The sequence below is a fragment of the Veillonella faecalis genome, assembly GCF_024677885.1.
Classification (GTDB): Bacteria; Bacillota; Negativicutes; order Veillonellales; family Veillonellaceae; genus Veillonella; species Veillonella nakazawae.
This window is the reverse complement of sequence record NZ_JALBWL010000001.1, coordinates 692,058-749,728: the sequence shown is the minus strand read 5'-3', so window position 1 is coordinate 749,728 and position 57,671 is coordinate 692,058. Positions and strand designations below refer to the sequence as shown.

Genomic DNA, 57,671 nt, shown 5'->3' with positions numbered 1-57,671 from the left:
GCAAGGCATTCGGTGGTCGTGGCTTAGCTTGACAGGACATGGTGAAGATAAAACTAATTCTTACGGGGCCGTTACCTTTGGTAAAACACCCGGTGGTGAAGCCTATAGATTTTTTGTGAAACCCGAGTTGAGTCTTATGGAAAGTTCCGGTAAAGCCGCGCTAATTGCTAAGCCATCTATTATGGCCTTAAATGGTGAAACAGCACATATCTTGATCGGTGAACGTATCCCTGTTATAGAAGAGTCCGAAGTGAATGGCGAACGTAAGCGTTCTACACGTTATGAAGAGGTGGGGATTAAGTTAAACTACACGCCTATTATTACTGGGGATGGCGGTGTAGATGCAAAAATTCACGCTGAAGTAAGTACACCTATCATGGTATCCGAAATGAAAGCTTATAAAATTAGTACGCGGCAAGCACATACAAGAGTGCGTTTACAACCAGGAGAGGTACTCGTTATAGGCGGTCTCATGGACAATCGCGATCAGCACCAAATACAAAAGATTCCTATATTAGGAGACATTCCTTTATTGGGGAAATTATTTCGTCATAGTAGAAAAACAAAAGATTCTATAGAAATGTTAATATTAGTGCGAGCAAATGTGGTATAATAAAGGGTAAATGATTAGGAGGTTGTGAATGGAACGCATTCGAATGATAGGCCTTGGAAAATCATTTGGGGTGCGCCAAGTATTTTCCAATGTGTCCTTTGAGATAAAAGAAGGTGATCGCCTAGCTTTAGTAGGTCCTAATGGGGCTGGGAAATCGACCTTATTAAAATGCATATTAGGCTATGAAGATCTTGATGAAGGTAATGTAGTTAAGTCGCCTGTTGCAAGCATTGGCTACTTACAACAAGATGTAAATCTTGGTGATGATAGTTTAGCTACTGAGATTGAAAAGGCATGGGCTGATGTACATGCATTGGAAGAACAACTTAAAGAACTTACCACACGCTTAGAAACAGAAGAGGCTAGTGAATCTGATTTACAACGATTAGATTATTTACAAAATCGCCTTGAATGGTTAGGCGGCTATGATTACGAGCAAAAGACTAAGCGCATCATTTATGGTCTTGGCTTTACTGATGAGGATTTAGATAAACCAGCAAGCGCTTTTTCTGGTGGTCAAAAGACTCGAATTAATTTAGCTAAAGCATTGGTACGGCGTCCAGACTTTTTATTTTTAGACGAACCAACTAACCATTTAGATATGGCCATGTTAGAGTGGCTTGAAGGGTATTTGTCTGCCTATCATGGCGGGATTCTCATTGTCAGCCATGACCGTTATTTCTTAGACCGTATTGTCACTGGTGTTGTAGAACTAGATAACCATAAGACGACAATCTATCGTGGTAATTACAGCCGCTATATTCAACAACGGGATGAACGTTTGAAAGCAGATATGGTGGCCTATGAGAAACAACAGGAGTACATCAAGAAGACAGAGGCCTATATAGATAAATATCGTGCAGGTATAAAATCTAAAATGGCTCGTGGCCGGCAGTCTCAACTTAACCGTTTAGAACGACTTGATGCACCGGTAACCTCACATCATTTACAATTTTCTTTCCCTCCTGCAGCGATGAGTGCGGATAAGGTTCTTGTCCTAGATCATTTATCAGTAGGGTATGGTGAAAGTCCTATCATTGATGATATATCACTCGTAGTTCGACGAGGTGAATCAGTAGCTCTTATTGGTCCTAATGGGGCAGGTAAATCGACACTCGTAAAAACTATTGTAGGTGAATTATTTCCTGAGAATGGTCACGTAGATATCGGTAATCGCGTACAAGTGGGATATTTCTCGCAAGAGCATGAAGAACTACATGATTCTTGGCAGGTAGTAGAAGAGGTTATGAATCACTTTAACTACACTGAAGAGAAGGCCCGTAATGTATTAGGTTCATTCCTATTTAAAGGGGATGATGTATTTAAGCTTGTAGGTGACTTATCTGGTGGTGAGAGAGCTCGTTTAGCATTATTAAAATTATTCCTTCAAGGTGATAATTTTCTTATCTTAGACGAACCGACGAACCATTTAGATATTCCAACGCGCGAAATTGTGGAACAAGCCTTGCAACAATTTGAAGGTACATGTTTTATTATTTCCCATGACAGATATTTCTTAGATCAAGTTTCTACAAAAACCATTGTTTTAGATGATGGAAAAATTACTGAATATCTTGGTAATTACTCGTACTATAAAGAAAAGCTGAAAGAACAAGAAGATTTATTAGCATTAGCTAATGAACAGAACTCAGAGAGTGATAAAGTTGAAAATAAAGTTGTTTCACTTGATGAACCAGTACTTTCAACATCAGAACCGACAGAGGAACCTCAGAAGAAACCGAATGCATATATGGTGGAAAAACAATTAGCTGAGGTAGAATCTGAAATTGCTCGTTTAGAAGCAACCATGAAGATGTATGAAGTGCAATTGGCTAATCCTGTAGTACAGCAAGATTTAGATGAAATGTCCAAAATTTCCATACAAATTGAATCTACACAAAGTGAGTTAGATGCATTATATGAGAAATGGGAACGATTATCTGAATAACTTATAATAGTATATATTATTATAGAGTTATTTTAATTGACAAAAAATTGAAAACTCTAATAATATAGATATAGATTTAAAGTTTTATGTTTCAAAGGAAGGGTGTAGCATGAATAAATCCATGTTAAAAAAAGCAGCCATTTTTGGTCTTGCTGGTGTAATGGCAGTTGCTGCTGGTTGTGGCAGTAATAAAGATGCAGGTAATGCAAATAGCAATGAGGCTAAAATTGCATTGTTAACAACAACAACTGGTGGTGCAGCAGCATATGGTGAGTCCATTAAAGCTGGTGCAGAATTGGCAGTAAGCGAAATTAACGCTGATGCAAATGCTGTAAAAATCAACTTATTAGTAGAAGATACTAAAGGTGATAAAAACGAAGCAATTAATGCAATGAATAAAGTAATTTCTAAGGATAAAGTTGTAGCTGTTATCGGCCCAATGTTATCTGGCGAAATGATGGCAGCTGGTCCTGTAGCAAACAAAAGCAAAATCGTAGCTCTTGGTACATCTACAACAGCTGAAGGTATTACAGATATCGGCGATTACATTTTCCGTAATGCTGTACCTGAATCCTTGGCAGTAGATACTGCAATTAAAGAAGCACATAAAACTTTAGGCTTCAAAACTGCAGCTATTATGTACTCCAACAACAATGACCAAATGGTATCTGTAAATAATACAGCTCGTAAAGCATTGGAATCTGAAGGCGTACAAATTGTTGATACTGAAACATTTGCAGATAAAGATACTGATTTCTCTGCACAATTAACTAAGATTCAACAAGCAAAACCTGATGTTATCGTAGTTGCTTCTCTTTACCAAGAAGGCGCATTAATCATGAAAAAAATGCGTGAAATGGGTATGAATCAACCTGTAATTGGTTCCAATGGCTTTAACAGCCCTGAATTCATTAAAATTGCAGGTGCTGCAGCTGATGGTGTTATCGTAGGTACACCTTGGTTCCCTAACAAAGACGATCAAAAGGTAAAAGACTTCCGTAAAGCTTACAAAGATAAATACGGTAAAGAACCAGACCAATTCGCAGCTCAAGCTTATGATGCAGTATACCTCTATGAAGCAGCTTTGAAAAAAGCAGGTTCTACTACAGATCGTGAAAAATTCCGCGAAGCTTTGAAAAATATTGCTGACTTCGTTGGTGTAACTGGTCAATTCAAGTTCAACGAAAAACGCGATCCTTCCATGGAAGTTCAAGTTTTACAAATTAAAAACGGTCAATTTGACGCATTAAAAAAATAAAAGTTGAGGTAATATAGTGTTTTTACAACAATTAGTTAACGGGTTAACCCTCGGTAGCTTATATGCTGTACTCGCTATTGGCTTAACACTTGTGTTTGGCGTTTTAAATATCATCAACATGGCACACGGAGGCATCTTTATGATAGGTGCCTTCGTTGGTCTTTTTATGGTAACTGTTTTTGACGTTAACATTTTTGTAGCCCTTATCGTAGCTATGGCTGTCGGTGCTATCCTCGGTTATCTTTTAGAATTTGTGGCGCTTCGTCCACTCCGCAAGAAAAAGGTGTCTCACTTGGCACCACTTATTAGTACCATTGGTGTTTCTATTTTCCTTGAAAGTTTGGCATTATTGCTTTGGGGCCCTCAAACAAGATCTTTCCCACCAGATTATATTGGTGGCCTAATCGACTTTGGAGCTTTCAAAATTTCCATGGTACAAATTATTGGCTTAGGCGTTTCTGTTGTGTTAATGTTAATTCTTAATGTAGTTATTAAGAAAACTAAAATTGGTAAGGCTATCCGAGCTGTATCCATGAGTACAGAAACGGCAGCTCTATTGGGTATCAATCCAACCATGATTATATCTGTTACCGTTATGATTGCATCTGCCTTAGGTGCTGCTGCAGGCGTATTGGTAGGTTTGTCCTTTAATGCTATTGAGCCTACAATGGGTGTTATTATTGGCTTTAAAGGCCTTGCAGTACTTATCTTAGGTGGTCTTGGTAATATTACAGGCGCTATGGTTGGCGGCTTCATTTTAGGCGTAGCAGAAATCTTCTCTGTTGCCTATGGCGCATCTACATTCCGTGATGCTGTGGCCTTTGGCCTCATCATCCTATTATTATTCTGGCGCCCACAAGGCTTGTTTGGTTCTAAAGATAAAGGGGGGAGACCATAATGGATTTATTGAACCCGTATTATCTACAGATCGTGATGTTCTTCATCATCAATGCCATCATGGGTATCTCTATTTACTTTACCCTTGCAAGTGGTCAGCTTTCTTTAGGGGCTGCTGGCTTTATGAGCGTTGGTGCATATGTAGGCGCTATCCTTTCTTTGAAAGCTGATTTGCCTATCGTTGTAGGCATCATTGTTGGTGGCCTAGTTGCTAGCCTTGTAGCCGTTATTATCGGCTTGCCAACAACACGTCTTCGCGGTTTATATCTTGCCATTGCTACTCTTGGTTTTGGCGAAGTTGTGCGTGTTATTTTCTTGAATTTGGACATTACTAATGGTGCGTTAGGCCTTTCTGGTATTCCATCTATTCCTCAAGAATTAACAAATTTAGCCTATGAACTTGATATCGATGGTTTAATGGGCATCGATGCTGTTGCATGGGGCAACTTAATGGCTATTATTATTTTGCTAATCATTTTAGTATTGATTATTGCCTTCTGTGTGCGCATTAATAATAGTCGTGTTGGTCGTGCCTTTGCAGCGATTAAGGCGGATGATCATGCAGCAGAATTAATGGGGATTAACGTTGTATACTACAAGATGATGGCCTTTATCATTGGTGCTTTCATCGCTGGTATTGGCGGTGGTTTGTATGCTCATATTACAAACTTTATCAATCCTACAGACTTTAGCTATCACAAGGTAGTACAAATCTTATTGTTCCCTGTATTTGGTGGTTCTAATGTAGTATGGGGCTCCGTATTAGGTTCTTTTATTCTTACATTATTGCCAGAAGTATTACGCTTCTTATCCGATTATCGGGACATCATCTATGGTGCATTACTAGTCATCTTGATGGCAGTTCGTCCAGATGGTATTTTAACAGAATCTATGGTAGACAAAATTAGTCGTAAATTAGGCTTTAAGAAAGCACCATATATTCCTGAATCACAAGTATTAACAGAACGTTTTGAAGCGTATAAACGTAAACAAGAAGAAAAACAAGGATAGGAGGGAACTGAATGCTATTAGAATTAAATGACGTAAGTAAAAGCTTTGGTGGCGTTGCAGCTCTCACAGGTATATCCTTTGGTGTAAAACAAGGTGAAGTATTTGGTGTTATTGGGCCAAATGGTGCTGGTAAAACTACATTATTTAACTTGATTACTGGTGTATTCCCTGTAAGTTCTGGCGAAATCGTATTTGATGGTATGTCTGTTGTAGGCATCAAGCCTCATAGAACGGTAGAAATGGGGATTGCCCGTACATTCCAAAACATTCGTCTCTTCGGCAATATGACAGCTTTGGAAACAGTATTAACTGGTATGCATTGTCGTACTGGGTCTGGTTTCTTGTCTAGCTTCTTGAAAACAAAACGTCAACGCATCGAAGAAGAGCGTTGTCGTGGCATTGCGTATGAATTTTTAAAACTCGTAGGTCTTGAAGAAGATGCTGAAGAGGTTGCTACATCTTTGCCTTATGGTAAACAACGTCGCCTTGAAATTGCTCGTGCCTTGGCTACACATCCTCAATTAATTTTGCTAGATGAACCAGCAGCAGGTATGAATGATAGTGAAACAGAAGCGTTACGCCAATTGATTGGTAAAATTCGCGACCTTGGTATTACTGTTGTAGTTATTGAACATGCCATGGAATTAATGATGAATATTTGTGATCGTTTGGTAGTGTTCAACTTTGGTAAAAAGATTGCTGAAGGTACACCTCAAGAAATTCAAAATAATGAGGCTGTAATTGAAGCATACTTAGGGAAAGAGGAGGCGTAATATGTTAAAGCTAGAAAACATCGTGGCTGGTTATGGACATATTACAGCCTTAAAAGATATCAGTTTAGAAGTACCACAAGGTTCTATTGTATCCTTGATTGGTGCTAATGGTGCTGGTAAGTCTACAACTATGAAGACCATAATGGGCCTTGTAAAGCCAACATCTGGTAAAGTATTATTTGAAGGCCAAGATATTACTGGTCATAAAACACATCAAATTGTACATGGTGGTATTTCTTTAGTTCCTGAAGGTCGTCAAATCCTTCAAGATATGAGCGTTTATGAAAACTTAGAAATGGGTGCTTATATCCGTAATGATAATGAGATTGAAGAAGATATCAAAAAAGTATTTAAACGCTTTCCAATCCTTGATGAACGTAGTTATCAATTAGGTGGTACACTATCTGGTGGTCAACAGCAAATGTTGGCTATTGGTCGCGCCCTTATGGCACGTCCAAAATTGTTATTATTGGATGAACCATCTATGGGTCTTGCACCATTAGTAGTAAACGAAATCTTTGAAACTATCAAAGAGATTAGTGCTGAAGGAACTACGGTTCTTTTGGTAGAACAAAATGTACGACAAGCATTAAAAATAGCTGATTATGCGTATGTATTGGAAACAGGTAAGATGGTATTATCTGGTCCTGCTGACGAAGTACGTCATGATCCTCGCGTTATGGAAGCATATTTAGGCGGTCGTGTTGAATAATTAATACTTTAAGTCGATAGACTTATCTAAAATTTTTAATAAGGTGTATATACTAAAAAACTAGTATATACACCTTATTTTTTTATTTAATCAATAAAATTGATGAGTGTTTGATGATTTTATGAATCGACTATGAATTGAGTTTATATATTTTTTATTTATATATCTAAAATTAATGAAAAAAACGAGTGAAATATGAGTGAAATGCGTAAAAAAATACACATAATAAAATGGTAAAAACCTTATATTTACGCGATTTATTCTTAAAGGTTTAATGAAGTTAGCTCAGAACGGTCTGTGTTTATGGAAGAAAGTTTAAAATAATGATAAAATGAATTAACCGATTTTTTAGGATTAATAATTCTAAAAAAATAAAGTGTTGTATTGAGTGAGTTAAATGTAAATCAAAGAGGTAAAATATGAATAAAAAACAGTATATGATGATGGCCGCATTCTTATGTGCCACAACAACATCCATGGCTGCACCTGTTAATGTAACAGCTGAACAGTCTTACGATTCTAAAATATTACAAACTGAAGGACACGCACCACTAGAAACTAGTGCATCTGTAGTGAGCTCTGATAAGGTGTATCGCCTACGACAAGGTGATGAACTAACAATTCAAGTTGTACAGCAAGCAGATCTTGGTACACGTAATGGTAACGATATTATGTACACTGTTCGTCCTGACGGATATGTATCATTCCCTATGGTAGGACCAGTAAAAGCAGATGGTTTAACTGTCGATGAGTTCACCGCTCAATTACAGCAAGGTTTATCTCGGTACATTATTAATCCGGATATTACTGTAAATGTTACAAAACTCGGAGGAGTTCGGGTATACGTATTCGGTGAGATTAATAAGCCTGGTGCTTATACATTGACTAAGTCTAGTACTGTTATTGATGCGATTGGTGCTGCTGGTAGCTTTAACTGGGATACAGCTAAAAAGAAAATTTACTTAATTCATCAAGACAATCCTGAAAAACCAATTCCTATTAATTTAAATCGTATGTTACAAACTGGAGATATGTCCGAAAACTATATTATGCGAGAAGGGGATGTTCTTTACTTGACTAAAAATAGTCGTATTAACTTTGCTCGTGATATTGCTCCAATTTTGACTGGTGCATACATGGTATCACGTATCGGTAAGGATTAAGGATAAGGTTTATCTCACATATAAGGGGGCGTTCTTTTGCGTTCATATTTATTACCAGCCATACTGTTTATTGCCGATATTGCGACGATTGTTATTGTTGCTTTCATTAGTTTATTTATTAGATTTGATGGCTATATAGAACCTCGATATATTGATCAAATGGTAGACGCATTGCCAATATTGCTGATTTCGTATATGTTGATGTTCTTGCTTATGCATTTGTACACGCGTATTTGGCGTTATGCAGGGATGCGAGAGGTATTGGCAGTATTTGTCGCTACGACAGTAGGTACAGCAATCTTTTACTCCTCTATGTTTGTATTTGGTAAATCATTACCAAGATCAATCTATTTTATTACTTGGTTCCTTACAACTGGTGCAGTAGGTATGGGACGTATGTTACTACATTATGTAGCGCTTCATTATAGCAGTGGGGATGATGGTGAAAGTGGTCAAGTGAATACGTTGATCATTGGTGCTGGCGATGCAGGGGCAACTATTGCTCGTGAAATAGAGCGATATCATAAGCGCTCTCGTCGAATCATTGGCTTTGTAGATGATGATATGTTCAAACATAACCGCCTTATGAATGGCTTTAGAATTTTAGGGAATCGTGAAGATATTCCAATGCTTGTAGCAAGATATAAGGTTGAAGAAATTATCATTGCTATGCCATCGGTAAAGCGTGATGTTATTCGAGAAATCATGGAAATCTGCTCACCTCTAAAATGTAAAATCAACACATTACCTGGGATGTATCAATTATTAGATGATGAGGTTTTAGTATCTCATTTGCATCCTATTTCCATTGAAGATTTATTGGAACGTGATGAGATTCATCTAGACACATCAAAAGTAGAACCATATTTGAAAGATAAAGTCGTTCTTGTTACGGGCGCAGGTGGTTCTATTGGCTCTGAAATTTGTCGTCAAGTATTACGGGTAAGACCTAAAAAACTATTGTTACTAGGTCATGGTGAAAATAGTATTTATCTTATTCACCAAGAGTTGCGTTCAATTGTACCTGAAGGTACATTGGTTCCCATTATTGCTGATATTCGAGATAAAAATCAGTTAGACCAAATCTTTACCGATTATGAACCAGATGTAGTATTCCATGCAGCAGCTCATAAACATGTACCACTTATGGAAATCCAACCGATTGCAGCGGTGTTAAATAATATTTATGGCACTCGTAATGTGGCAGATGTAGCAGGCGCACATGGTGTTGAGCGCTTCGTTATGATTTCCACAGATAAAGCGGTAAATCCAACAAGTGTTATGGGGGCTACGAAACGGGTGGCAGAAAAGGTTGTACTTGGTATGAATCACAAGTACGATACAAAGTTTATTACCGTTCGCTTTGGTAATGTTCTTGGTAGTCGCGGTTCTGTTATTCCATTATTCCGCAAACAAATTGAAGCTGGAGGACCTGTAACAGTTACAGATCCTGAAATGACTCGTTACTTTATGACTATTCCAGAAGCAAGCCAACTTGTATTACAAGCTGGTGCAATGGGAAATGGTGGTGAAGTGTTCTTATTAGATATGGGTGAACCAGTAAAAATTGTTGATTTAGCGAAAAATATGATTCGTCTTTCTGGATTTGAGCCTGATAAAGATATTCTCATTGAATTTACTGGTTTGCGTCCAGGTGAAAAGCTATATGAAGAATTATTAACTGCTGAAGAAGGTACTAATACAACTACACATAAGAAAATCTTTGAAGCTGCCTTAGAAGATGTAAATCAAGAATGGTTAAGCCGTGAAATTAATCGCTTTGAAACATGTAAATCTGACTTGGATGTAATCAATGTATTACAAGACATCGTTCCTACATATCATCCAAATCATAATGTATAACAATTTAGTTACAATCATTTATTTAGAGCTGTAGTCTACGTGAGAGGGAGATATACAGTAACTATTCCTAAGAGGGAGAGACCCTGTTGTTTGTATACTTTCACAGAAAGGGGTATATGGGTGGAACAAATTATTGATTTAAAAGAGGTCGGTAGAGTCCTCGTTAAACGACGTCGTAAGATTATCAATATTACGGTAGCATGTATAGTATTGGGTGGTGCATATAGCCTGTTAGCACCATCTACCTATCAATCTACATCTATGTTGCGCATTAAACAATCTCAAGGTTTAAGTAACTCTGTATTATCAAGTGCTAATGGTTATTCTGATTCTATGGCACGTCAATTGATGAATACAGATGCAGAAATTTTAAAGAGTCGTAATGTTGTAGAACCTGTTATTTCCGCTATTGAAGATCCAGAGGGAACAGGTAAAGCACCTACATACGAAGAGTTTGTTAAAACGCGTATCGAAACAAAACCATATAAAGAAACTGAATTATTACAAGTTAGTGTAACTGGTAAAAGTCCAGAACAAGCACAAGAGGCTAATCAATTATTAATTGATACATTCTTAAAGCGCTTAGCAGACATTTCACATGTTGAGCAACGGACGACACGCGAATTTTTACAAAAACGCGTAGTAACTGCAAAAGAAGAATTGGGTCAAGCAGAAAAGAAATTACAACAATTCCAAGTGGACAATAAGGTATATTCCACGGCGGATCAAATGAAGGGGCTAACAGATAAGATTACCCTTATTGATCGTGAGAAAGCTCAAAACCAATTGGATTTGGAAACGGCGCAAGCAGCTTTAGGCAGTATTAATGAGCAATTAGGCTCTGCAGGTAAAAGTATTGCTGATAGTGCCACTGTTCAAGCATATAAAGGACAATTAGCCGACTTAGAATCTCGTAAGGCCTCCTATGTTGGTAAATATACTGATGAGCATCCGGCAATGAAAGAGATTAACCAACAAATCGAAGAAGCTAAGAGTGGTTTAAATGCTGAAATTAATGCTATTGCATCTCAACAAGCACCATCTAGCAACTCTGCACAGCAAGGTTTGTTAGCAGATAAATTCAGAAATGAAGCGGCTTTAGCCGTAGCACAAGGTAAAGAATCTACCTTAGCTAATCTTGATAAAGAGAACGAAGAGGCTATGAAAAACCTACCTGAAAAAGAACGTGGCTATATCCAGGCAAAACGTGATGTTGATGTAGCCCAAGACATTTACGAAATGCTATCTAAGCGTTTGGAAGAAGCTAAAGTAGCTGAAGTAATGGTACCAAATGAAGTTCAAATTGTAGATGCTCCTACATTGCCAGAAAAGGCTATTGCACCTCGTAAAATCCTTATTTTATTAGGATCTGCAATTTTGGGTATTATCTTAGGCTGCCTTTACACATTGGGTCAGTTCTTCTGCAACCGCAAGGTTCAATCGGTACAGGAAATCAATGATATTCTTGGCATTGAAAATTTAGGTGTCATTCCAAATCATGAAGAAAAGGAATATGAAGAACCAAGCAATCGTATTGTAGCATTGTGGCGTAAAGTGAGAGGTTAATATGATTAGACTAATTTCTAATGAGCGTGGTGATACACCACTTGTAGAAGCATATCGTACATTGCGTAGCAATTTACAATACGTATGTAATCAACATAAATATAAGATTATTTGTATCACCGCTGCTACTAGTGGAGAAGGCACCTCTGAGGTAGCGGCTAATACGGCATTAGCTTTATCGAAGAATAATAACAAAGTTCTTTTGGTAGATGGTAATTTACGTAATCCGGTTCAGCATGTAGCATTCAACGTGCAAAATAAAGGCCTTACTAACGCAGTTATTATGGATGAAGATTTGACGATTCATCGCAATATTGTCCCTCATTTAGATGTACTTACTGCAGGCGAAATAGTTGAACATCCTTCTGAAGTCGTAGATTCGAGTAAATTATCTACAATTTGGGATTATATCCGCGACGAATATGATGTAGTTATCATTGATACACCACCAGTATTAGATGTTACGGATGCCATTGTATTAGCTGAAAAATCTGACGGTGTTATGCTTGTTGTTAAAAATGAAGTAGCAGGTCCTAAAGATTTAATAGAAGCTAAGAAACGACTTACTCAAGTTGGAATTCCTTTACTAGGTTCTATCGTCATTGATGTGTAGTCAATAATTTAATATATATTCCATTAGATAAATCAAGCGTATCCATAAGGTACAGAAAGTAATGAGGTGATGTATATGAAAATTAATTTTTCCCCTCCTGATATTACAGAGTTAGAAATCAATGAAGTTGTTGAAGCCTTAAAGAGTGGTTGGATTACAACTGGACCGCGTACTAAAGAATTGGAAAAAAAGATTGCGGCACAATTAGGTACACCTAAAGCTGTTTGTTTAAACTCTGCTACCGCGGCGCTTGAAATGTCTCTTCGTGTATTAGGTATTGGACCTGGCGATGAAGTTATTACCAGTGCCTATTCTTATACTGCTAGTGCAAGTCCTGTTGTTCATGTAGGGGCTACACTAGTTATTGTAGATACCCAAAAAGATTCATTTGAAATGGATTATGATGCAGTGGCTCGTGCTATTACTCCAAAAACAAAGGCAATCATTCCTGTAGATATTGCAGGGGTGCCTTGTGATTATGACCGTTTACGCTCTATTGTAAACGAAAAGAAATCGCTATTTACACCTGCCAATGATATTCAAAAAGCATTGGCACATATTCCTATCGTAGCGGACTGTGCCCATTCCTTTGGTGCTTCATACAAAGGTATACCAACTGGTAATGTAGCTGATTTTAGTAGTTTTTCCTTCCACGCAGTAAAGAACTTTACCACAGCCGAAGGGGGCTGTGCTACATGGCGACATATAGATGGTATTGATGATGAGGTCATCTATAAGCAATTCCAATTATTATCTTTGCATGGACAAGATAAGGACGCCCTTGCTAAGACAAAGGCTGGTGCATGGGAATACGATATTAAGGGTACATATTATAAATGTAATATGACGGATATTATGGCGGCTATTGGTTTGGCTCAATTTGAAAGATACCCAAAACTGTTAGCACGTCGTAAAGAAATCATCGCAGCTTATGATGCAGGTTTTAAAGATTTACCTGTTACATTGTTACATCATTATACTGATGAGCATCAAAGTAGTGGCCACTTATATTTAGTACGATTAGATGGTCAAGATGCTGAATACCGTAATAAGGTAATTGAAGCTATGGCTGAAGCGGGTATTGCAACCAATGTTCACTATAAGCCAATTCCAATGCATACAGCTTATAAGAACTTAGGATTTACCATCGATGACTATCCACATGCTTATAATCAATTTAAAAATGAAATTACATTGCCACTTCATACATTGTTAACAGATGAAGAAGTGCAATATACTATTGAAACATTTAAAAGGATTATTACCGAATGCTAGTAAAAAACTTTCACGATCTCCCAAAAGAGCTGCAGTGTGAAGCTGTGCGTCCTTATTTTGAATTGTTAAATCAAAAGCGTGGGAGCCTTTTATGTAAAAGTATTTTTGACCGCCTTATGGCCGCGGGGATGCTCATTATATTGAGCCCTGTATTTCTTGTGTTAGCCATTATGATTAAACGGGATAGCGAAGGAGAGGTGTTCTTTCGTCAAACACGGGTGACGCAATATGGTCGTACCTTTGGTATTTATAAATTTCGTACTATGGTAAAAAATGCGGAATCATTAGGTGCTCAAGTAACATCACAAAATGATATGAGGGTTACCAAGGTAGGAAATATGCTTCGTAGTTGTCGTCTTGATGAATTGCCTCAGCTAATCAATATCCTTTTAGGAGATATGAGTTTTGTTGGTACAAGACCAGAGGTGCCTCGCTATGTGGCGGCCTACACCAATGAAATGAAGGCGACTTTATTATTGCCAGCTGGTGTAACTAGTGTGGCAAGTATTGCCTATAAAGATGAAGATCAACTTTTACAAAATGCTAAAAATGTAGATGAAGTTTACATCAATGAGGTATTACCAGGCAAGATGGCTTGGAACTTAAAGAGTATTAAAGAGTTTTCATTTTTACAAGATATTAAAACGATGGTTGACACAGTACTAGCGGTTTTACGTTGAAAGAGGTCCCTATGAGTACATCTATGACAAAGGAAATACAAGAAAAAGAGCTTAGTATGTTGCTGTACTTTAAAGAGTTTTGTGACAAACATAATTTGCGCTTTTATCTCTGTGGCGGTGGCCTCATTGGGGTAATACGTCATAATGGCTTTATCCCTTGGGATGACGATTTAGATTTATTTATGCCACGTCCCGATTATGAAAAATTAGCTGAATTATGGCCTAAATATGCAGATACAGAACGGTACACCTATTGTCGAACTGATCGAAATCATATTTATCATGATGCGGGTGCTTCTATTCGAGATAACAACACGACATTTATTAATCGCCATAGTATGCATGAAGATATTTGTCATGGTTTAGCTCTTGAAATTATGCCTATTGATGGTTGTGCTCCAGGGAAAATTAGCCGTACTTTACAACTTATGTGGGCTATGACCTTTGCACTTTTTAATGCACAACGTTTACCGGATAATAAAGGACCGATGTATCGTGCATTAGCAGGCTGTATTTACAAGGTATTTTCTAGTCAGTCGTTACGTTACTATATATGGCGTTTTGCAGAAAAGCAAATGACCAAATATGATTTCAATACGAGCAAGGAGTGTACTGAGTTAATTGGTAGTTTAAAAGGCATGAAGTTGCGTCATCCTCGAGAAGACTTTGATTCTGTTGTATATAAAGACTTTGAAGGTCATCAGATACCTGTTATGAAAGGGTATGAAAGATATTTACGTCTTATTTGGGGCGACTATATGCAATTACCACCAGTAGAACAGCGTGTAGCAAAACATGATGCTGTGTTTGCTGATTTACATACACCTTATAAGGAGTATAGAGGCATACATTATGCCAAGAACGAAGCTCAACCTTAAGGAGGGCCTATGAAACGAATAGCAGTAATCTTTGCGGGTGGCGTAGGTGCTCGAATGAATAACAGCAAGACGCCAAAACAGTTTCTAGAATGGAACGGTAGACCTATTTTGATTCAAACTTTAGATGTGTTTGAACAAACCGACTCTATTGACGGTATTGTTTTAGCTTGCAAAGCAGAGTGGATTGATCATACTAAAAACCTCATCAAAGAGGCTGGTTTACAAAAAATTGTATCCATTGTTCCAGGTGGAGACAGTGCTTTAGACTCTCAATATAATGGATTGACAGAGGCAAAACGATTATTTCCTAATGAAGAGGTTACCGTATTGATTCACGATGGTGTTAGGCCACTTGTGGATAAGGCAACAATAGAGAGAAATATTGAATCTGTAGAAACAAAGGGTTCTGCTATTACGGTTACACCTGCTATTGAAACCGTTATGGTTACAGATAATGGCTCTATAAACCGAATTTTAAATCGTAGTGAATGCCTTATGGCAAAAGCACCTCAAAGCTTTAAACTAGACGATATTCTATCGGTTCATGATCGAGCAAAAGCAGAAGGTATCCATGATTTTATCGATTCTGCGTCCATGATGATGCATTATGGATACACCTTGTATCCAGTATTAGGGGAGACAGAAAATATAAAAATTACGACACCATCTGATTATTATATGTTCACAGGTATTATTAAGAACCGTGAATTAGGAGGATTACAAGATGAGTAATTCCGTTATTAAACGCGAGTTAGCAGCTTTACTACAAGATAAAAAGCACTTTGATTTCCTCCGCCATCAACGCATTCTTGTGACAGGTGCGACGGGACTCATTGGCTCTATGTTTATAAAACTGCTTATACTTGCTAATGAAGCGTATGGTCTAGATATACAGGTAATAGGTCACGTACGTAGTCATGACAAAGCACAGGCTATTCTAGGTGATTATTTAGATAATGATTCTATTACACTTATCGATGGTTCTTTAGAATCTATTGATGTGCCTTGTGACTATATCTTACATGGTGCAGCACCAACACAATCTAAGTTCTTTATGGAGCATCCTGTAGAAACGATTCGTACTTCGATTCATGGTACGGAAGCTATGCTTGAACTAGGCCGTCATAAAACGGTAAAGAAACTTGTATACCTATCGAGCATGGAACAGTATGGTGTTCCTTATGAATCGGGACAGGTGATGACTGAAGAGCGATTAGGATATTTAGATCACTTAAATGTGCGTAGCTCTTATTCTGAAAGTAAAAGATTATGTGAGTGTTATTGTAAATCGTATGCCGTAGAATTTGGCGTTCCATCTGTTATAGCTAGATTGGCTCAAACTTTTGGACCTGGTGTTCCTGTTTCAGATAATCGCGTGTTTATGCAATTCACTAAAAGTGCTCTGAAAAATGAAAATATTGTACTTCATACAAAGGGCGATTCTATGTCTAATTATTGCTACATTACGGATGCATTAACAGGTATCTTAACCCTCATGAAGAACGGAGAACCTGGAGAAGCGTACAATATATGTCATGATGAAGAAACTCGCTCTATAGCTAGTATTGCTCATTTAGTAGCAACCCATGTAAGTCATGATAAGAGTGAAGTCATTTTTGATATTCCCGAAAATGTACAAGGCCTAGGCTATGCGCCGACAGTGCACATGTTCTTGAGTTCAAAAAAATTAAAGTCCTTAGGATGGAAGCCTAAGGTAACAATGGCGCAGGCTTATGTGAGACTTGCAGAATATATCCAAGAGGAAGGCCTATGAAAAAGGAAATAATCATTGTTACCATCTCCCTTGGTAATGATGGAGCTGAACGAATTTTAACAGAGTTAGCTCGTCAATGGGTGCATGATGGTCACCATATTACGGTTATCCAAACAAGCCCTAATCGTTATGGTAATGAATATGCTTTAGAGGAAGGTATTGAACAAATTCAGATTCATACTACAAGCTCTAATAAAGTAATTCGCTTTATTCAGGAAATTAAAGAGCTGATCAAGATTTTGAAGACAAGACCTAACGCAACATGCTTATCGTTTTTGTCGGCATCGAGCTTTATTCTTGCCATTAGCTCTTGGTTTGTGAAGAATCGCATCGTCTTTTCGGAGCGAAATAATCCGCGCAAGGTGCCTATTGGTTGGCATCAACAAGCGTTGCGTAATTTTGCCTTTAGATTTGCTGATGCGTTAGTATTCCAAACTGAGGATGCTCGTTCATATTTCCCTGAATCTGTACAAAAGCGTGGTGTTATCATTCCAAATCCTATTAATGGTAAACTGCCACCACCAATAGAAGGGGAACGTGAGAAGACAATTGTTACGGCCTGTCGATTACATCCTCAAAAGAATTTGCCTATGATGATTAATGCTTTTAGTATGCTGGCAGATGAGTTTCCAGAGTATAAACTTGTCATTTATGGCCAAGGTGTTTTAGAGGATGAACTACGTGCTCAAATTAAAGTGCTCAATTTAGAGAATCGTATTTTATTACCTGGCTTTGCTAGTAATATTTTAGAGAAGGTTGCACCTTGTTCTATGTATGTTTCATCATCTGATTTTGAAGGTATTTCAAACTCTATGTTAGAAGCACTTGGCATGGGCTTGCCTGCTGTAGTTACAGACTGTCCAGTAGGTGGTGCTCGTATGGTAATAAATAGTGGAGAAAATGGAATCTTGGTACCTGTAGGAGATACAAAGGCCATGTATGAAGCTATGCGTAGTATTCTGAAAGACCCTGCATTAGCAGCAAAACTTTCACAGGAAGCTATCAAGGTGCGTGATAAATTCCCACTATGTAAAATTGCTAAACGTTGGTTAGATGTTTTATGAGTTGTAAGGAGGAGAACCATTGAAGTTAAATATAACGGCTATTGCTGACCGCATGATATGGTTCATAACTCTAATTTTTTTAGTGTTGTCGTTGACCATTTCCTTTGCCCTTGGCGATGCGAATTATGGTGCCTATGTATTATTTGTATGCCTATTTGGACTTATTATTTTTTATCTCATACGAGAGCAGGGAGTTATAAAATTTAGGCTTACCTGGATGCATGGTTATATGCTCCTCTTTATTGGGGCCTGTTATCTAAGTACTATTAATGCTATAGAGCCATCTGTAGCACTCAGTCGAAGCTTTGATATCGTCAAGATATTCTTTATGCTTATCATTCTATATATGTGCTATCAAGATAAAAAATCAGTAGACACATTATTAAAGATTGGCATGTGGACTGGTTATATAGTTTGTTTTTATACTGTATATTTCTATGGTTTAGATTATTTTATTACTGTTTTGTCTTCATCTGCTCGAATTGCTAATGATGCATTAAATGCGAATACTGTAGGTTTATTAGGTGCCAATGCTATCGTTATGACATTGTATTACATGTTATACGATCGACCTCGTTGGTGGAATATTATAGCCTTACCTACATTGGGTATTCTAGCAGCTACTGGTAGTCGTAAAGCTTTAGTATTTGTTGTTGTTGGTACAGTATTGCTATTTGTATTTAAAAGTTTACGTAGTGCCAATGTAGTAAATTCTATTGCTAAGATTATTGGGTCATTGTTAGCTCTTACTATCATTGGTATTGCAGTTTTACAATTACCTATGTTTTCAGAGGTTCTGGATCGTATGTCGAGTATGGTGGATGCTTTCTCCGGTACTGGTGGTGATTCATCTACCATTATTCGTTTAGCCTTGGTTGATATAGGGTGGGATTTATTTTATCAATCGCCCATCACTGGGGTGGGGGTAAATAATCCATCTGTACTTACCTATTTTTTATATGGTAAAGAGAATTATTATTTACATAATAATTATATTGAACTATTAGCGGGTACAGGGATAATCGGCTTATTGGCGTATTACTCAATGTATGTGTATATAGCTTATAACTTAATTCGTTATCGAAATTTTCATAGCAATGAATACGTAATGGTGCTCATTTTATTCCTTTCTCAAATCGTCATGGATATGGGGATGGTGTCTTATGAAAGTAAGAGTACATATTTTTATATGATGATGTTTTATTTAGAGGTGCAATTGCTCCGGAAAGGACGTAAAAATGAAGCTCAGCAAGTTATGTAAAGTTGGCATGTCCTTTTTAACAAAACCTTACTATCGCACAAGAGTATTAATCAAATTAGGTTATTATGATTCTTTATCTGATGAAGAGTTTTTAAAGAAAGTATTCCCAAAATACATGGGCTATCCTCTAGATTTAGAGAATCCTAAAACCTTCAGTGAAAAGTTACAATGGCTAAAGGTTAATTACAGAGACCCTATACAAACTGTAATGGTTGATAAACATGAAGCTAAGAACTTTATTGCTCAACGGGTGGGTGAACAATATATAATTCGCACACTTGCTGTTTGGGATTCTGTAGAGGGTATAGACTTTGATGCATTACCTAATCAATTTGTTTTGAAATGTACACATGATAGTGGGGGCATCGTTATTTGTAAAGATAAGTCATCCCTTGATCGAGAAGCCGCTAAAGCTAAATTAAGTGCATCCTTACAACGGGATTATTCGCGTATAGCCAGAGAGTGGCCTTATAAAGATGTTCCTCGTCGGATTATAGCAGAGGAATATTTATCTGAGCTAGGTAGCAATGAAATCTTAGATTATAAAATGTATTGTTTTCATGGTAAACCAAAGTTGACTGTAGTATGTTCTAACCGCTTTTCTAAAACAGGAACGCGTATGAATTTTTACGATATCGATTGGAAACCTATGGGCATTCATTTTGGCCATTATCCGCCGGTATCAACTGAGTTTACAAGGCCTGAAACATATGAAGAAATGCTAAGATTGGCTGCTGAACTTAGTAAAGACTGCCCATTTTTACGTGTTGATTTCTATGAAATAAAGGGACGACTTTATATTGGAGAGTTAACGTTCTTCCCCGGTGCAGGATTAGAAAAGTTTCGTCCTATGACAAAAGATTATGAATTGGGAGAGTGGTTACACCTTGAAACTGTACATCGGGGCTGATTTTGTCCCAACGGATATAAATAGAAAATTATTTGAATCTGGTAATGGAGAGGCTTTGGTTGGTAAGGAGTTACTGGGACTTCTAAAGGAATCTGATTTAAATGTATTTAATTTAGAGGTGCCTTTAACAGATGCATCTACTCCGATTAATAAATTTGGTAATAATTTAAAGTCTCCTACAAAAACAATCTATGGTTATAAGGCTTTAGAACCTATATTTTTAACATTGGCTAATAATCACTCCTTAGATCATGGTGTAGAAGGATTAACTACTACACTGGAGTTATTAAAAAAGCATGATATTAAAAATGCAGGTGCTGGTGCTAATGTAAAAGCAGCTAAAAAGCCATTTATCTTTGAAAAAGAAGGTATACGTATAGGATTTTACCTATGTGCAGAACATGAGTTTACCGTTGCTTCTTGTCATACAATGGGGGCTAATCCATTTGATGTATTAGAGAGCTTTGATGATGTAGAAGCTTTAAAGAAAACTTGTGATTATGTTATCGTCCTATATCATGGTGGGAAGGAGTTTTATCGCTATCCATCGCCAATGTTACAAAGATATTGTAGAAAATTTGTTGATAAAGGGGCAGACCTTGTAATTTGCCAACATAGTCATTGTATAGGTTCTCGTGAGGACTATGGTAAGGGGACTATTATTTATGGCCAAGGTAACTTTATCTTTAACTCCGAATCCTATATACATCATAAGGAGTTTGTAAAAGATTCCTTATTAATCAGTGTAGAGGCATCAAAAGATAGCTTTATTGTCTCTGAAGTGCCAATTCGTAGTACTGAAAAAGGAACTCGTTTGGCTACTGAATCAGAAGCTATTGAAACATTGACGGAATATAAAAAGCGAAGTGAAAACATTAGAGATGCTCATTTTGTAGCTCAAGCATATAAGGATTTTGCTGATACTCATGTAAAGCGATATTTGCGTGAATTTTTAGGTAGATCTTTTATTATCCGCGCAATAAATGGATTATTTGGACGAAAATTAATACAACTTATTTTAGGAAAAACAAGTTATTTAGCAATTCAAAATTACTTGGAATGTGAAGCTCACCATGAATTATTCTTGCGGGGCATTAAGAATATCAATAAAAAATAATGGATACAAAAATAGTAGCTGCTGCTAAATGGTCTGTTATAACAGAGGTTTTAGCAAAGCTTATTACACCACTAACAAATATAATATTGGCCCATATGCTAGCACCTACGGCATTTGGGATATTGGCAACAATTATGATGGTTATATCCTTTGCAGAAATGCTAGCTGATGCGGGATTCCAAAAATTTCTTGTACAGCATGAGTTTCAAAGTGATAAAGAAAAACAGGAGGCTACAGATGTAGCTTTTATTGCCAACTTAGTTCTTTCTTTACTCTTGTGGGGGGCTATTATAGTCGGTCGTGATGAATTGGCCGTATTAGTTGGAAATGATGGCTTAGGCATACCATTGGCCATAATGGGGGCCATGATTCCGCTCTCTGCTTTCAGTAGTGTACAAATGGCCTTGTATAGACGGGATTTTAACTTTAAGTTTCTACTTAACATTCGGCTCATCACAATTCTGACTCCTATATTGATATCCATACCTATGGCGCTCATGGGATATGACTATTGGTCTTTAATCGCTGGTATGTTAGGGGCTCAGTTATTTACGGCTTTGGCCTTATTGAAGAGTAGGAAAAATCAAATCCATCTCTACTTTAGTTCTCGAGTCTTTATGAATATGTTTAGTTATAGTGCATGGTCATTGGCTGAAGCATTTTCTATTTGGCTTACCGCATGGGTGGATACCTTCATTATTAGTCGCTTTTTGGATGCCTATTATTTAGGGATATACAAAATGCCTATGGCTATTGTTACAACTGTCATGGCTATGGCTACTTCATCTTTAGCGCCTGTATTATTTGCCGCTTTAAGTCGAGTTCAACAGGATGAACAGGCATTTTCCAATACATTCTTTACCTTCCAACGCTATATGGCTCTTTTTTTAGTACCTATAGGGATAGGCTTGTTTGTATTCCAAGACTTTGTTGTTGATCTCTTATTGGGACCACAATGGAAGTTAGCAGGTATTGTATTGGGATCTTGGGCCTTGAGTTCCGCTATTATGACAGTAACAGCGAATTTGATCTCTGAAGTATTCCGTGCAAAAGGAGTTCCTAATTTATCATTCTGGACTCAAATATTACATTTAGTTGTATTAATACCGGTAATTTATATTTGTATTCAGTATGACTTTAGTACATTTGTCTATGCTCGTTCAATAGTACGCATGGAAATGTTAATGGTTGCCATGATTTTCTTAGCATTATTTATACATATGAGTGCCCTTCGGGTGATTACTAATATAGGTGTATATCTAATTACGGCATCTATTGTTGGTACTCTTGCATATAGTATTTTACATTTATATGATGCGGTATGGTGGACTATAGCTTGTATGATTTTATGCGTTGTATTGTATGTGGTTATCTTATATCTCATACCATCTGAGCGCACTATTATCACTTCTGGCGTTGATAAATTATTAAGTAAAGTAAGACGCTCATAATTAACAGAACTATGAAAGGAGTACATATGCTTTCAAAAAATGTAGACTTAAACAACACGGTGATCCTAGTAACGGGAGCCGCTGGATTTGTAGGGGCTAATCTTGTTATGTCCCTGTTATCTGAAGCAGAAGGAACTCAAATTATCGGCATAGATTCTGTTAATGATTACTATGACGTGGCCTTAAAAGATTATCGATTGCAACAAATTGATGAGATGAGCAAAGATAATAAAAATACGTGGATATTAAAAAAAGGGAATATTGCAGATAAGGCCTTTATTGAAGAAATTTTCTCTACCTATAAACCACGTGTTGTTGTTAATTTAGCAGCACAGGCGGGTGTACGTTATTCTATTACGAATCCTGATGCTTATATTGAGTCTAATATTATTGGTTTTTACAATATATTAGAGGCTTGTCGTCATTCTTATGATAACGGTGGAAGTGGAGTAGAGCATTTAGTTTATGCATCATCGTCTTCTGTATATGGAGCGAATAAACAAATTCCATACTCTACAGATCATAAAGTAGATAATCCCGTATCTCTTTATGCGGCTACAAAAAAATCAAATGAATTATTGGCTTATTCTTATGCCAAGTTATATAACATTCCTAGTACAGGACTTCGTTTCTTCACTGTATATGGTCCTGCAGGGCGTCCTGATATGGCATACTTTGGTTTTACTAATACATTGCGTAGTGGCGGTACCATAAAAATCTTTAACTATGGTAATTGTAAACGTGACTTTACCTATATCGATGATATTGTAGAAGGCGTATCTAAGGTTATGTGTGCAGCACCAGAGCGTCGTAACGGAGCTGATGGATTGCCAGTACCACCATATGCTATTTATAACATTGGTAATAGTCATCCTGAAAATCTCCTCGATTTTGTACGTATTCTTTCAGAGGAATTGGTTTCTGCTGGTGTATTACCAGAAGATTACAATTTTGAAAACCATAAAGAATTAGTAGCTATGCAACCCGGTGATGTACCTGTCACTTATGCAGATACAAGTGCTCTAGAAGAAGATTTTGGATTCAAACCGAATACATCTTTACGCGAAGGGTTACGGAAATTTGCTATATGGTATAAAGAGTTTTATATGACGGAGGGCAAATAAATGAAGATTGCAATTGCTGGGACCGGCTATGTAGGCCTTTCAAATGGTGTTTTATTAGCACAACATAATGAAGTAGTAGCCCTCGATATTATTCCTGAAAAGGTAGAAATGTTAAATCGCAAAGAGTCACCTATTGTAGATGCAGAATTGCAAGAGTATTTGGCTACTAAAAAAATAAACTTTAAAGCTACCTTGGATCCTGTAGAGGCTTTTACAGGTGCTGATTATGTTATTATTTCAACCCCTACTAATTATGATCCTCAAAAGAATTTCTTTGACACATCTTCTGTAGAGCAAGTTATCAAAACAGTATTAGATATCAATCCAGATGCTGTTATGGTTATCAAGTCAACAGTACCAGTTGGGTATACAGCTCAAATGCGTAAAGAATTCGACACGGAGAACTTAATTTTCTCTCCAGAGTTCTTACGCGAAGGTAAAGCTTTATATGATAATTTACATCCTTCCCGTATTGTAGTAGGGGAAGACTCTGAACGGGCCCGCCGTTTTGGACAACTCTTAGCTGATGGTGCTATTAAGGAACATGTACCTCAATTATATACAGATTCTACGGAAGCAGAAGCGATTAAATTATTTGCTAATACGTATTTAGCTTTGCGCGTTGCATACTTTAATGAGTTGGATTCTTATGCTGAGGTTCGTGGCCTTAGTACAAGTCAAATTATTAATGGTGTTTGTTTAGATCCTCGTATTGGAGACTTCTATAATAATCCATCCTTTGGTTATGGTGGGTATTGTTTGCCAAAAGATACTAAGCAATTATTAGCTAACTATAATGATGTTCCACAAAATTTAATCTCTGCTATTGTAGATGCTAATAGAACTCGTAAAGATCATGTTGCAGATGTTATTATAGGGAAGAATCCTAAAATTGTTGGTATTTATCGCTTGACGATGAAAATGAATTCTGATAATTTTAGAGCATCTGCAATTCAAGGTGTAATGAAACGAATTAAAGCGAAGGGGATTGCAGTAGTTGTTTATGAACCGACTCTTGATGCAGAAGACTTCTTTAATTCCCCTGTGATTCGTAACTTTGAAGACTTTAAACGTGTTAGTGATGTCATAGTAGCTAACCGTTGGGATAATAGTTTAGAAGATGTGAAGGATAAAGTTTACACAAGAGACATTTTTGACCGCGATTAATGTGAGTATATGTATTGTGGCGTTTAGGAGAGTAGTATGAAACGTTGGATACTATATATCCTGTTAGGGCTAATAGTATTTTTTATATGGGATAATTCGATGCAGAATGGTGGATCATCAGATGGATTTAGTTTACTTTTTGCAGAGACTTTGACTCCTATAGCAAATAAATTAGGCTTTCATGGAAATATATGGACCTTAAATAGGATTGTTCGAAAATTAGCACATCTCACAGAGTTTACAATTCTTGGTGGTGTTTTATATACGATTCTACGTCGATATATTACATATGGTACCGTAATTAAGACTATAGGTTTAGGAATGTTGATAGCTAGTCTTGATGAATTTATACAAAGATTTTCACCAGGCCGTAGCTCTCAGATCTCAGATATTTTGATTGATACTGTTGGTGTTGTTATTGGTATTCTAGTAGCAAAGCTAGTCCATTACATCAGGTATAGACGAAGTACATTTAAAAATTAAATTGTTAATAATATACAAATGAGTGGAAAATACCTCATAATCTTAGTGATTATGAGGTATTTTTAATGAAGACGAGATGAAAATATAAAAAATATATTAAATGAGCATATTATAATTTATCTATTTTTATATAAAAACCACTGTACAAGCCAATTTTCCCTTGATATAATCATGAATAGAAAATGAAAAATAAATGAGATAAACATGAACTTTATAAAGAGGACGAATTCTGTAAGGGATTATCGTAAGTAGAAGGGAAAGAATATGAATCGCGTGGTTGACTTACATGGTTGCATTTTGCCAGCTGTGTTAGGGCCTCAAGGGCCACAAACAATGGCAGAATCAGTAAAAATGATAAAATCCTTGGCTGAACAAGGAATTACAGATATTTTTAGTACACCTGATGTAACAGTATCTATGGATATGAATACATGGGATGAAATGGAAACAACATTGAATGATGTAAAACTTGCAGTAGGGGAGCAACAAGTGGATGTTACTATTCACAGTGGTGCTCGCGTTTTACTTTGTGATGAAATGGTTGAATATATCGTTACTCAGCGCAATCAGTATTTGTTGGGTAATAGCCATTTTATGTTAGTAGCATTACCTGAAAATAGTAAAGTTCACCATATTAATGCATGGTTGCTAAGCTTACTAGATATGGGCATTGTTCCTATTATTAGTGAAGTAGAGACACATCGTCAATTGTTTACTAAACCAGAGCAATTGTTGGAATGGGTAGATAAAGGGATTTTAATTCAATGTAATATGGCTTCCTTTAATCATAGCAATGCTAACTATCATAGAGCTATTGAGTTATATCGCAATGGTTTAATTCACTTCTTTGGTACTGGTTACTGTAATGAAAGTGATGTACAAGCACATCAAGGCTACGTAGAAGCTATTTCTAAATTAGATAGTACATACAAAAAAGATTTGTTGCCAAATATTCATCTCAATGAGCGTGATCTTTTAGCAGATCGCACATTCTATCCAACTGTTCCGTCTAGTTGGGTGGGTCAAAAGTCTAATTTTTTGACTCGTCTATTTGGTTTTACATTATAATTTATATAGGTTCTTTTATTCATGCTGTATTGGCATGGCTAAAAGAACCTATTTTTACTTTATATTGTATTTGTTCTTGAAAACAACCACCATATATAGTATACTGAGTTAGCAGTAAAAATAGAGAATTTACTAATAATTCTTTACGTTTTTACATATAAATTTATAAAAGTATGGTATACCATACTTTTTTCTTTGTCATAACATATATTTCAGCGGTAACAAAATGGGGAGGTTGCCAATATGTTGCAGGTCATTAAACGGGATGGTACAAAGGTACCTTTCGACAAAAACAAAATTGCTTTGGCTATAGAAAAAGCCGAGCATAGCAGTACAGGGTTGTACGAAGAGGGGTTGGCACAGCGTATTGCTGATGAAATTGAAGAATATGCTACAAAGCTCCAAAAGGACATGACAATTTATGCTATTGAAGATCAAGTGTATTATAAGTTGATTGAGTATCATAATCCTGCAACGGCACGTGCCTACGAAGGTTACAAAGCTGTGCAAGCTTTTAAACGTCGTCAAAATACTACAGATGATGATGTGATTGGTTTATTAGACCGTAGTAATGTTAGCGTTCTCGACGAAAACTCTAATAAGGATGCTGCGATTGTATCTACACAACGTGATTTAATTGCCGGTGAAGTATCTAAGGATATCGCGCGTCGTAAATTAATTCCTACAGATATTTTAGAGGCCCATGATAGTGGGGCCATCCATTTCCATGATATGGATTACATTATCCAGCCTATGTTTAACTGTTGCTTAATCAATTTGGAAGATATGCTTACAAATGGTACAGTTATCAATGGCAAGAAGATTGATACACCTAAGTCTTTCCAGGTTGCATGTACAGTGACAACACAAATTATTGCTCAAGTTGCATCTGGGCAATATGGCGGTCAAAGTATTAATGGCATTGATCGCATTTTGGCACCATTTGTACGTAAGTCTTACGAAAAGATTCTTAACAATGTTATTGAAGAACAAGTTGAGATTTACGGTATGGAGCCAAATATGGAAAAGGCTCGTGAAATCGCATGGAAACGTACACGTAAAGAGGTTAAGGATGGTATTCAAACTATCCAGTATCAAATCAATACATTGATGACTACAAATGGTCAGTCTCCATTTGTTACGTTGTTCATGTATTTTAAACCTGATTATGAATATGCTAAGGAAGCTGCTCTTATTACAGAAGAGATTTTGCGTCAACGAATTAAAGGTGTAAAAAATGAAGCTGATGTATATATTACACCGGCATTCCCTAAATTGATTTATGTTCTTGATGAACATAATGTAACGCCTGATAGTCCATATTATTACTTGACTGAGCTCGCTGCACAATGCACTGCTAAACGGATGTACCCAGATTACATCTCCGCTAAGAAGATGAAGGAAAACTATGAAGGGAATGTATTTAGCCCAATGGGGTGCCGTTCTTTCTTATCTCCTTGGAAGGATGAAAAAGGAAACTATAAATTTGATGGACGCTTTAACATGGGCGTTGTAAGCTTAAACTTGCCACAAATTGGCATTTTGGCTCGTGGTAGTGAAGAAAAATATTTTGAAATTTTAGATAAACGTCTTGAATTAGCAGAAAAAGCATTGTTATTACGCTACAATCTTTTGAAAGATGTAGTGAGCGATGTGTCTCCAATTCACTGGCAACATGGTGCCATTGCGCGCCTTAAAAAAGGAGAAAAAATCGGTCGTTTCCTTACTGGTGGTTATGCAACGATTTCTCTTGGCTATATCGGTATTTATGAAGCAACTCGATTGATTACAGGCGAATCCAATACAGGTGAAAAAGGCCGTGTATTTGCCATGAAAATTATGGATCGTTTAAACGATGCTATTAACCTATGGCATGATAAACATAATCTTGGCTTTGGTTTATACGGTACTCCTGCTGAAAGCTTAACGAATCGATTCTCTTCTTTAGATCGTGCTCGCTTTGGTGTAATTGAAGATATTACTGATAAAGGCTATTATACTAATAGTTATCACGTAAATGTACGGGAAGAAATCAATGTATTTGATAAGTTTAATTTTGAATCTGAATTCCAAAAGAAGTCAACTGGTGGTTGTATCTCCTATGCAGAAATTCCAAATATGACTAATAATATTCCAGCCGTTTTAACTATGATTCAATATATTTATGACCATATTTCTTATGCTGAATTTAATACCAAGTCTGACTACTGTCACGAATGTGGTTTTGATGGTGAAATTAAGGTCAATGAAAATAATGAGTGGGAATGTCCTCGTTGCCATAACACAAACCGTGATAAATTAACTGTTATTCGTCGTACTTGTGGTTATTTGGGTGAGAACTTCTGGAATGAAGGCCGTACGAAAGAAATCAAAGATCGTGTAATGCATATCTAATAATAGATAGCATCACTGTTATTATTATAATTCTATACATGGTAAAAGCTGTGCCTAGGGCACAGCTTTTACTATACATGTGAAAAATTGAAATATATCTATATAGTGTTGATCATTTGATATGCACTACTATGGAGGTAATTATGAGATATGGGCAAATAAGACAATATGATATTGCCAATGGAGAAGGAATTCGTACATCTATATTCGTAACAGGATGCACACATTGTTGTTATAACTGTTTTAATGAAGAGTATCAAGATTTTAATGCCGGTAAAGTTTGGACACAAGCTGAAACAGATCTAGTTGTCTCTTATGTTAAGAATCCTAACTGCTCAGGTTTAACTTTATTGGGTGGAGAGCCTTTCCAAAATGTACAAGGTTTATTACCTGTAGTAAGAGCTGTACGAGGGGCTGCACCGGAAAAGAAAATTTGGGCCTATTCCGGGTATGAAATAGATGATATTTTAGAGGATCAGTTGCGAAGTGCTTTATTACAAGAAATTGATATCCTCGTAGATGGTCGATTTGTAGATGAACTTAAAGATCCAGCATTACGATTTAGAGGTTCATCTAATCAACGTATTATAGATGTTAAGAAAACATTAGAAACTGGTGAAGTTGTGTTAGCAATGGAGTAAGTATGGCATTTGATAAACGTTTAATAGGTCTCATAATTGTTGTTGGATTTATAGCGGGATTAGTAGGGGCTTCTTATACACATTTAATGCATAGTATTCAGCATTTTGTATATAATTATTCTTCTGCAGATCATATGAGCTTTGGTGCTGCTGTAGCGCGAGTATCCCCGGTAGAACGATTGATACCACTGATTATTTGTGGTCTCATAGGTGGTGTGGGCTGGTTTCTTATTCACCGATATGGTAAAGGTGTTGTAGATATTAAAACTGCCGTTTCCGGTAAGATGGATATGAATCCCATCACTACTGTTTTACATGCAACCTTACAAATTATTACGGTAGCTATAGGTTCACCTTTAGGGCGAGAAGTAGCCCCTCGTGAAGCAAGTGCGGGGATTACAACTTTTTTAGTTAAGCACTTTGATATAAAACAAGAAGATCGTCAATTATTGATTGCTTGTGCTGCAGGCGCGGGCTTAGCAGCAGTTTATAATTCACCATTATCGGCGGCAATCTTTACCTTAGAAACCTTGCTCCTTACTTGGAATATACGCGCCATGAGTGCTGCACTAATATGCTGTGGATTGGCAACTTTTGTAACTCGACAAGCTGGTGTAGGGGATGTTATTCAATATACAATGGCTCAACCTAGCTTGGGTAGTCACTATGTAGAATTCTCTATCGCCTTGGGCGCTATTGTTGCTTTAGGTGTAGTTTTATTTAATATTACTCAAGGTAAGTTACCTTCTATTCATCGTAGCAGTCCTGTTATGATTCCAATATCTATCGTTGCGTTTACAATTATTGGTGCGTTAGCTATGTATTTCCCTGAAATTTTAGGGAATGGTAAGGCTGGGAACGAATTAACCTTTACTAATGATATTACATGGACTTATGCATTAGGATTATTTGGTTCTAAGTGGGTAGCGGTATTGCTTGCATTAGCAGCTGGAGCTTATGGTGGGCGTATTACTCCATCTATGATGTTGGGGAGTACGTTAGCCATAGTATTTGGTACTTTTTGGTCTGTTGCTGTAGCTCCTATATCATTAGGTATGGCTGCCTTTATCGGTGCTGTAGCATTTTTAGGACTAGCACAGAAGATGCCTATAACATCTTGCGTATTTATGCTTGAGTTGACTAGATTTTCCGTAGAGATGTTCTTCCCTATAGCGTTGACCATGGGCACAGCACTTATGGTGGAACAAATTATTCAGGCCAAATTAAAAACGAGTAAATAGTTTTCGAACTAGAGTGTTTATCAATGTATAGTTTTGGATATTCTACTAACTTATAAGGCTATATTTAGTTATATTGAAAGCTAAGTTCTGTTTGCAATAAAAGATAAAAGCGGATAGTTGTTTATCAACTATCCGCTTTTGCTATTTGTGTAACTTTTGTATATGCATTTATACGATTTTGGCGTTTTTATCGTATTCCTCGCCACCTGCATCAGGAAGCATACCGTATTCAATTGTCCACAAGTGTTTATATTTTAAAGCTTGATTGTGAATGCGTTCGATTTGTGTTTCGTCTGTGCGAACAACACGGGCTGGAATACCAACTACTAAGGAGTTTGGAGGGATTACAGTATTTTCTTTTACTACTGCACCAGCCGCGATAATGGAGCCAGATCCAACATGACAACCGCTTAACACAATAGCTCCCATACCTACTAGAACATTATCTTCGATTGTGCTGGCATGAACAATTGCACCGTGGCCGATTGTTACATAATCGCCTAAGATACATGCTTTATCGTCGTCCACATGCAAAACAGAGTTATCTTGTACATTAGAATAACGACCTACTACAATTTTGTTTACGTCACCACGAAGTGCACAGTTTTGCCAAATAGATGCATATTCTTTAAGTTCTACATCACCAGCAAGTTCTGCACCGGGCATGACGCAACTTTTAGGATCTAATTTTGGATATTTTCCATGAAATGGTAACATATGGTACTCCTAATTTATTAAACAATTTCAAGAAGGCGTTGTGCCTTACGAATAGACATAATTGCTTCGTTCATTACAGTTTGAACGATTGTATGAGCTGGTTCAATAGTTACAAGACGATTCAAAGCTTGACCAACTAGTACCGCGCCGTTAACAACATCGCCATCGATAGAAGCACGTTTATTAGTGCCTTTAGACATTTTAGTACGCTCTTCAGGTGTAGTAACACCATCCGTTTCTGCAGCTAAATAGCGAGTAGTAAATTCATTTTTTAAACTGCGAACACCGCCGTGTCCAGAGAGGAGACCAGTTACAACAGAATCAGTATCTGTAGCTTTGATGATTGCGTCTTTCATGTTCTGATGAGCTTGGCATTCCTCAGCTAATAAGAAGCGAGAGCCCATTTGTACACCTTCTGCACCCATTAGTAATGCAGCTGCAAGACCGCGACCATCTACAATGGAACCAGCAACTACTACAGGAATAGAAATTTCTGGTAAAATGTTTTCCATTAAGGACATAGTTGTTTGGCTACCGATGTGACCACCAGCTTCCATACCTTCTACGATCATCGCATCGGCTCCAGCTTCTTCGATACGTTTAGCTAATTTGAGGGAAGGTACTACAGGGATAGCTTTGATACCAGCCTCTTGGAGTGGTTTAATATATGGTACAGGATTACCCGCACCTAGTGTTACAAATGCAGGTTTTTCTTCGATAATAATATCTAGTAACTCGTCTTTATTAGGTGCCATTAACATAAGGTTAACACCGAAAGGTTTATCTGTTAATTCTTTACATGCACGAATTTCATTACGAGTCCATTCAGCATCGCGGCCACCAAGGGCGATAACACCTGTTGCACCTGCGTTAGCAACGGCAGCAACTAATTTGTGTTCAGATACCCAAGCCATAGCACCTTGGATAATAGGGTATTCAATTTGTAAAAGTTCCGTTAAAGCTGTTCTCATAAATCCTCCTATGATAACAAAATAAATGATGATTTCTCTAATCAATAGTTCATAGTAAGATAGTAAAATTCTTATTATACGTATATCGCATAGAGAAGTAAGTGTTCATAAGTACATACTTATATAATAAGTTATTAGTTTATTTGTTTTGGAATATAATGTAACTATATTCTCTTATATATAATAGTATAATATATAAATTATGTACACCTTAGGCCAATATTTTCGTTAATACTACAAAAACTGTTGGTAGAATAAAGTCTATTATTTATATTGATAGAGGGAGAGTGATGAAAAAAATTTTGGGGGATTGAATCTAAAAGCGCCTAAATGATAATAGATTTCAAATTAATATGTAACACAAATCCGCATATTATATATGCTTTTTAAATATTGGGAAAAATGAGAAATTAAGAAAATGAGTATTGAAAAGTTTCGATATCTTTGATATACTACATTACAGATAGAGTATCTGAATTATAAAAGATAAACATTAAAGAATAATTTTCAAGTGAAGGAGGAAATACACATGGAAAAATACGTATGCGTAGTATGTGGTTGGGTTTATGATGAAGCTGTTGAAGGCGTGAAATTCGAAGATCAACCAGCTGATTATGTTTGCCCAATTTGCGGTGTTGGTAAAGACCAATTCGAAAAAATGTAATTGACTTACCAAAAAGACTATCTTGAGTCCGCTTAAGATAGTCTTTTTTATTTGACAAAGCACTATGTCATGTTTATAATATTATGAGTCGAGGTAAGATTATGAAACTGCAAGTAGAGCAAGCAAAAGAACATATAGGAAAGAAATTTCCTTATAGCTATACGATACCATCCTCTGAGCTTGGTGACGTAACTGCTTTTCCTTGGAGCCGTCATGATATAACCATTAATGGTGAGTTTTGGTTTGATGGTCAAAATTACATCGTTCAAGGTTCGATAGAGTCTAAAGGCGATTACGAATGTTCACGTTGTTTAACTACAACAGAGCATGATCGTAAGGATTCCTTTGAGGAAATCTTTAGTGATTCTAGAGACGTTGCTGAAGATGTGATTCCTTTCGATGGAGAGGAAATTGACTTAACCGAACTAATTAGGGATACATTAATCATCAATGAGCCCTCTCAAGTGTTATGTCAGGATGATTGCAAAGGATTGTGCGTTCATTGCGGAGCAAATTTAAATGTTTCACCTTGTTCTTGTGAATCCTTTGTGGTGGATCCTCGATTTGCAGAGTTACGTGCTTTGCTTGATGAGAAAGATGATAGATTGTCCTAATGATTGTACTAAGGAGGTGCAGATAATGGCAGTACCTAAGCGTAGATTGTCTAAATGCCGTCGCGATCGCCGTCGTGCTAATTGGAAATTAGAAGCTCCTGGTTATGTAGCATGCCCACAATGCCACGAACCTAAGATGCCTCATCGTGTTTGCCCTACATGTGGTCACTATAAAGGTGAGCAAGTAGTAGCTAATGCTTAATATGTGAGCGGAAAAAAGACGCCTACTGTAGTAGTAGGCGTCTTTTTTGTATGCTTTTGTATACTTTTAGTAATATATATAACTTAATATACTTCATATGCATTAGTCAGTGCCACTATTTTATAGTAATATAAAGTTGTAGAATAGTGGCATTTTTTATACTTTTATAAACAAAAAGATACTTAAATATAAAATAATAACTATATTTGGTATATATGTACAAAATCTGTTACTATATGTATGAAAAGCCTTGCAAATAAGGGAATTATTGTATATACTTAGGATGTAATATTAATACTAGGTCATAAAAGGTGGTCCCATGAGTCGGTTAAAGAAGCAAGAGCGCCAAAAGCAGTTACAAGAAAAACTGAATATTACGCCATTTCTTACTGATGAAGAATTGGCAACACATTTTAATGTAAGTGTGCCAACGATTCGTCTAGATCGTCTAGAGTTGGGCATTCCTGAATTGCGTGAACGCATACGCGTCATGGCTACAGGTCAATCACAAGAAGCGGTAGAACATGTACCGTACGAAGTGGTTGGTGAACTGATCGATGTTACGGAAGGACAACAAGCATTATCAATGCTACGTACTACTTCTGATATGGAAGATCGATTTGGACATGTAGAGCCACAGTATTTATATGCTCAAGCAAATTCCCTCGCAAAGGTAGTCATGGGGACTACTGTTTGTTCTGCGGAGGTTGGAAATATAAAATATAAAAACCCAGTTGGAGCTGGTACTAATCTGGTGGCAAAAGCAGAAATTGTGCGTCGCCGTGGTAATAAGTTCTTTATTTGGGTCATTATAAGAGATAAAATAAAAGAAGTATTTCGCGCAAAATTTATTATGGAATCCGTAGAGAATAGGGTGTAGATTATGAAAATTGCAATAGACGCCATGGGTGGCGACTTTGCTCCATTGGAGACTGTACTAGGATCCATTGAAGCCGTACGAGCAAATGAACACATTGAAGTGGTGCTCGTCGGTGATGAGCAGCAAATTTTTAATATATTAGAAGCTAGGAATGAAGCTAAGAATCCACGCATTTCTGTACACCATGCCAGTCAAGTTATCGGTATGGATGAGCATCCAGGACAAGCATTGCGTAAGAAAAAGGACGCATCCATTGTGGTAGCAACATCTTTAGTTCGTGATAATGCTTGCGATGCCGTGATTGCTCCTGGTAGCACAGGTGCAGCTGTAGCAGCTGCATTGTTTGGTCTCGGTCGTATTAAGGGGGTTGATCGCCCGGTTATTGCAACTCCGATGCCAACAGTGAGTGGTATTACTGTTATGTTGGATTCTGGTGCTAATTCAAATAGTAAACCAAAACATCTTGTACAAGGTGCATTGATGGGTTCTGAATATGCAAAACTTTTATTAGGTAAAGAAGAGCCTACAGTAGGGTTATTAAATATTGGCGAAGAAGCCACTAAGGGGAACGATGTCGTTCTAGCCACATATCCAATTTTGGAACGTATGAAAACTATTAACTTCAAAGGTAATATTGAAGGCCGTGATATTCCAAAAGGGGTCGTAGATGTTGTTGTTTGCGATGGTTTTGTCGGTAATGTGGTACTTAAATTCGCAGAAGGCTTGGTAACAGGTCTTACACAATTAGTAAAGGATAGCATTATGGCAGGTAGTATTTTTGCTAAAATTGGTGCTATGCTTGTAAAGCCAGCTTTAAAAAAGATGGCAAAACGCTTAGATCACACGGAAAATGGTGGTGCTCCACTCTTAGGGGTTAACGGGGTGTTTATGATTGCTCATGGTAGCTCCAAAGCTAAAGAGATTAAAACTGCTATTGAAATTGCTAGTGATTTAGTAGAACGTAAAATTATTCAACACATAAGAGAAACAATGGATATTGAAGGAGCCTTGAAGTATGACTATGATGAGTAAACCGGTTGGAATCATTGGTACTGGGAGCTTCCTTCCTGACAATGTAGTAACAAACTTTGATCTAGAAAAAATGGTTGATACCAATGACCAATGGATTAGAGAACGTACTGGTATTGAGGAACGACGCATTGCACCGGAAGGTATGAATACATCCTATATGGCGACTGAGGCAGCAAAAAGAGCTATGCAAATGGCTAAGGTTAGTGCCGAAGATATAGACGTGATTATTTTTGCTACCTTAACACCGGATATGATTATTCCTTCAGCCGCTTGTGTATTACAAGCAAATTTAGGCGCTAAGAATGCAGCGGCCTATGATTTACAAGCTGCATGCTCTGGCTTTGTATATGGATTGATTACTGCAGCTAGCTATATTAGCTCCGGTTTATACAAAAAAGTGCTCGTTGTGGGCGCTGAAATTCTCTCCCGTCGAGTAAATTGGAACGATCGTAGTACAAGTATCCTCTTTGGTGATGGCGCTGGTGCCGCAGTAGTATCTGAAGTCCCTGAAGGTTATGGCATTAAAGGTGTTGATATGGGTGCCGACGGTACTGGTGGTCCATCTCTTTGTATTCCTGCAGGTGGTACAGCCGTAGTTGCCAATGACCAACGCATTGAAGAAGGTTTAACATTCATTCATATGGATGGTTCTGAAGTATATAAATTTGCTGTTAAAACGATGGGGCGTACTGTTTTAAAATCTTTAGAACGAGCTGGAATGGAACTTAATGAGTTGGATTTCTTTATTCCACATCAAGCAAATATTCGTATTATTGATTCGGCTGCAAAACGCTTACATATGCCGATGGAAAAAGTATTTGTTAATTTACATAAGTATGGTAATACATCTGCCGCGTCTGTAGCGATAGCTTTGGACGAAGCTAATCGTGAAGGGCGTTTCAAACGCGGCGATAATGTTGCGTTTGCAGGATTTGGTGCAGGCCTTACATGGGCTAGCCTTGTCTTGAAATGGTATTAAGGAGGACACATCAAGATGATTAAGACTGACATTTGTGATTTATTGCAGATTGAGTACCCAATCTTACAAGGTGGTATGGCTTGGCTCGGTACTGCAGAATTAGCGGCAGCTGTTTCCGAAGCGGGTGGCCTTGGTATCATTGGGGCTGGTCATATGCCTCCTGATATTTTCCGTAATGAAATTCACAAATTAAAAGAGCGCACAAACAAACCATTTGGTTGTAATATTATGCTCATGTCTCCATTTGTTAAAGAAGTTATGGAAGTAGTTGTGGAAGAACGCGTTCCTGTAATTACAACAGGTGCTGGTAATCCTGGCGTGTATATTCCAGCTTTAAAAGAAATCGGTACTAAAGTAATCCCTGTAGTTGCTTCCGTATTACTTGCAAAACGCTTGTTGCGCGGTGGTATTGATGCAATTATCGCAGAAGGTACAGAATCTGGTGGTCACGTAGGCGATATTACTACTATGGCATTGATTCCACAAGTAGTAGATGCTGTAGATGTTCCAGTTATCGCAGCTGGTGGTATTGCTGATGGCCGTGGTATGGCTGCAGCCTTTGCATTAGGCGCTCAAGCAGTACAAATGGGTACGCGATTCGTATTATCCGAAGAATGTATTGCTCATGAAAACTATAAAAATGCAGTATTGAAAGCAAAAGATCGTGCCACTGTTATGACTGGTTTAACAACAGGTCACCCTGTACGTATCATTGATAATGCATTAGCTCATAAATATAAATCCCTTGAATTTAGCGGTGGTTCCAAAGAAGAGTTAGAAAACTTAGGTGCAGGCACACTTCGTAAAGCTGCTATTGAAGGTGATGTAAAAGAAGGCTCTGTAATGATCGGTCAAATCTCTGGCATGTTAACAGATGTTAAACCATGTGCAACTATTATCAAAGATATCATGGCTGAAACTGAAACTGTAATTAAAAAACTTCAAGGTCTTGGTAAATAAGGAGGCCCTTATGAAAACGGCATTTGTTTTTCCTGGTCAAGGTTCCCAAAAAGTAGGCATGTTACAAGATTTGTACAATGCATATCCTATTGTGAAACAACGTTTTGAAGAAGCTGACGAAGCGCTTGGTTATTCTATTTCCAAATTGTGCTTTGAAGGCCCTGATACTGAACTTGTTAAAACTGCTAATACACAACCGGCTATCTTAACTGCATCTGTAGCTTGCTATGAAGTTCTTAAAGAACAAGGCTTTACACCTGATATCGTAGGTGGTCATAGTCTTGGTGAATACAGTGCTCTTGTAGCAGCAGGTGTATTGAATTTTAAAGATGCTGTGTATGTTGTTCATAAACGCGGTGAATATATGCAAGAAGCTGTGCCATTGGGCAAAGGTGCTATGGCAGCAATTCTAGCTTTACCTCGTGAACAAGTTGTAGAAATTTGTAAAGAGGTTAATGATTCTGTTGGTTCTGTACAAGCAGTTAACTTCAACTGCCCAGGTCAAATTGTTATTGCTGGTGAAACAGCAGCGGTAGAAACTGCAGCAGAAAAGATGAAAGAAGCCGGTGCAAAACGTGCTGTTATGCTTCCTGTAAGTGCTCCATTCCACAGCCGTTTGATGGAACCTGCAGCTCTACGTTTAAAAGAAGAGTTGGATAAAATCCAAGTGAGCGATGCTCAAATTCCTGTAGTAGCAAATGTGACAGGTAAAATTTTGACTAATGCAAACGATATTAAAGAATCCTTAGTTACACAAGCTGCAAACCCTGTATTGTGGGAAGACTGCGTAGCTGAAATGGTTAACTTTGGTGTAACTCGATTCGTTGAAGTAGGTCCTGGTAAAGTACTTACTGGCTTTACTAAAAAGATCAATAAAGATATGGAATTAGCCAATGTTGAAGACATTGCATCCTTAGAGAAAACGCTTGAATTTTTGAAAGGGGTTCGATAAAATGCATTTAGAGGGTAAAGTAGCCATTGTAACTGGCGCATCCCGTGGCATTGGTCGCGCTGTAGCTATCAATTTAGCACAATCTGGTGCTGATGTTGTGGTTAACTATAGCGGTAGCGAAGGTGCAGCTCAAGAAACTGTTGAAGCTGTACAAGCTTTAGGCCGTAAAGCCATTAAAATTAAAGCCAATGTAGCTAATGCTGATGAGGTTGCAGCTATGGTGGAAGAAGCTCATAAAGAGTTTGGTCACATTGATATTCTCGTAAATAATGCGGGTATTACGCGTGATGGTTTGTTGATGCGTATGAAAGACGAAGATTTTGATGCTGTTATAGATATCAACCTTAAAGGTGTATATTTAGTAACTAAAGCAGTATCTAAAATCATGATGAAACAACGTTCTGGTCATATTATCAATATGACATCTGTTGTAGGCGTTATGGGTAATGCGGGTCAAACTAACTATGCAGCATCTAAAGCTGGTGTAATTGGTTTTACTAAATCCTGTGCTAAAGAATTAGCAAGTCGTGGCATTACTGTTAATGCTATTGCACCAGGATTTATCAATACTGATATGACTGATGTATTACCAGAAAAAGTTAAAGAAGCTATGGTTGCAGAAATTCCATTGGGCCGTATGGCTAATGCTGAAGAAGTAGCGACAGTAGCAACATTCCTTGCTAGCGATTTTGCTAACTATATTACAGGCCAAGTCATCAATGTAGATGGCGGTATGGTGATGTAGTTTCAAAATTAGACTATATATAAATACACTTTGAAAGGAGGTGAACCACCAATGAACACTTTCGATAAAGTAAAAGCAATCGTTGTGGAACAATTAGGCGTTGATGAAGCTGAAGTTACCATTGATTCTACATTCATCGACGACTTAGGCGCTGACTCCTTAGATATCGTTGAATTGATCATGGCATTCGAAGAAGAATTCAATGTTGAAATCCCTGACGATGTTGCAGAAAAAATCAAAACCGTTAAGGATACAGTAGAATATATTGATTCTGCTAAATAAGCTGTAAAGCTGACAATTCAGCCGTACGGGAGGCCGAGTGGCCTCCCAACCGGTTTTATTTACAGGAGGATTTGATAGTGAAGCTCCCTGAACTTCGCATTGGGAATCTAGTGGCCAAAGTACCTATTATTCAAGGTGGTATGGCGATTAGATTGTCTACAGCTCGCTTGGCGGCAGCCGTTGCAAATGAAGGTGGTATCGGCCTTATTGCAGCATCCGGTTTGCCGTTTGATGAATTACGATACGAAATACAATTAGCTAGAAAATTATCACCTACGGGTATTATTGGTATAAATGCGATGGTAGCCGCAACACAATTTGCGGGCTTAGTGAAAACTGCCATCGAAGAGGGCATTGATCTTGTAGTAGCAGGTGCTGGTTTTTCAAGAGATATGTTCGCAATGGGCAAAGAGTCTGGTACGCCAATCGTACCAATTGTTTCGTCCGCAAAATTAGCTCGCATTTCTGAAGGTTTAGGTGCAGCAGCAGTAATCGTAGAAGGTTGCGAAGCTGGTGGCCACTTGGGGACGGATCGTTCTGCTCGAGAAATCGTTCCAGAGGTTGTAGCTGCTGTTAAAAACATTCCAGTTATTGGTGCTGGTGGTGTTCTTGATGGTCGTGACATCGTAGAAATGTTGAAATTAGGTGCTAGTGGCGTTCAAATGGGTAGCCGTTTTGCTGCTTCTGATGAATGTAATGCATCTGACGAATTGAAAAAAATGTATGTACGGGCTACTAATCCTGAGGATATTGTATTAATTCAAAGTCCTGTAGGTTTGCCTGGACAAGCAATTAAAAATAAATTTGCTGAATCTGTATTGGACGGTACTGTAGCACCTCCAACGGTGTGTGATAACTGTTTGAAACATTGTTCCCATAAATTCTGTATCATCCGTGCTCTTTCTCGTGCACAACAAGGTGATGTGGAAACAGGTTTGGTGTTCTCTGGCAATAATATGAGAAAAGTCGACAAGATTATGCCAGTTAAAGATATCTTTGCTCAACTAAAACAGCAAGTAGCAGAGATTGATTAATTTAAAAGGGCTGTATAGCTATAAGAGGTGGAATAATTGGAAAAACGTGTAGTAATTACTGGCTTAGGGGCAGTGACTCCTGTAGGTATCGGTAAAGAGAACTTTTACAATGCGTTATTGGCAGGTCAATCTGGTATTGGGCCAATTACACGCTTTGATGCATCTGAATATGCAACGCGTATTGCTGGTGAAGTAAAAGATTTTGATGTTACAAACTATGGCGTAGACAAGAAAGAAGCGCGTCGTATGGACCGTTCTGTAGAATTGGCTATCGGTGCTGCTGTTCTTGCTTGTGAAGATGCGGATCTTGATTTAGATAAACAAGATTTAGATCGTTGTGGTACTGTAGTTGGTACTGGTATTGGCGGTATCGACTCTATCCATGAAGTATATGAAACATTATTCGAAAAAGGTCCTGGTCGTGTAAGTCCATTTGCAGTTCCTATGATGATTGCCAATATGACATCTGCACGTGTATCCATCCGTCTTGGCCTTAAAGGTCCTGTTATTACAGACGTAACAGCTTGTACTTCTGGTACAAATGCTATTGGCGATGCTTTCCGTATCATCCAACGTGGTGATGCTGATATCATGTTTGCCGGTGGTACTGAAGCAGCTGTATCTCCTGCAGCTGTAGCTGGTTTCGCAGCTATGAAAGCTATGTCTACACGCAATGACGAACCAACAAAAGCATCTCGTCCATTTGACCGCGATCGCGATGGTTTCGTAATGGGTGAAGGTTCTGGTATCGTTGTTCTTGAAGAATTAGAACACGCAAAAGCTCGTGGTGCTCATATCTACGCTGAAGTTGTAGGTTATGGTACTAATGGCGATGCTTACCACATTACTGCACCAGCTCCAGGTGGTGTACAAGCTCGTAAATGTATGGAATTAGCAATTAAAGATGCAGGTATCGATCCTAAAGACGTTAACTACATCAATGCTCATGGTACATCTACTGGCCTTAATGACAAAAATGAAACATTGGCTATTAAAGAATTATTCGGCGATCATGCTAAAGACATCGCTGTTAACTCTACAAAATCCATGACAGGTCACTTGTTAGGTGCTGCTGGTGCTATCGAAACTATCGTTATGGCGATGGCTATCGAAACTGGTAAAGTTCATCCTACAATCAATTGTGACAATCCTGATGAAGGTTTGGATCTTGACTATGTTCGCGAAGGTGCACGTGACCTTCAAGTTAAATGTGCTCTTTCCAACTCTTTCGGTTTTGGTGGTCATAACGGTACACTTTGTGTACGCCGTTATGAAGACTAATGGTAGCTGTTGAAGCGCATAAGAGTAAGATGACACAAGCTCGTGAAGAATCTCTTCATGGGCTTGTTGCTCGTTTAGACATACCTGTGTCAGATATATCCATTTTAGATTGTGCTTTTACACATACATCTTATGCGAATGAACATAAATCAAAGCATATTAATCACAATCAGCGATTAGAGTTTTTAGGCGATGCTGTTTTAGATCTTATTATTGGGGAATACCTATTTAAGACATATCCAGACATGGCCGAAGGTAATTTGACGAAAATCAAGGCCGCTACAGTATGTGAGGATTCTTTAGCATCTGTAAGTCGTTCTTTGCAATTGGGGCAATATTTATTGCTCGGACATGGTGAATGTGCTTCTGGTGGTAATAATCGTAATTCTATTTTAGCGGATACCTTTGAGTCTCTCATTGGTGCTATCTATATTTCTACAGATTACCAAACGGCGATGAACTTCGTTTTAAAACATCTCATTACGTATATCAAGCAAGCTTTAGAAGGTAAACGGGGCAAGGATTATAAAACCTTGTTACAAGAATATGTACAACGAGATGGTGATAAACATATCGTCTATCGTTTGCTCAGTGAAAGTGGTCCCGACCATGCTAAGACCTTCCATATGGTGGTCGAAATCAATGGTGTTACTTACGAGGCAGGCTCTGGTAAAAGTAAAAAAATTGCAGAACAACATGCGGCTCAATTAACGTTAGAAAAGTTAATGGCCAAATAGAAAAGCGCCTAATGGCGCTTTTTTCTGTATAATAGTATATAGAATAGTAAATATATTTATCTTATAATCGTTGTATCGAAAGCCTTATATCTTAATATATTAATTACATATCATAAGGAATAAATACATGGATATTAATATATTAATATAAAAGGTTTTGGCTGAGTTTATTTTATATAAGAAAGGAGAGTGACTATGAAACCATTTGGTATGATACCTTTTTTTATACCTCATGTAGGGTGTCCTTATGTATGTACATTTTGTAACCAATCCCGTATTACAGGCCAATCTGGTATTAGTCACCTAACACCGGATTATATAAAAAAAACGATTACAGATTATGTGGGTGAAAAACGAAATGATAAGTTTTGGGAGGTCGCCTTTTATGGAGGCTCTTTTACAGCCATTCATCGAGATTTGCAACATACCTTATTAGCGCCAGCTTATGAGATGTTACAACAGGATATAATCGATGGCATACGTTGCTCTACACGGCCTGATGCTGTTGGGGATGAGGCTATCTCATTGTTACAATCCTATGGCGTAAAAACAGTAGAGCTTGGCGTACAGTCTATGAATGATGGTATTTTAGTCGATGCTAAGCGCGGTCACACCGCTCAAGAGGTAGTAGAGGCCGTTGCGCGATTAAAACAGCGTGGAATGACTGTAGGTGTTCAGCTTTTACCAGGATTAAAAGGTGAAACTTGGGAAACCATTCTAGAAACCGCTATTGCTGTAGTTAAACTAGAACCAGATTTTGTTCGAATCTATCCTGTTCTTGTTATAGAAAATACAGAACTAGCAGATCAATATAGATCTGGTGAATATGAGCCATTAAGTACTGAGCAAGCTATTAAATATTGTGCATTCTTAAAGGAATGGTTTGAACAGCATAATATTGAAGTTATACGTACAGGATTACAAAGCACGGAAGAGCTCGATTCAGGCAATAGTTTGGTAGCAGGTCCCTATGAACCTGCTATGGGTGAGCTCGTTGTAAATGAACAATATAAACAACGTATTGAAAGATGTATTGATGAACATCTTTCTTCAGAAAATTTATTAGGAAAGCAAAATGGTTACAATTTTTCTCATTTTGATTGTTACCATACCCATAAGGTAAAATGTAGATCTTATTCGGATAGTGGTAATATTTTGATGAAACATAGGATTGTAATTTCTTATCCTAGAAGCAGTACATCAAAGGTTCGAGGTCTCAAAAATCGCAATATTTTATATTTCCAAGAAACATATCCTCAATTTAGCATAGATTGGTGTGAAGATAATACGAGAAATACTGTTCGTTGCTGTATTGATGGCCTACAATATATGTTATAATAAAAGATATGATTATTCGGGGTTGTTAGTAGAAAGGAGGCAGTCATGCAATTACTTCGGTTAGAATTAAAGGGCTTTAAATCGTTTGCAGATAAAACGGTTGTAAAATTCTCGCCAGGAATGACTGCCGTTATTGGACCTAACGGAAGTGGTAAAAGTAATATTACGGATGCTATGAAATGGGTTTTAGGGGAATCCAATGTCCGTAACTTACGTGGTCAAAAAGCAGAGGATATTATTTTCTCTGGTACGGAAAAACGTAAACCAATGAGTGCAGCTGAGGTTACACTTGTATTTGACAATAGTGACCATCAATTAGATGTAGATATGGCTGAGGTTGCTATTACACGCCGTATTTATCGTACTGGTGAAAGTGAGTTCCTTATCAATAAACGTTCTTGTCGTTTAAAGGATATTCATCTTTTATTAGCTGATACAGGCCTTGGGAAAGACTCAATGGCTATTATCGGTCAGAACCGTATTGATGCTATTTTGAATTCAAAGCCTGAAGAGCGTCGTTTGATCTTTGAAGATGTAGCAGGTATTTCTCGTTTTAAAATCAACAAAGAAGATGCATTGCGTCGTATTGCTAGCACAGACAGAAACATGGAACGCGTACGAGACGTAATGGCTACTATCGAAGAACAACTAGGACCTTTGTCTGAAAAGGCGGAAAAGACTAAAAAGTATATGACCTTAAGTCGTACAAAGCGCGACTATGATGGGGCATTAGGCTTTCACAATTATAAGACCTCTGATCGTTTATTAACGCGTTTCGAAAATGATAATATTGCATTTAAGAATGAAGAGATTGAGCTTCAAACTGAATTGTCTAAATTGGAAGCGCGCCGTCATACCTTGCAATCCGCATCAACAAAAGAGCAAGAACAACTCAAGTTGTGGGAAGCTCAGTATACGGAAAAGCAACGTGATGAAGAACGTTTAGCAGGTCATTTACGTCTGTTAGACGAGCAGTTGAAGACAGCTCATCGTGAATTAGATGAAATATCTATGCGTATTAGCGAACTAGAAGCTACGCAAAAGGGCGAAGAACAACAATTGCGCATTTTAAATCAGTTGATTCAAGATGAAAGTGCTCAATTAGTAGAAAAAGAGTCTAAGCTAGAATCGTTAGAATCTAATTATAAAAAAGCTGTTGAAGATGTTAGCGCCGAGCAAGCTAAGTTCCAGTCATTGCAGTCTAATCGAGAAGCCTTTGAGCAACATCAATTAGAGCTTGTGAGCGCTATTGAAACAGCAAAGGCTAGTATTCGTAGCTTAGAATCTCGTAAGGAAGAGTCTACAAAACAATGTGAAGTTTTAAAGGCTGAAATAGGTCAAGTAGATAGTGACCTACAAGCAGCACGTGCTGAGTATGAAACATTGGGTCAGAAATTTACTGCTATTTCTGCACAACGACAAGCCCTCGTTGATGGCGGTAAAGAAGCAGCCTTACAAGCTCGTGAAGAACGCAAAGAGTTACAAAAACTTCGTACCCAAGAACAACGTGCAAAAGGCCGTTTAGAGCTCTTAGCTCAATGGGAAGAACAGCATGAAGGTTACTTAGAAGGTACTAAGAATATTCTAAATGGTAAGGGCGCTTGGCGTGAACAGATTACGGGCGCCGTTGGTGATCTCTTTACAGTTGAGGACAAATATACGACAGCTATTGAAACGGCATTAGGCGGTAGTGTTAACCACGTTGTGACTACTACAGCTCGTGCTGCTGCAGAAGGCGTTAATTATTTGAAATCTATCCAAGGTGGTCGCGTAACCTTCTTACCGATGGATTCTGTAAAAGGGAAACCGTATGATACGCCTGCTTTACATGAAAGTTGTGTCATAGGCACGGCTGTTGATTGTATTTCCTTTGATAATACATACGCTCATATTTTCCAATATCTATTAGGTCGTACGTTAGTAGTATCCTCTATGGATGATGCTATTGGATTACAGAAGAAATATAACCAACAATTGCGCATCGTTACCCTTACAGGGGAACAATTCCAACCTGGTGGTTCTTTAACGGGTGGTGCTACAAAACGTAAGCGTGCCTCCGTATTGAGCCGTAAGGAAGAGGCTGCTAGTCTTGAACAAGAGCTTGTACAAATTGAAGAACAAATCCGCTCTTTAACAGCTAGCTTAGAAACTTTAGAAAAACGGGTTGAAGAGGCTGAAAAAGAACGAGCTACCCTTGATGAAAACTACCAACATACTAATTTACTCTATGTGGCTAGTGAAACAAAGGTACAAAATATACAAAATCAAATGGACCGTAAGAAACGTGTTCTTTCTGAAGAAGAGCAACGTTTAGTTCAAATTGATATTGATTTAGCCACTACAACAGCTAACTTAAAAGACCAAGAAACAGCATTGGCTTCCTTACAAGAAAATCATGGTGTAGAGGGCAATCAAGGGGCCTTGATGGAGCGTTTAACTGTATTGCAAAAGATACAGCAAGAGGCGTATGAAGCTTTCACAGAGGCACGCCTCACCTGTGATACGTTGCGACAAACCATTAAGGAACGCGAAGCTCAGCGAGAACAACGTAATCAATCCATTGCTAACATTGTAGAGCGCTTAACACCGTTACGTAATCTGCTAATTAGCACTACAGAGCGCTGCGAAGTGGAGCTACCCAAGGCTAAAGAATTGGCAGAGGAAGAATTGGCTTCTGCTACAGCGGAGGTTGAACGATTGCGTGCACTTCGCGATGAGGCTTATGATAAAACATCTACAGGACGTGAAGAGATGGAATCTATCCTCGGTGAACAAGATCGATTGAACCAACGATATAAAGTCGTTCAAGGTCGACTCGTCGATATGGAAGGTAAGATTACACGTCATCGTATGGATTGTGAGCGCTTTGTAGAAGAACTACAAGAGTTAGGCTTTACCTTAGAAGATGCGCAGGCTCTTCGCATTGAAGGTTCTGTAAACGATTGGAAGGATGAGCAGGCCCGCTTGGTGGCAGAAATTGCCGAACTAGGCCCAGTCAATCCGAACGCTGTTGAAGAATATGAAGAAACTAAAGAGCGTTATGATTTCTTAACCACACAGTTAGCAGATTTAGATACAGCGAAAGAGCAATTGCAAGCGGTTATTGCTGAAATGGATAAGGCTATGAGTACACAGTTATACGATGTATTAGATGTAGTAGGTCGTAGATTCCAAGAGGTATTTAGCCAACTATTTGGTGGTGGTACGGCGCAAATTGTATTGACTGATCCAGATAATATCTTAACTGGTGGTATCGATTTCTATATTCAGCCGCCAGGGAAGAAGCGTCAACAATTGACCTTGTTATCCGGTGGTGAGCGTGCCCTTACGGTTATTGCTTTATTGTTCTCGTTCCTAGACTATCGTCCTGCGCCGTTCTGCGTGCTTGACGAAGTTGATGCAGCCCTTGATGAAGCTAATGTAGAAAGGTTTAGTTCTTACCTAAATCGGGTAAATAAAGAAACACAATTTATCGTAGTATCACACCGTAAAAAAACGATGGAAGCCGCCGAAGTATTACAAGGGGTGACCATGGTTGAACGAGGCGTATCGCGATTATTAACAGTAGCATTTGAAGATGTGAAGGAGGATCTAGCATAATGGCATTTGGATTCTTTGATAGAATTAAAGACGGCTTGGAGAAAACTCGTAAGTCTTTTGTAAAAAACGTTGAAAGTATCGTTATCGGTTATGCACAAATCGATGATGATTTCTTAGATGATTTAGAAGCAGTTATGCTCACTAGTGACCTTGGTCCTAAAACGACAGAATATTTGATGAAAGAAATTCGTCGTGGTGTAACAGAAGGTGTTATTAACAATACTGGTGATGTAATGCCATTCATGGAAGACCGCATTACAGAAATGTTAGTTGACCAAGAAGATGAAATTACACTTCATCATCCAGAGGTTATCCTTGTAGTTGGGGTAAATGGTGTCGGTAAAACTACGACTATTGCTAAGCTAGCTAACTATTACACTAAAGAAGGCAAAAAGGTTATTATCGCTGCAGGTGATACATTCCGTGCTGCTGCAGCTGACCAATTGTCTATCTGGGCAGATCGCGTAGGTGTACCTATCGTTAAACATAAAGAAGGCGCTGACCCTGCAGCTGTTGTATACGATGCAATGGAAGCAGCTAAAGCTCGTAATGCAGACCTCGTTATTGTAGATACTGCAGGTCGTTTACACACTAAAGTTAATCTTATGGAAGAACTTAAAAAGATGGGCCGCGTAGCGAATAACCACGTAGAAGGGGCACCACATCAAACATTGCTCGTGTTAGACGGTACTACAGGTCAAAATGCAGTAAGCCAAGCTAAATTATTTGGTCAAGCAGTACCAGTAAATGGTATTGTTGTGACTAAGCTTGATGGCACAGCAAAAGGTGGCGTAGTTATCTCTATTAAAGAGGAATTAGGCGTACCTGTTCGCTGGATCGGCGTTGGCGAAGGCATGGATGACTTGCGTCCATTTAATGCGAAAGAATTTGCTAATGCACTATTTAATAAAGGAATGATTCAAGGTGACAAATAAATATAACCGGGAATTCTTACTTGAATATGTAGAATCTGAAAATAAAAAAAATGAATGTAATGTTAGCCTAGAAAATATGGAAAAGATTGTTGGTTTAATCGAGTATTTCGGCATTGAATTATATCGCCCTATTACAAGATTGCTACTTTCAAACTGGGAAGAGATTACAGAACGTATTAATAACTATACTGAATCAGATTGGATGATGGCTGATGAAATTCAAAAGACTACGCCTACATTAGATCGTTTCTCCATTGCTATGCTCATCGAAGTATTAGAAGGAGAGGATACGTTGAACCAAGCAGAAAATGCAGGTCGCCGTCTTTCAGAGGAAGAGCTCAAAGCTATCCGTAAACATCAGGATGAACAGTAATGAAACATAATACATATAATTACGAAGGGGGCCAACCATTTAAAGTGGAGGCGCCCTTTACGCCTACAGGGGACCAACCAACTGCGATTCAGTCTTTAACAGAAGGTATTGAACGCGGTGAATGGGCCCAAGTTTTACTCGGTGCCACTGGTACAGGTAAAACCTTTACAATGGCTAAAGTTATCGAGGCCGTTCAAAAGCCAACGCTGATTATTGCCCATAATAAAACCTTAGCTGCGCAGCTATGTAGTGAGTTTAAAAGCTTCTTCCCTAATAATGCGGTAGAATACTTTGTATCTTACTACGATTTCTACCAACCAGAAGCGTATATTCCTTCTAGCGATACATACATCGAGAAGGATGCGTCTATTAATGATGAAATCGATAAACTGCGACATAGCGCTACGATGAGCCTCTTTGAGCGTCGCGATGTGATCATCGTTGCCTCTGTTAGCTGTATTTACGGCTTAGGTGACCCTGAGGACTACTCTGAACTCGTGTTGTCTTTGCGCTTAGGGCAGACGAAATCTCGTGATGAAATTCTGTCTAAACTCGTAGATATTCAATATACGAGAAATGATATGAACTTTATCCGCGGTACCTTCCGTGTACAAGGGGATACTATCGAGATTTTCCCTGCTGCCTATAGTGAAAGAGCCATTCGAGTGGAACTCTTCGGCGATGAAATCGATCGCCTCGTTGAGGTAGATGCTTTGACTGGTGAAGTGATTGCTGAACGCAAGCACGTTGCGGTCTATCCAGCATCTCACTATGTAACAACGAAAGATAAGATGCGTATTGCTGTAGAGCGTATTGAAGCTGAATTAGACGAACAATTAGCTAAGTTGAAAGCTGCTGACCGTCTATTAGAGGCTCAACGTCTTGAACAGCGTACCCGTTACGATATAGAAATGATGCAAGAAATGGGCTATTGCTCAGGCATCGAAAACTATTCCCGCCACATGTCTGAACGTAAGGCTGGAGAGGCACCATACACATTGATAGACTATTTCCCAGATGACTTCCTCATCATGGTGGACGAGTCTCATGTAACCATTCCTCAAGTACGTGCCATGTACAATGGTGACCGTGCGCGTAAAGAATCACTGATCGAATATGGCTTCCGTCTGCCGTCTGCGCTTGATAATAGACCGCTTCAATTCGATGAGTTCGTGGAGCGTATCAATCAAATCGTCTATGTATCGGCAACGCCTGGTCCATATGAAATGGAAGTACAAACGAATGTGGCAGAGCAAATTATTCGTCCTACCGGTCTACTTGATCCATCCATTGAGATTCGTCCTATTAAGGGACAAATGGATGACTTGCTCGGTGAAATTCATAAGCGTGCTGCCAAGAATGAGCGTGTCCTCGTTACGACCTTAACGAAGAAGATGGCTGAGGATTTAACAGAGTTCTTGAAGGAAATGGGCGTCCGCGTTCGATACCTTCATTCTGATATCGTTACCATCGAGCGTGCTGAAATTATTCGTGACTTACGAGCTGGTGTATTTGATGTACTAGTTGGTATCAACTTGCTTCGTGAAGGTCTTGATATGCCAGAGGTTTCTTTAGTGGCTATCTTAGATGCGGATAAAGAAGGTTTCTTGCGCTCCGATACAGCCATGATTCAAACAATCGGTCGGGCAGCTCGTAATGTGAACGGTCACGTTATCATGTACGCTGACCGTGTAACAGGTTCTATGCAACGTGCTATCGATGAAACAGATCGCCGTCGTGCTGTGCAAGAGGCTTATAATATTGAACATAATATTACGCCTAAGTCTGTCTCTAAAGATGTAAAAGAACTTATTGAGTTGACGAAAATTGAAGAAGATATGGTTACCGATGGGAAGGACTTTTCACCGAAGAAAGGGAAAAAGAAAGCCTCTTCAGCAGGTATGGACCATGGACATGAACCATATGCACAAGATACATCCACTCCTAAGGTGGCAGATATAACGCCAGAAGAGTTATTCAATAAAATTGAAGAACTTGATCGTCAAATGAAGGCCGCTGCAAAGCAGCTTGAATTTGAAAAGGCAGCAAAGCTTCGTGACCAATTAGGAGAACTACGTCAACAATGGTCCGATATGCATAGTGCAGGTGAAAGCAAGTTAAAAAAACCTGCATCAACTAAAGGTAGAAAGCGGACTAGCTCAAAGAGTAAATAGATTGTAATAAAACACATAGATTATATAGACTATATGTGCGATAATATACATATATTATTTCATGTTAGTAAAAAGAGATGATGCCGATTGGTATCATCTCTTTAAATAGGGAACATAATGAAAGATCAATTGATTGTAAAAGGTGCGCGTCAGCATAATCTTAAAAATATAGATATATCCTTACCACGGGATCAGTTTATCGTTTTGACTGGCCTCAGTGGTTCTGGCAAATCGTCTTTAGCATTTGACACAATATACGCAGAAGGGCAACGACGCTATGTAGAGTCTTTATCTGCTTATGCACGTCAATTCTTGGGACAAATGGATAAACCCGATGTAGACTATATTGAAGGTTTATCTCCAGCTATTTCTATCGACCAAAAGACTACAAGCCGTAACCCTCGTTCTACAGTTGGTACTGTAACGGAGATTTACGATTACTTGCGTCTATTATTTGCTCGCGTAGGCCATGCTCATTGTCCTGAATGTGGTAAGCCTATTACACAGCAAACGATACAACAAATGACAGATGACGTAATGAGCTTCCCAGAAGGTACTAAGATTTTAGTATTAGCCCCTATGATTCAAGGGAAAAAAGGGGAGCATAAATCTGTCTTTGAACAACTTCGAAAAGAAGGCTTTGTTCGTGCCCGTGTAGATGGTGTTGTACGTACATTAGATGAAGATATTATATTAGAGAAAAATAAAAAACATTCCATCGATATCGTAGTAGACCGTCTCGTTGTAAAAGAAGGTATTGAATCTCGCTTAGCAGACTCTATGGAGACCGCATCAAAATGGGCAGAAGGCATTGTAGTTATCCAAGAGGTAGATGGACCTGAACACATGTATAGCCAACACTTTGCATGTCCAGATTGCCATATTTCCTTACCGAAAATTGAGCCACGTATGTTCTCCTTTAACAGTCCATTTGGTGCCTGCCCAGCTTGTTTGGGAATTGGCTCTACCATGGAAGTAGACGAAGAACGCGTTATTCCAGATGGATCTATTACCTTTGCCGATGGTTGTGTGCAAGCGTTGAGTTCTAACCCTAATGCATGGTTTATGCGCCAAGTAGAAGGTTTGTTAAAAGCTAATGGATATTCTTTAGACTCTACCTATGATGAATTACCTAAAGCATTACAGAAAAAAGTAATGTATGGCACTACAGATAAGGTTGCTTTCACGTACGAAAATATGCGCGGCGAAGTAAAGGAATTCTTTACTGAGTACGAAGGTATTTTACCGATGGTAAAACGCCGTCATAGTGAAGCCTCTACAGATTCTATGCGTGAAGAGTTTGAAAAATTTATGTCCATTAAGCCTTGTACTACATGCCATGGAGCTCGTCTTAAACCTGAAGTATTAGCTATAACCGTAGGGGATAAGAACATCAATGAAGTGACCCAATTGACCATTAAAGAAGCGCTGGATTTCTTTGGTAAGTTACAGTTAACAGAGCGGGAACAAGTGATTGGCGCTCAAATTTTGAAGGAAATCAATGCTCGTCTTGGATTCCTCAATAATGTAGGCCTTGATTATCTTACTATGAACCGTAGTGCAGGGACCCTTTCTGGTGGTGAAGCACAACGTATTCGTTTGGCTACGCAAATCGGCTCTGGTTTGGTAGGTGTATTGTACATCCTAGACGAACCGTCCATAGGTCTACATCAACGAGATAATGATCGACTCATCGATACCTTAAAAGGGTTACGGGACTTAGGTAACACCTTGCTCGTTGTAGAACATGACGAAGATACGATGCGTGCGGCTGACTATCTCGTGGACATTGGGCCCGGTGCAGGTGAGCATGGCGGTCAAATCATTGCCGCTGGTACGGTAGACGAAGTGATGAAGGTAGAAAACTCCATTACTGGTCAATATTTGAGTGGTCGTAAATTTATCGCACTTCCTGAAGAACGCCGTAAACCAGGTAAGAACTGCATTGAAATTCGCAGTGCTAAGGAAAATAATTTACAAAATGTAAATGTAAAATTCCCTATTGGCTTATTCAATGTTGTTACTGGTGTCAGCGGTTCTGGTAAGTCTACCTTGATTAATGAAATTCTCTACAAAGGTTTAGCTAATCAATTATATCGCTCTAACCACAAAGTAGGGGCTCATAAAGAAATCCGTGGTCTTGAACATATCGATAAAATCATCAATATTGACCAAAGTCCTATTGGTCGTACGCCGCGCTCTAATCCAGCTACCTATACAGGTGTATTCGATGCTATACGCGAGCTTTATAGCCAAACACCAGAGGCTAAGATGCGAGGCTACAAACAAGGTCGCTTTAGCTTTAACGTAAAAGGCGGTCGCTGTGAAGCTTGTCGTGGCGATGGTATTATCAAAATTGAAATGCACTTCTTGCCAGATGTGTATGTACCTTGTGAGGTTTGTAAGGGAGCCCGTTATAACCGCGAAACCTTAGAGGTTAAATATAAAGGCAAATCTATTGCCGATGTATTAGATATGACGGTAGATGATGCAGTAGAATTCTTTAGCGCTATCCCTAAAATTCATCGTAAGATGGTTACCTTACAAGAGGTAGGTCTTGGCTATATCCGTTTAGGTCAAGCTGCCACAACATTATCTGGTGGTGAGGCTCAACGCGTTAAACTAGCTACTGAATTAGCTCGTCGTAGCACAGGTAAAACCCTTTATATTCTTGATGAGCCTACTACAGGCTTACACGCTGAAGATATTCGCAAGCTGCTAGATGTACTACAAAAGCTTGTTGATGGTGGGGACACAGTTGTTGTTATTGAACATAACTTAGATGTTATTAAGATGGCCGACCATATCATTGATTTAGGTCCAGAAGGTGGTAATCGTGGTGGTACCATTGTAGCCACAGGTACACCTGAGGAAATCGTTAAGGTGAAAGAAAGCTATACCGGTAAATTTTTAGGTCCTGTATTAGAACAGACCAAGAAATTTATGAAAGCAGCTCAAAAGAAGAAATAAAATAGAGTATTAAATTTAGTTTCTATAAACATCATAACGGAAATAGAATACATTTTCTAAGCATTTATCATGAACATATCTTAGAGAAGAATATATTCTATTTCCTTAAAATCTATAAAGAAAGGAGGACATATGCCATCTGAAGAATTACTAGAGAAGGTCAGTCATTTGCCGACCACACCGGGTGTGTATTTATGGCGCGATCAATATAATCGTATCATCTATGTAGGTAAAGCCATTAACTTGCGCAACCGTGTACGTTCCTATGTGCGCAATGATGCGAACCGAGCGCCGAAGGTTGCGGCTATGATGAAGCGTGCCGTCGATGTGGAGATTATCCAAACAAAGACAGAGATGGAAGCGCTTATCTTAGAGAATACGCTTATTAAGGAGCACGAGCCTAAATATAATATTAGGCTTCGTGATGATAAAACGTATCCGTACGTAAAAATCTCAGTACAAGAGGACTATCCACGTGTATATATGACGCGCCGACTAGAACGGGATGGAGCCAAGTACTTTGGCCCTTTTACAGATGTAACATCTGTACATGTAGTATTGAAATTAATACGCCAGTACTATCCACTCAGGACATGTAAGTCTATGAAGGTAGAGCGACCATGTTTGCAATATCATATGCACTACTGTGAAGCACCGTGCTTTAACAAGATTTCCGTATCGGATTATGGAAAGTATATCGATGAAATCATAGAGCTTTTTGAAGGTAAGCCTATCCCTTTGCTGAAGGAAATTAAAGAGAAGATGGATCTTGCTGCAGAAGACTTACGCTTTGAAGATGCAGCACGTTATCGAGATCAGCTAACTAGTATAGAAAAGATACAAGAAAAGCAGCGCATGGTTACACAGCGTGGCGACTTAGACGTGTTAGGTATTGCAGTGGATACCTCGATGGCTTGTGTACAGTTATTATTTATCCGCGGTGGCCGACTATTAGGCCGTGAGAACTACTTTGTACAACATGATGGAGATAGTCAAGAAACTATCATGACGGACTTTATCAAGCAATACTATGGAGATACAAACTTCATTCCAAAGGAATTATTATTACCTATGGATAGCACCGATAGAGACTTGTTAAAGGAATGGTTTACACAGCTTAAAGGTCAAAATGTAGACGTATCTGTGCCACAGCGTGGTTATAAGATGGACATGATTAAGATGGCTCATGAGAATGCAGAAACCTTCCTTGAAGAACGACGTCGTCAATGGCAGTACCAAATCGATAAGACTGGTGGGGCCGTTAAGAAATTAGCTGAAGTCTTAGACTTGCCGCGATTACCAGAACGCATGGAGTGTTTCGATATTTCCCATACGCAAGGGTCTGAAACTGTGGCGTCTATGGTTGTCTTTGAAGGTGGTAAGCCGGCGAAGAAGGAATATCGTCGCTTTAAGTTAAAGACTACGCAAGGTAAGCCAGATGACTTTAAATCAATGGCAGAAATCATGGAACGTCGTTACGGTAATGAAACAGATTGGCCTATGCCCGACCTTATTATCATCGACGGTGGTAAAGGGCAGCTCAACGCAGCGTTGCCGTTAATACGTGCCGTAGGTGTTACCGATGTGCCTGTTATCTCCTTGGCTAAACGTATTGAAGAGGTCTTTGTAGAAGGTCAATCTGAAAGTATCATTTTGAGTCATCATACGCCAGAGCTTCAATTACTGCAACAAATACGTGACGAAGCCCATCGATTTGCCATTACGTACCATCGCAAATTGCGAGGTAAACGTAACTTAGAGTCTATTTTAGATCATATTGAAGGAATTGGTCCTAAACGTCGCAAAGCATTATGGGCGCATTTTAATAGTTTAGAGGCTATGAAAGAAGCATCTATTGATGAGCTTTCAAAGGTAGACTCTATGAACTATAAAACGGCAGAAGCATTATATTATTTCTTCCGTATGTCCAAAGTAGAAAAACAAGATATATTGAAATAAAAAAGAGCATCTTATGTAAGATGCTCTTTTACTGTATTAATTGTTATTTAGTTTTGTTTACGTTGAATGTACCAAGTACGCCAGGTGAATAATATACCCGCTACTAGTACGCTAGAGAGTAACCCAATCCATACGCCAAATGGTCCGTAATTAGGATTATTAGCGAGAATATAGGCGGTTGGGAAGCATACGCCCCAATAGGATATGAGGGAGATATAAAGAACTACTTTTACATCTTTATAGGCTCTCAATATACCTTGTAAAGGGGTTCCAATGGCATCGATAGCAGAGAAGAATACACCGTATCCAATGAAGCTGTAGATAAGCTTGTATACTTCATCATCATTTGTAAAGAGATCTGCAATAACGTCCATATTAGTAAACGTAAATGTACAAATCATGATAGCCAATACAATGGCTAAGATGCGAGAAATATAAGAGTACTGGATAGCCTCTTGTTTACGACCTGCCCCTAGTTCATAAGCAACTGCAATGGTAGAGGCCATAGCGATACTAAGAGGTAAACAGTAGAATACATTTGTAAAGGAAATAACAGATTGATGAGCAGCTACGACGGCGGATCCAAAGTGAACCATCAAGAGGCCAGCAATACTAAAAATACTAGCTTCTAAGAAGATGGAAAAGCCAATAGGAATACCTATATGTAGCTGTTCGCGAATGTAGTGAAAACTTGGTTTACTGAAGTCTTTAAAGATACGATATCCCTTTAGCTTTGGATGTAATAGTAATACTAAGCTAAAGAGAATAAAGTTGGTCCAACAAGCACCGGCTATACCATAGCCAGCACCGACACCACCGATCTCTGGAAATCCGAAATGCCCAAAGATGAGTGCGTAGTTCAAAAATACGTTCACAATAAAGCTAGTAAATACGATGGCCATAGAATAATGTGTTAATCCATGACTGTCGACGGTATTACGCAATGTATTAACCCAAAGTAGTGGGAATAGACCTATAGCATATGCTTTCAGGTAACTAATACATACCTCAGCTGCAGCAGGTTCCAGATTTAATGCTGTCAGAAGAGGGCGTAAGCCTAAGAGACCAGTTATTAAAATGATACATGCTAGGCCTGTACCGATATAAAGACCTTGATAAAAGATTGTTGAAATATCATCGGTTTTCTTAGCTCCCAATAGCTGAGAAATAATTGGAGTGATACCTAACAACGTTCCTTGTGCAAAGATATAGCAGAGGAGCCATAAATTATACCCCGTAGCAACCCCAGCTAAATCTATTGTACTATATTGTCCCGTTAAAAAGATGGCTATAAATGTACCACCTATAAGGGAAAATTGCGTTATGC

51 protein-coding genes (2 of these 51 cut by a window edge) are annotated in these 57,671 nt (G+C 38.3%); 48 read left to right on the top strand and 3 right to left on the bottom strand.

Annotated elements, in window-relative coordinates; all coding sequences use genetic code 11:
* The 28 genes from MOQ65_RS03525 to MOQ65_RS03390 form a co-directional block, all read left to right on the top strand.
* Positions 1-613, top strand: partial view of a type II secretion system protein GspD gene (locus MOQ65_RS03525; RefSeq protein ID WP_257846662.1) — the final stretch only. It extends 668 nt beyond the left edge of the window; the window shows 613 of its 1,281 coding nt (coding positions 669-1,281); its start codon lies beyond the left edge, outside the window; its stop codon occupies positions 611-613.
* A gap of 28 nt (positions 614-641) precedes the next feature.
* Positions 642-2,561, top strand: a complete 1,920-nt coding sequence (locus MOQ65_RS03520; protein ID WP_257846661.1) for an ABC-F family ATP-binding cassette domain-containing protein — start codon at positions 642-644, stop codon at positions 2,559-2,561.
* Positions 2,562-2,670: 109 nt separating this feature from the next.
* Complete coding sequence (locus tag MOQ65_RS03515) at positions 2,671-3,819, top strand: ABC transporter substrate-binding protein (RefSeq protein ID WP_005387036.1); 1,149 nt, start codon at positions 2,671-2,673, stop codon at positions 3,817-3,819.
* Positions 3,820-3,835: 16 nt separating this feature from the next.
* The gene (locus MOQ65_RS03510) at positions 3,836-4,717 is read left to right on the top strand and encodes a branched-chain amino acid ABC transporter permease (protein ID WP_005387034.1); all 882 of its coding nucleotides are present in this window, start codon (positions 3,836-3,838) and stop codon (positions 4,715-4,717) included.
* Positions 4,717-5,727 carry a branched-chain amino acid ABC transporter permease gene (locus tag MOQ65_RS03505; protein WP_129822884.1) on the top strand — a complete coding sequence of 337 codons (1,011 nt, stop codon included), beginning with the start codon at positions 4,717-4,719 and terminating at the stop codon, positions 5,725-5,727. Before MOQ65_RS03510 ends, MOQ65_RS03505 begins: the two co-directional genes overlap by 1 nt.
* Before the next feature lie 11 nt (positions 5,728-5,738).
* Positions 5,739-6,500, top strand: a complete 762-nt coding sequence (locus tag MOQ65_RS03500; RefSeq protein ID WP_060924776.1) for an ABC transporter ATP-binding protein — start codon at positions 5,739-5,741, stop codon at positions 6,498-6,500.
* A gap of 1 nt (position 6,501) precedes the next feature.
* Positions 6,502-7,212 (top strand): ABC transporter ATP-binding protein, encoded by a 711-nt coding sequence (locus MOQ65_RS03495; RefSeq protein WP_060924775.1) that lies wholly within the window; start codon positions 6,502-6,504, stop codon positions 7,210-7,212.
* Positions 7,213-7,631: 419 nt separating this feature from the next.
* Positions 7,632-8,375: a polysaccharide biosynthesis/export family protein gene (locus MOQ65_RS03490; protein ID WP_060924774.1), complete on the top strand. Its 744-nt coding sequence runs from the start codon at positions 7,632-7,634 to the stop codon at positions 8,373-8,375.
* 36 nt (positions 8,376-8,411) lie between these two features.
* Complete coding sequence (locus MOQ65_RS03485) at positions 8,412-10,238, top strand: polysaccharide biosynthesis protein (protein WP_257846660.1); 1,827 nt, start codon at positions 8,412-8,414, stop codon at positions 10,236-10,238.
* A 120-nt stretch (positions 10,239-10,358) separates the two neighbouring features.
* Positions 10,359-11,804 (top strand): GumC family protein, encoded by a 1,446-nt coding sequence (locus MOQ65_RS03480; RefSeq protein ID WP_257846659.1) that lies wholly within the window; start codon positions 10,359-10,361, stop codon positions 11,802-11,804.
* Between the two features lies 1 nt (position 11,805).
* On the top strand, positions 11,806-12,417 hold the full coding sequence (locus tag MOQ65_RS03475; protein WP_156719277.1) for a CpsD/CapB family tyrosine-protein kinase: 612 nt from the start codon (positions 11,806-11,808) through the stop codon (positions 12,415-12,417).
* A gap of 69 nt (positions 12,418-12,486) precedes the next feature.
* On the top strand, positions 12,487-13,692 hold the full coding sequence (locus MOQ65_RS03470) for a DegT/DnrJ/EryC1/StrS family aminotransferase (protein WP_373027838.1): 1,206 nt from the start codon (positions 12,487-12,489) through the stop codon (positions 13,690-13,692).
* Positions 13,686-14,372, top strand: a complete 687-nt coding sequence (locus tag MOQ65_RS03465) for a sugar transferase (RefSeq protein WP_308221085.1) — start codon at positions 13,686-13,688, stop codon at positions 14,370-14,372. The genes MOQ65_RS03470 and MOQ65_RS03465 overlap by 7 nt, the downstream gene beginning before the upstream one ends.
* A gap of 11 nt (positions 14,373-14,383) precedes the next feature.
* Entirely contained in the window at positions 14,384-15,250 is an 867-nt protein-coding gene (locus MOQ65_RS03460; protein ID WP_257846656.1) for a LicD family protein, read from the top strand.
* Positions 15,251-15,259: 9 nt separating this feature from the next.
* Positions 15,260-15,982, top strand: a complete 723-nt coding sequence (locus MOQ65_RS03455) for an IspD/TarI family cytidylyltransferase (RefSeq protein ID WP_257846655.1) — start codon at positions 15,260-15,262, stop codon at positions 15,980-15,982.
* Positions 15,975-17,024 (top strand): NAD-dependent epimerase/dehydratase family protein, encoded by a 1,050-nt coding sequence (locus MOQ65_RS03450; RefSeq protein ID WP_257846654.1) that lies wholly within the window; start codon positions 15,975-15,977, stop codon positions 17,022-17,024. Before MOQ65_RS03455 ends, MOQ65_RS03450 begins: the two co-directional genes overlap by 8 nt.
* The gene (locus MOQ65_RS03445) at positions 17,021-18,088 is read left to right on the top strand and encodes a glycosyltransferase (RefSeq protein WP_257846653.1); all 1,068 of its coding nucleotides are present in this window, start codon (positions 17,021-17,023) and stop codon (positions 18,086-18,088) included. The genes MOQ65_RS03450 and MOQ65_RS03445 overlap by 4 nt, the downstream gene beginning before the upstream one ends.
* Positions 18,089-18,107: 19 nt before the next feature.
* Positions 18,108-19,349: an O-antigen ligase family protein gene (locus tag MOQ65_RS03440; RefSeq protein ID WP_257846652.1), complete on the top strand. Its 1,242-nt coding sequence runs from the start codon at positions 18,108-18,110 to the stop codon at positions 19,347-19,349.
* Positions 19,327-20,259 (top strand): ATP-grasp fold amidoligase family protein, encoded by a 933-nt coding sequence (locus tag MOQ65_RS03435; protein ID WP_257846651.1) that lies wholly within the window; start codon positions 19,327-19,329, stop codon positions 20,257-20,259. The genes MOQ65_RS03440 and MOQ65_RS03435 overlap by 23 nt, the downstream gene beginning before the upstream one ends.
* Positions 20,237-21,376, top strand: coding sequence for a CapA family protein (locus MOQ65_RS03430; protein WP_257846650.1), 1,140 nt, complete (start codon positions 20,237-20,239; stop codon positions 21,374-21,376). Before MOQ65_RS03435 ends, MOQ65_RS03430 begins: the two co-directional genes overlap by 23 nt.
* On the top strand, positions 21,376-22,827 hold the full coding sequence (locus tag MOQ65_RS03425) for a lipopolysaccharide biosynthesis protein (RefSeq protein WP_257846649.1): 1,452 nt from the start codon (positions 21,376-21,378) through the stop codon (positions 22,825-22,827). Before MOQ65_RS03430 ends, MOQ65_RS03425 begins: the two co-directional genes overlap by 1 nt.
* 26 nt (positions 22,828-22,853) lie before the next feature.
* Entirely contained in the window at positions 22,854-23,951 is a 1,098-nt protein-coding gene (locus MOQ65_RS03420) for an NAD-dependent epimerase/dehydratase family protein (protein ID WP_257846648.1), read from the top strand.
* The gene (locus tag MOQ65_RS03415; protein WP_257846647.1) at positions 23,952-25,118 is read left to right on the top strand and encodes a nucleotide sugar dehydrogenase; all 1,167 of its coding nucleotides are present in this window, start codon (positions 23,952-23,954) and stop codon (positions 25,116-25,118) included. It begins immediately after the preceding gene.
* Between the two features lie 36 nt (positions 25,119-25,154).
* Complete coding sequence (locus tag MOQ65_RS03410) at positions 25,155-25,601, top strand: VanZ family protein (RefSeq protein ID WP_257846646.1); 447 nt, start codon at positions 25,155-25,157, stop codon at positions 25,599-25,601.
* Between the two features lie 264 nt (positions 25,602-25,865).
* A complete protein-coding gene (locus MOQ65_RS03405; protein ID WP_257846645.1) occupies positions 25,866-26,669 on the top strand; it encodes a tyrosine-protein phosphatase in 804 nt (267 codons plus the stop codon).
* A 243-nt stretch (positions 26,670-26,912) separates the two neighbouring features.
* Positions 26,913-29,063 (top strand): anaerobic ribonucleoside-triphosphate reductase, encoded by a 2,151-nt coding sequence (gene nrdD, locus MOQ65_RS03400; protein ID WP_257846644.1) that lies wholly within the window; start codon positions 26,913-26,915, stop codon positions 29,061-29,063.
* 143 nt (positions 29,064-29,206) lie between these two features.
* Complete coding sequence (gene nrdG, locus MOQ65_RS03395; protein ID WP_257846643.1) at positions 29,207-29,704, top strand: anaerobic ribonucleoside-triphosphate reductase activating protein; 498 nt, start codon at positions 29,207-29,209, stop codon at positions 29,702-29,704.
* A 2-nt stretch (positions 29,705-29,706) separates the two neighbouring features.
* Positions 29,707-30,945, top strand: coding sequence for a chloride channel protein (locus MOQ65_RS03390; RefSeq protein ID WP_257846641.1), 1,239 nt, complete (start codon positions 29,707-29,709; stop codon positions 30,943-30,945).
* Between the two features lie 168 nt (positions 30,946-31,113).
* Here the strand turns inward: MOQ65_RS03390 and MOQ65_RS03385 are convergent, their stop codons facing one another.
* Together MOQ65_RS03385 and MOQ65_RS03380 are read right to left on the bottom strand one after the other, a co-directional pair.
* On the bottom strand, positions 31,114-31,662 hold the full coding sequence (locus tag MOQ65_RS03385) for a gamma carbonic anhydrase family protein (protein ID WP_060924757.1): 549 nt from the start codon (positions 31,660-31,662) through the stop codon (positions 31,114-31,116).
* 17 nt (positions 31,663-31,679) lie between these two features.
* On the bottom strand, positions 31,680-32,633 hold the full coding sequence (locus MOQ65_RS03380; RefSeq protein ID WP_257846640.1) for a nitronate monooxygenase: 954 nt from the start codon (positions 32,631-32,633) through the stop codon (positions 31,680-31,682).
* 529 nt (positions 32,634-33,162) lie between these two features.
* Here MOQ65_RS03380 and MOQ65_RS03375 point away from each other — a divergent pair.
* From MOQ65_RS03375 to uvrC, 20 genes are all read left to right on the top strand, one after another.
* On the top strand, positions 33,163-33,297 hold the full coding sequence (locus MOQ65_RS03375; protein WP_004693422.1) for a rubredoxin: 135 nt from the start codon (positions 33,163-33,165) through the stop codon (positions 33,295-33,297).
* A 101-nt stretch (positions 33,298-33,398) separates the two neighbouring features.
* The gene (locus MOQ65_RS03370) at positions 33,399-33,911 is read left to right on the top strand and encodes a YceD family protein (RefSeq protein ID WP_257846638.1); all 513 of its coding nucleotides are present in this window, start codon (positions 33,399-33,401) and stop codon (positions 33,909-33,911) included.
* Between the two features lie 25 nt (positions 33,912-33,936).
* Entirely contained in the window at positions 33,937-34,113 is a 177-nt protein-coding gene (gene rpmF / locus MOQ65_RS03365) for a 50S ribosomal protein L32 (RefSeq protein WP_004693428.1), read from the top strand.
* A 319-nt stretch (positions 34,114-34,432) separates the two neighbouring features.
* Positions 34,433-34,993, top strand: a complete 561-nt coding sequence (gene fapR, locus MOQ65_RS03360; protein ID WP_105085443.1) for a transcription factor FapR — start codon at positions 34,433-34,435, stop codon at positions 34,991-34,993.
* Positions 34,994-34,996: 3 nt separating this feature from the next.
* On the top strand, positions 34,997-36,025 hold the full coding sequence (gene plsX, locus MOQ65_RS03355) for a phosphate acyltransferase PlsX (RefSeq protein WP_156719551.1): 1,029 nt from the start codon (positions 34,997-34,999) through the stop codon (positions 36,023-36,025).
* A complete protein-coding gene (locus MOQ65_RS03350; RefSeq protein WP_257846637.1) occupies positions 36,009-37,004 on the top strand; it encodes a beta-ketoacyl-ACP synthase III in 996 nt (331 codons plus the stop codon). Before plsX ends, MOQ65_RS03350 begins: the two co-directional genes overlap by 17 nt.
* A 15-nt stretch (positions 37,005-37,019) precedes the next feature.
* Complete coding sequence (gene fabK, locus MOQ65_RS03345) at positions 37,020-37,964, top strand: enoyl-[acyl-carrier-protein] reductase FabK (protein WP_257846636.1); 945 nt, start codon at positions 37,020-37,022, stop codon at positions 37,962-37,964.
* 10 nt (positions 37,965-37,974) lie between these two features.
* A complete protein-coding gene (fabD, locus tag MOQ65_RS03340; RefSeq protein ID WP_039969254.1) occupies positions 37,975-38,916 on the top strand; it encodes an ACP S-malonyltransferase in 942 nt (313 codons plus the stop codon).
* Between the two features lies 1 nt (position 38,917).
* Entirely contained in the window at positions 38,918-39,661 is a 744-nt protein-coding gene (gene fabG / locus MOQ65_RS03335) for a 3-oxoacyl-[acyl-carrier-protein] reductase (protein WP_105085447.1), read from the top strand.
* A 51-nt stretch (positions 39,662-39,712) separates the two neighbouring features.
* Positions 39,713-39,943 carry an acyl carrier protein gene (locus MOQ65_RS03330; RefSeq protein WP_004693441.1) on the top strand — a complete coding sequence of 77 codons (231 nt, stop codon included), beginning with the start codon at positions 39,713-39,715 and terminating at the stop codon, positions 39,941-39,943.
* A 77-nt stretch (positions 39,944-40,020) separates the two neighbouring features.
* A complete protein-coding gene (locus MOQ65_RS03325; protein ID WP_005386972.1) occupies positions 40,021-40,977 on the top strand; it encodes an NAD(P)H-dependent flavin oxidoreductase in 957 nt (318 codons plus the stop codon).
* Between the two features lie 36 nt (positions 40,978-41,013).
* A complete protein-coding gene (gene fabF / locus MOQ65_RS03320; protein WP_257846635.1) occupies positions 41,014-42,258 on the top strand; it encodes a beta-ketoacyl-ACP synthase II in 1,245 nt (414 codons plus the stop codon).
* A complete protein-coding gene (gene rnc / locus MOQ65_RS03315; protein WP_257846634.1) occupies positions 42,258-42,995 on the top strand; it encodes a ribonuclease III in 738 nt (245 codons plus the stop codon). The genes fabF and rnc overlap by 1 nt, the downstream gene beginning before the upstream one ends.
* A 195-nt stretch (positions 42,996-43,190) precedes the next feature.
* The gene (locus MOQ65_RS03310; protein WP_257846633.1) at positions 43,191-44,333 is read left to right on the top strand and encodes an elongator complex protein 3; all 1,143 of its coding nucleotides are present in this window, start codon (positions 43,191-43,193) and stop codon (positions 44,331-44,333) included.
* A gap of 45 nt (positions 44,334-44,378) precedes the next feature.
* Positions 44,379-47,933: a chromosome segregation protein SMC gene (smc, locus tag MOQ65_RS03305; RefSeq protein WP_257846632.1), complete on the top strand. Its 3,555-nt coding sequence runs from the start codon at positions 44,379-44,381 to the stop codon at positions 47,931-47,933.
* On the top strand, positions 47,933-48,868 hold the full coding sequence (ftsY, locus tag MOQ65_RS03300) for a signal recognition particle-docking protein FtsY (protein ID WP_005386963.1): 936 nt from the start codon (positions 47,933-47,935) through the stop codon (positions 48,866-48,868). Before smc ends, ftsY begins: the two co-directional genes overlap by 1 nt.
* Positions 48,858-49,241, top strand: a complete 384-nt coding sequence (locus tag MOQ65_RS03295; protein WP_060924748.1) for a hypothetical protein — start codon at positions 48,858-48,860, stop codon at positions 49,239-49,241. Before ftsY ends, MOQ65_RS03295 begins: the two co-directional genes overlap by 11 nt.
* A complete protein-coding gene (uvrB, locus tag MOQ65_RS03290; RefSeq protein ID WP_257846631.1) occupies positions 49,241-51,415 on the top strand; it encodes an excinuclease ABC subunit UvrB in 2,175 nt (724 codons plus the stop codon). Before MOQ65_RS03295 ends, uvrB begins: the two co-directional genes overlap by 1 nt.
* Positions 51,416-51,532: 117 nt before the next feature.
* The gene (gene uvrA / locus MOQ65_RS03285) at positions 51,533-54,385 is read left to right on the top strand and encodes an excinuclease ABC subunit UvrA (protein ID WP_257846630.1); all 2,853 of its coding nucleotides are present in this window, start codon (positions 51,533-51,535) and stop codon (positions 54,383-54,385) included.
* A gap of 132 nt (positions 54,386-54,517) precedes the next feature.
* Positions 54,518-56,344, top strand: coding sequence for an excinuclease ABC subunit UvrC (gene uvrC, locus MOQ65_RS03280; RefSeq protein ID WP_257846629.1), 1,827 nt, complete (start codon positions 54,518-54,520; stop codon positions 56,342-56,344).
* Between the two features lie 47 nt (positions 56,345-56,391).
* Here uvrC and MOQ65_RS03275 read toward each other — a convergent pair whose 3' ends face one another.
* A protein-coding gene (locus MOQ65_RS03275; protein ID WP_257846627.1) for an MATE family efflux transporter crosses the window boundary here: on the bottom strand, positions 56,392-57,671 show its 3' portion. The gene runs 64 nt beyond the window's last position; the window shows 1,280 of its 1,344 coding nt (coding positions 65-1,344); the start codon falls outside the window, past its right edge; its stop codon occupies positions 56,392-56,394.

Coding starts and splice junctions, on each gene's coding strand:
- MOQ65_RS03520 (WP_257846661.1), top strand. CDS start 642: ATGGAACGCATTCGAATGATAGGCCTTGGAAAATCATTTGGGGTGCGC.
- MOQ65_RS03515 (WP_005387036.1), top strand. CDS start 2,671: ATGAATAAATCCATGTTAAAAAAAGCAGCCATTTTTGGTCTTGCTGGT.
- MOQ65_RS03505 (WP_129822884.1), top strand. CDS start 4,717: ATGGATTTATTGAACCCGTATTATCTACAGATCGTGATGTTCTTCATC.
- MOQ65_RS03500 (WP_060924776.1), top strand. CDS start 5,739: ATGCTATTAGAATTAAATGACGTAAGTAAAAGCTTTGGTGGCGTTGCA.
- MOQ65_RS03495 (WP_060924775.1), top strand. CDS start 6,502: ATGTTAAAGCTAGAAAACATCGTGGCTGGTTATGGACATATTACAGCC.
- MOQ65_RS03490 (WP_060924774.1), top strand. CDS start 7,632: ATGAATAAAAAACAGTATATGATGATGGCCGCATTCTTATGTGCCACA.
- MOQ65_RS03475 (WP_156719277.1), top strand. CDS start 11,806: ATGATTAGACTAATTTCTAATGAGCGTGGTGATACACCACTTGTAGAA.
- MOQ65_RS03470 (WP_373027838.1), top strand. CDS start 12,487: ATGTATATGAAAATTAATTTTTCCCCTCCTGATATTACAGAGTTAGAA.
- MOQ65_RS03465 (WP_308221085.1), top strand. CDS start 13,686: ATGCTAGTAAAAAACTTTCACGATCTCCCAAAAGAGCTGCAGTGTGAA.
- MOQ65_RS03460 (WP_257846656.1), top strand. CDS start 14,384: ATGAGTACATCTATGACAAAGGAAATACAAGAAAAAGAGCTTAGTATG.
- MOQ65_RS03455 (WP_257846655.1), top strand. CDS start 15,260: ATGAAACGAATAGCAGTAATCTTTGCGGGTGGCGTAGGTGCTCGAATG.
- MOQ65_RS03450 (WP_257846654.1), top strand. CDS start 15,975: ATGAGTAATTCCGTTATTAAACGCGAGTTAGCAGCTTTACTACAAGAT.
- MOQ65_RS03445 (WP_257846653.1), top strand. CDS start 17,021: ATGAAAAAGGAAATAATCATTGTTACCATCTCCCTTGGTAATGATGGA.
- MOQ65_RS03435 (WP_257846651.1), top strand. CDS start 19,327: ATGAAGCTCAGCAAGTTATGTAAAGTTGGCATGTCCTTTTTAACAAAA.
- MOQ65_RS03425 (WP_257846649.1), top strand. CDS start 21,376: ATGGATACAAAAATAGTAGCTGCTGCTAAATGGTCTGTTATAACAGAG.
- MOQ65_RS03420 (WP_257846648.1), top strand. CDS start 22,854: ATGCTTTCAAAAAATGTAGACTTAAACAACACGGTGATCCTAGTAACG.
- MOQ65_RS03415 (WP_257846647.1), top strand. CDS start 23,952: ATGAAGATTGCAATTGCTGGGACCGGCTATGTAGGCCTTTCAAATGGT.
- MOQ65_RS03410 (WP_257846646.1), top strand. CDS start 25,155: ATGAAACGTTGGATACTATATATCCTGTTAGGGCTAATAGTATTTTTT.
- MOQ65_RS03405 (WP_257846645.1), top strand. CDS start 25,866: ATGAATCGCGTGGTTGACTTACATGGTTGCATTTTGCCAGCTGTGTTA.
- nrdD (WP_257846644.1), top strand. CDS start 26,913: ATGTTGCAGGTCATTAAACGGGATGGTACAAAGGTACCTTTCGACAAA.
- nrdG (WP_257846643.1), top strand. CDS start 29,207: ATGAGATATGGGCAAATAAGACAATATGATATTGCCAATGGAGAAGGA.
- MOQ65_RS03390 (WP_257846641.1), top strand. CDS start 29,707: ATGGCATTTGATAAACGTTTAATAGGTCTCATAATTGTTGTTGGATTT.
- MOQ65_RS03385 (WP_060924757.1), bottom strand. CDS start 31,662: ATGTTACCATTTCATGGAAAATATCCAAAATTAGATCCTAAAAGTTGC.
- MOQ65_RS03380 (WP_257846640.1), bottom strand. CDS start 32,633: ATGAGAACAGCTTTAACGGAACTTTTACAAATTGAATACCCTATTATC.
- MOQ65_RS03375 (WP_004693422.1), top strand. CDS start 33,163: ATGGAAAAATACGTATGCGTAGTATGTGGTTGGGTTTATGATGAAGCT.
- MOQ65_RS03370 (WP_257846638.1), top strand. CDS start 33,399: ATGAAACTGCAAGTAGAGCAAGCAAAAGAACATATAGGAAAGAAATTT.
- rpmF (WP_004693428.1), top strand. CDS start 33,937: ATGGCAGTACCTAAGCGTAGATTGTCTAAATGCCGTCGCGATCGCCGT.
- fapR (WP_105085443.1), top strand. CDS start 34,433: ATGAGTCGGTTAAAGAAGCAAGAGCGCCAAAAGCAGTTACAAGAAAAA.
- plsX (WP_156719551.1), top strand. CDS start 34,997: ATGAAAATTGCAATAGACGCCATGGGTGGCGACTTTGCTCCATTGGAG.
- MOQ65_RS03350 (WP_257846637.1), top strand. CDS start 36,009: ATGACTATGATGAGTAAACCGGTTGGAATCATTGGTACTGGGAGCTTC.
- fabK (WP_257846636.1), top strand. CDS start 37,020: ATGATTAAGACTGACATTTGTGATTTATTGCAGATTGAGTACCCAATC.
- fabD (WP_039969254.1), top strand. CDS start 37,975: ATGAAAACGGCATTTGTTTTTCCTGGTCAAGGTTCCCAAAAAGTAGGC.
- fabG (WP_105085447.1), top strand. CDS start 38,918: ATGCATTTAGAGGGTAAAGTAGCCATTGTAACTGGCGCATCCCGTGGC.
- MOQ65_RS03330 (WP_004693441.1), top strand. CDS start 39,713: ATGAACACTTTCGATAAAGTAAAAGCAATCGTTGTGGAACAATTAGGC.
- rnc (WP_257846634.1), top strand. CDS start 42,258: ATGGTAGCTGTTGAAGCGCATAAGAGTAAGATGACACAAGCTCGTGAA.
- MOQ65_RS03310 (WP_257846633.1), top strand. CDS start 43,191: ATGAAACCATTTGGTATGATACCTTTTTTTATACCTCATGTAGGGTGT.
- smc (WP_257846632.1), top strand. CDS start 44,379: ATGCAATTACTTCGGTTAGAATTAAAGGGCTTTAAATCGTTTGCAGAT.
- ftsY (WP_005386963.1), top strand. CDS start 47,933: ATGGCATTTGGATTCTTTGATAGAATTAAAGACGGCTTGGAGAAAACT.
- uvrB (WP_257846631.1), top strand. CDS start 49,241: ATGAAACATAATACATATAATTACGAAGGGGGCCAACCATTTAAAGTG.
- uvrA (WP_257846630.1), top strand. CDS start 51,533: ATGAAAGATCAATTGATTGTAAAAGGTGCGCGTCAGCATAATCTTAAA.
- uvrC (WP_257846629.1), top strand. CDS start 54,518: ATGCCATCTGAAGAATTACTAGAGAAGGTCAGTCATTTGCCGACCACA.